At 66.4% G+C, this 55,797-nt stretch carries 50 protein-coding genes (1 of these 50 cut by a window edge); 27 read left to right on the top strand and 23 right to left on the bottom strand.

All coding sequences use genetic code 11. From position 1 onward, the window contains the following. Positions 1-181 precede the first annotated feature (181 nt). The 5 genes from mtnA to ligA all read right to left on the bottom strand — a co-directional run bounded on the left by mtnA (position 182) and on the right by ligA (position 6,118). Positions 182-1,246: an S-methyl-5-thioribose-1-phosphate isomerase gene (gene mtnA / locus AC5O77_RS07975; RefSeq protein ID WP_478056898.1), complete on the bottom strand. Its 1,065-nt coding sequence runs from the start codon at positions 1,244-1,246 to the stop codon at positions 182-184. Between the two features lie 47 nt (positions 1,247-1,293). Beyond that, positions 1,294-2,022, bottom strand: coding sequence for a DUF3011 domain-containing protein (locus AC5O77_RS07970; RefSeq protein ID WP_032127686.1), 729 nt, complete (start codon positions 2,020-2,022; stop codon positions 1,294-1,296). A gap of 142 nt (positions 2,023-2,164) precedes the next feature. Further along, complete coding sequence (gene epmA / locus AC5O77_RS07965) at positions 2,165-3,121, bottom strand: EF-P lysine aminoacylase EpmA (protein WP_478056899.1); 957 nt, start codon at positions 3,119-3,121, stop codon at positions 2,165-2,167. After that, positions 3,118-3,603, bottom strand: coding sequence for a GNAT family N-acetyltransferase (locus AC5O77_RS07960; RefSeq protein WP_032127684.1), 486 nt, complete (start codon positions 3,601-3,603; stop codon positions 3,118-3,120). The genes epmA and AC5O77_RS07960 overlap by 4 nt, the downstream gene beginning before the upstream one ends. A 49-nt stretch (positions 3,604-3,652) precedes the next feature. Further along, a complete protein-coding gene (ligA, locus tag AC5O77_RS07955) occupies positions 3,653-6,118 on the bottom strand; it encodes an NAD-dependent DNA ligase LigA (protein WP_478056900.1) in 2,466 nt (821 codons plus the stop codon). A 343-nt stretch (positions 6,119-6,461) separates the two neighbouring features. Here ligA and AC5O77_RS07950 point away from each other — a divergent pair, with 343 nt between their 5' ends. After that, positions 6,462-7,586 carry a pyridoxal phosphate-dependent aminotransferase gene (locus AC5O77_RS07950; protein ID WP_478056901.1) on the top strand — a complete coding sequence of 375 codons (1,125 nt, stop codon included), beginning with the start codon at positions 6,462-6,464 and terminating at the stop codon, positions 7,584-7,586. 118 nt (positions 7,587-7,704) lie between these two features. Here the strand turns inward: AC5O77_RS07950 and zipA are convergent, their stop codons facing one another. The 7 genes from zipA to AC5O77_RS07915 all read right to left on the bottom strand — a co-directional run bounded on the left by zipA (position 7,705) and on the right by AC5O77_RS07915 (position 14,675). Further along, positions 7,705-8,442: a cell division protein ZipA gene (gene zipA, locus AC5O77_RS07945; RefSeq protein ID WP_006376490.1), complete on the bottom strand. Its 738-nt coding sequence runs from the start codon at positions 8,440-8,442 to the stop codon at positions 7,705-7,707. Between the two features lie 46 nt (positions 8,443-8,488). Then, positions 8,489-11,992, bottom strand: a complete 3,504-nt coding sequence (gene smc, locus AC5O77_RS07940) for a chromosome segregation protein SMC (RefSeq protein ID WP_478056902.1) — start codon at positions 11,990-11,992, stop codon at positions 8,489-8,491. A 259-nt stretch (positions 11,993-12,251) separates the two neighbouring features. Then, on the bottom strand, positions 12,252-12,701 hold the full coding sequence (rplI, locus tag AC5O77_RS07935; RefSeq protein ID WP_014037734.1) for a 50S ribosomal protein L9: 450 nt from the start codon (positions 12,699-12,701) through the stop codon (positions 12,252-12,254). 105 nt (positions 12,702-12,806) lie between these two features. After that, positions 12,807-13,037: a 30S ribosomal protein S18 gene (gene rpsR / locus AC5O77_RS07930; RefSeq protein WP_002804494.1), complete on the bottom strand. Its 231-nt coding sequence runs from the start codon at positions 13,035-13,037 to the stop codon at positions 12,807-12,809. Between the two features lie 11 nt (positions 13,038-13,048). Beyond that, the gene (rpsF, locus tag AC5O77_RS07925) at positions 13,049-13,486 is read right to left on the bottom strand and encodes a 30S ribosomal protein S6 (protein ID WP_006452997.1); all 438 of its coding nucleotides are present in this window, start codon (positions 13,484-13,486) and stop codon (positions 13,049-13,051) included. A gap of 229 nt (positions 13,487-13,715) precedes the next feature. Then, positions 13,716-14,258: a CbrC family protein gene (locus AC5O77_RS07920; RefSeq protein ID WP_478056903.1), complete on the bottom strand. Its 543-nt coding sequence runs from the start codon at positions 14,256-14,258 to the stop codon at positions 13,716-13,718. A 78-nt stretch (positions 14,259-14,336) separates the two neighbouring features. Continuing rightward, positions 14,337-14,675 carry a HesB/IscA family protein gene (locus AC5O77_RS07915; protein ID WP_006376495.1) on the bottom strand — a complete coding sequence of 113 codons (339 nt, stop codon included), beginning with the start codon at positions 14,673-14,675 and terminating at the stop codon, positions 14,337-14,339. A 128-nt stretch (positions 14,676-14,803) separates the two neighbouring features. Here AC5O77_RS07915 and asnS point away from each other — a divergent pair, with 128 nt between their 5' ends. The 12 genes from asnS to AC5O77_RS07855 all read left to right on the top strand — a co-directional run bounded on the left by asnS (position 14,804) and on the right by AC5O77_RS07855 (position 25,345). Continuing rightward, on the top strand, positions 14,804-16,198 hold the full coding sequence (gene asnS / locus AC5O77_RS07910) for an asparagine--tRNA ligase (protein ID WP_478056904.1): 1,395 nt from the start codon (positions 14,804-14,806) through the stop codon (positions 16,196-16,198). A gap of 30 nt (positions 16,199-16,228) precedes the next feature. Continuing rightward, a complete protein-coding gene (locus AC5O77_RS07905) occupies positions 16,229-16,528 on the top strand; it encodes a hypothetical protein (protein ID WP_005417403.1) in 300 nt (99 codons plus the stop codon). A gap of 7 nt (positions 16,529-16,535) precedes the next feature. Then, entirely contained in the window at positions 16,536-16,850 is a 315-nt protein-coding gene (locus tag AC5O77_RS07900; protein WP_149909398.1) for a hypothetical protein, read from the top strand. A gap of 7 nt (positions 16,851-16,857) precedes the next feature. Next, positions 16,858-17,496, top strand: a complete 639-nt coding sequence (locus tag AC5O77_RS07895) for an FMN-binding negative transcriptional regulator (protein WP_478056905.1) — start codon at positions 16,858-16,860, stop codon at positions 17,494-17,496. Positions 17,497-17,568: 72 nt separating this feature from the next. Then, the gene (gene can, locus AC5O77_RS07890; protein ID WP_014037740.1) at positions 17,569-18,231 is read left to right on the top strand and encodes a carbonate dehydratase; all 663 of its coding nucleotides are present in this window, start codon (positions 17,569-17,571) and stop codon (positions 18,229-18,231) included. A gap of 19 nt (positions 18,232-18,250) precedes the next feature. Next, positions 18,251-18,772: a 3-hydroxyanthranilate 3,4-dioxygenase gene (locus AC5O77_RS07885; protein WP_478056906.1), complete on the top strand. Its 522-nt coding sequence runs from the start codon at positions 18,251-18,253 to the stop codon at positions 18,770-18,772. A gap of 203 nt (positions 18,773-18,975) precedes the next feature. Next, positions 18,976-20,250 (top strand): kynureninase, encoded by a 1,275-nt coding sequence (kynU, locus tag AC5O77_RS07880; protein WP_032127677.1) that lies wholly within the window; start codon positions 18,976-18,978, stop codon positions 20,248-20,250. A 31-nt stretch (positions 20,251-20,281) separates the two neighbouring features. Then, entirely contained in the window at positions 20,282-21,649 is a 1,368-nt protein-coding gene (locus tag AC5O77_RS07875) for an FAD-dependent oxidoreductase (protein ID WP_478056907.1), read from the top strand. Further along, entirely contained in the window at positions 21,649-23,088 is a 1,440-nt protein-coding gene (sbcB, locus tag AC5O77_RS07870; RefSeq protein ID WP_478056908.1) for an exodeoxyribonuclease I, read from the top strand. The genes AC5O77_RS07875 and sbcB overlap by 1 nt, the downstream gene beginning before the upstream one ends. After that, entirely contained in the window at positions 23,085-23,771 is a 687-nt protein-coding gene (locus tag AC5O77_RS07865; RefSeq protein WP_478056909.1) for a DUF2461 domain-containing protein, read from the top strand. The genes sbcB and AC5O77_RS07865 overlap by 4 nt, the downstream gene beginning before the upstream one ends. Continuing rightward, positions 23,771-24,751, top strand: a complete 981-nt coding sequence (locus AC5O77_RS07860) for an aldo/keto reductase (protein WP_049463159.1) — start codon at positions 23,771-23,773, stop codon at positions 24,749-24,751. The genes AC5O77_RS07865 and AC5O77_RS07860 overlap by 1 nt, the downstream gene beginning before the upstream one ends. Before the next feature lie 42 nt (positions 24,752-24,793). Then, the gene (locus AC5O77_RS07855; RefSeq protein WP_478056910.1) at positions 24,794-25,345 is read left to right on the top strand and encodes a DUF2939 domain-containing protein; all 552 of its coding nucleotides are present in this window, start codon (positions 24,794-24,796) and stop codon (positions 25,343-25,345) included. 135 nt (positions 25,346-25,480) lie between these two features. Here AC5O77_RS07855 and AC5O77_RS07850 read toward each other — a convergent pair whose 3' ends face one another. From AC5O77_RS07850 to AC5O77_RS07840, 3 genes are all read right to left on the bottom strand, one after another. Beyond that, complete coding sequence (locus AC5O77_RS07850; RefSeq protein ID WP_087923029.1) at positions 25,481-26,425, bottom strand: 5'-nucleotidase; 945 nt, start codon at positions 26,423-26,425, stop codon at positions 25,481-25,483. A gap of 47 nt (positions 26,426-26,472) precedes the next feature. Next, the gene (locus AC5O77_RS07845) at positions 26,473-27,246 is read right to left on the bottom strand and encodes an NAD kinase (protein ID WP_006376667.1); all 774 of its coding nucleotides are present in this window, start codon (positions 27,244-27,246) and stop codon (positions 26,473-26,475) included. Positions 27,247-27,628: 382 nt separating this feature from the next. Then, positions 27,629-32,605 carry an NAD-glutamate dehydrogenase gene (locus AC5O77_RS07840; protein WP_478056911.1) on the bottom strand — a complete coding sequence of 1,659 codons (4,977 nt, stop codon included), beginning with the start codon at positions 32,603-32,605 and terminating at the stop codon, positions 27,629-27,631. A gap of 250 nt (positions 32,606-32,855) precedes the next feature. Between AC5O77_RS07840 and AC5O77_RS07835 the strand changes: the two genes are divergently transcribed. From AC5O77_RS07835 to AC5O77_RS07825, 3 genes are read left to right on the top strand one after another with little or no spacing between them, the layout of a single operon-like run. Beyond that, the gene (locus AC5O77_RS07835) at positions 32,856-33,512 is read left to right on the top strand and encodes a TetR/AcrR family transcriptional regulator (protein WP_478057014.1); all 657 of its coding nucleotides are present in this window, start codon (positions 32,856-32,858) and stop codon (positions 33,510-33,512) included. Further along, on the top strand, positions 33,512-34,780 hold the full coding sequence (locus AC5O77_RS07830; protein ID WP_032127668.1) for an efflux RND transporter periplasmic adaptor subunit: 1,269 nt from the start codon (positions 33,512-33,514) through the stop codon (positions 34,778-34,780). Before AC5O77_RS07835 ends, AC5O77_RS07830 begins: the two co-directional genes overlap by 1 nt. A gap of 15 nt (positions 34,781-34,795) precedes the next feature. Continuing rightward, a complete protein-coding gene (locus tag AC5O77_RS07825) occupies positions 34,796-37,969 on the top strand; it encodes a multidrug efflux RND transporter permease subunit (protein WP_478056912.1) in 3,174 nt (1,057 codons plus the stop codon). 139 nt (positions 37,970-38,108) lie between these two features. Here AC5O77_RS07825 and AC5O77_RS07820 read toward each other — a convergent pair whose 3' ends face one another. Together AC5O77_RS07820 and AC5O77_RS07815 are read right to left on the bottom strand one after the other, a co-directional pair. After that, positions 38,109-38,372 (bottom strand): hypothetical protein, encoded by a 264-nt coding sequence (locus AC5O77_RS07820; RefSeq protein WP_080355173.1) that lies wholly within the window; start codon positions 38,370-38,372, stop codon positions 38,109-38,111. Positions 38,373-38,527: 155 nt separating this feature from the next. After that, positions 38,528-39,676, bottom strand: a complete 1,149-nt coding sequence (locus AC5O77_RS07815; RefSeq protein WP_049422068.1) for an acyl-CoA dehydrogenase family protein — start codon at positions 39,674-39,676, stop codon at positions 38,528-38,530. A gap of 153 nt (positions 39,677-39,829) precedes the next feature. On the opposite strand from AC5O77_RS07815, the gene AC5O77_RS07810 reads away from it, so the two are divergent. The 4 genes from AC5O77_RS07810 to AC5O77_RS07795 are packed head-to-tail and all read left to right on the top strand — an operon-like array spanning position 39,830 to position 45,831. Then, the gene (locus tag AC5O77_RS07810; protein ID WP_032127664.1) at positions 39,830-40,759 is read left to right on the top strand and encodes an ArsR/SmtB family transcription factor; all 930 of its coding nucleotides are present in this window, start codon (positions 39,830-39,832) and stop codon (positions 40,757-40,759) included. Between the two features lie 13 nt (positions 40,760-40,772). Next, a complete protein-coding gene (locus AC5O77_RS07805) occupies positions 40,773-41,864 on the top strand; it encodes a homocysteine S-methyltransferase family protein (protein WP_478056913.1) in 1,092 nt (363 codons plus the stop codon). Positions 41,865-41,921: 57 nt separating this feature from the next. Continuing rightward, a complete protein-coding gene (gene metH / locus AC5O77_RS07800) occupies positions 41,922-44,606 on the top strand; it encodes a methionine synthase (RefSeq protein WP_478056914.1) in 2,685 nt (894 codons plus the stop codon). Between the two features lie 37 nt (positions 44,607-44,643). Then, positions 44,644-45,831 carry an MFS transporter gene (locus AC5O77_RS07795; protein WP_478056915.1) on the top strand — a complete coding sequence of 396 codons (1,188 nt, stop codon included), beginning with the start codon at positions 44,644-44,646 and terminating at the stop codon, positions 45,829-45,831. A gap of 48 nt (positions 45,832-45,879) precedes the next feature. Here the strand turns inward: AC5O77_RS07795 and AC5O77_RS07790 are convergent, their stop codons facing one another. The 5 genes from AC5O77_RS07790 to AC5O77_RS07770 form a co-directional block, all read right to left on the bottom strand. Continuing rightward, entirely contained in the window at positions 45,880-46,575 is a 696-nt protein-coding gene (locus AC5O77_RS07790) for a DUF2058 domain-containing protein (RefSeq protein WP_478056916.1), read from the bottom strand. Between the two features lie 10 nt (positions 46,576-46,585). Next, entirely contained in the window at positions 46,586-46,825 is a 240-nt protein-coding gene (locus tag AC5O77_RS07785) for a SlyX family protein (RefSeq protein WP_019660397.1), read from the bottom strand. After that, positions 46,818-48,167: a UDP-glucose dehydrogenase family protein gene (locus AC5O77_RS07780; protein ID WP_032127659.1), complete on the bottom strand. Its 1,350-nt coding sequence runs from the start codon at positions 48,165-48,167 to the stop codon at positions 46,818-46,820. The genes AC5O77_RS07785 and AC5O77_RS07780 overlap by 8 nt, the downstream gene beginning before the upstream one ends. Before the next feature lie 23 nt (positions 48,168-48,190). Continuing rightward, positions 48,191-49,168, bottom strand: coding sequence for an FKBP-type peptidyl-prolyl cis-trans isomerase (locus tag AC5O77_RS07775; protein WP_019337358.1), 978 nt, complete (start codon positions 49,166-49,168; stop codon positions 48,191-48,193). Between the two features lie 96 nt (positions 49,169-49,264). Further along, entirely contained in the window at positions 49,265-49,852 is a 588-nt protein-coding gene (locus AC5O77_RS07770; protein WP_019337359.1) for a glutathione peroxidase, read from the bottom strand. A gap of 368 nt (positions 49,853-50,220) precedes the next feature. Between AC5O77_RS07770 and AC5O77_RS07765 the strand changes: the two genes are divergently transcribed. From AC5O77_RS07765 to AC5O77_RS07735, 7 genes are all read left to right on the top strand, one after another. After that, positions 50,221-50,466, top strand: a complete 246-nt coding sequence (locus AC5O77_RS07765; protein ID WP_080355172.1) for a hypothetical protein — start codon at positions 50,221-50,223, stop codon at positions 50,464-50,466. A gap of 2 nt (positions 50,467-50,468) precedes the next feature. Beyond that, positions 50,469-50,828, top strand: coding sequence for a GntR family transcriptional regulator (locus tag AC5O77_RS07760; protein ID WP_006453095.1), 360 nt, complete (start codon positions 50,469-50,471; stop codon positions 50,826-50,828). Beyond that, a complete protein-coding gene (locus AC5O77_RS07755; RefSeq protein WP_478056917.1) occupies positions 50,828-51,703 on the top strand; it encodes an ABC transporter ATP-binding protein in 876 nt (291 codons plus the stop codon). Before AC5O77_RS07760 ends, AC5O77_RS07755 begins: the two co-directional genes overlap by 1 nt. Beyond that, the gene (locus AC5O77_RS07750; protein WP_478056918.1) at positions 51,700-52,728 is read left to right on the top strand and encodes a hypothetical protein; all 1,029 of its coding nucleotides are present in this window, start codon (positions 51,700-51,702) and stop codon (positions 52,726-52,728) included. Before AC5O77_RS07755 ends, AC5O77_RS07750 begins: the two co-directional genes overlap by 4 nt. Positions 52,729-52,753: 25 nt before the next feature. Beyond that, positions 52,754-53,641, top strand: coding sequence for a DUF4097 family beta strand repeat-containing protein (locus AC5O77_RS07745; protein WP_478056919.1), 888 nt, complete (start codon positions 52,754-52,756; stop codon positions 53,639-53,641). Between the two features lie 31 nt (positions 53,642-53,672). Continuing rightward, positions 53,673-54,278, top strand: a complete 606-nt coding sequence (locus AC5O77_RS07740) for a YggN family protein (RefSeq protein WP_478056920.1) — start codon at positions 53,673-53,675, stop codon at positions 54,276-54,278. Between the two features lie 106 nt (positions 54,279-54,384). Further along, positions 54,385-54,810, top strand: coding sequence for a hypothetical protein (locus AC5O77_RS07735; RefSeq protein WP_125892130.1), 426 nt, complete (start codon positions 54,385-54,387; stop codon positions 54,808-54,810). Between the two features lie 79 nt (positions 54,811-54,889). Here AC5O77_RS07735 and AC5O77_RS07730 read toward each other — a convergent pair whose 3' ends face one another. Then, positions 54,890-55,797, bottom strand: the 3' portion of a protein-coding gene (locus tag AC5O77_RS07730) for a class II fumarate hydratase (RefSeq protein ID WP_049462122.1). It continues 520 nt past the right edge of the window; 908 of the gene's 1,428 nt are visible here — the last part of the coding sequence; its start codon lies off the right edge, out of view — the gene reads right to left on this strand; the stop codon is at positions 54,890-54,892.

Below are 55,797 nucleotides of genomic sequence, written 5' to 3'. Positions count from 1 at the left end.
CGGCTGGGGGGGTGGGGGCGGTGGCAGAGACGCTTATCACCAGTTGCTAAACACCCAATCTGCTCCCCCCCCGCCTGCTCCGCCCGTGTCACAACCCGAAATAAAGCGGGACTGGGGGGGGGGCCCCCCCCCCGCCCCCCACTACCGGGGGCGGAGGTCACGCTGCCCCCTCCCCTGTGCCTCAGCCACCAAAGGCGGCGCGCATGTTCTCGATGGTCGGGTTCAGGATCACCCCGCGCTCGGTCACGATGGCATCGATCAGTTCACCCGGGGTGACGTCGAACACCGGGTTCCAGGCGGCGATGCCCTCGGCCACGGTGCGGGTGCCGCCCACGCCGTACAGCTCGCCCGGGTCGCGCTGCTCGATCTCGATCTGGCTGCCGTCCACGGTCTCCATGTCCACGGTCGAGGACGGCGCCACCACCATGAACTTGACCCCGTGGTGGCGAGCGGCGATGGCCAGCTGATAGGTGCCGATCTTGTTGGCGGTATCGCCGTTGGCGCAGATGCGGTCTGCACCGACGATCACCCATTGCACCGCACCGGTCTTCATCAGGTGCGAGGCCGCCGAATCGGCGATCAGGGTGGCGTCGATGCCATCCTGCTGCAGTTCCCACACGGTCAGGCGTGCGCCCTGCAGCCACGGACGGGTCTCGCCGGCGAACACGCGGGCGATGCGGTGCTGGGCCATGCCGGCACGGATCACGCCCAGTGCCGTGCCGAAGCCGGCGGTGGCCAGCGAGCCGGTGTTGCAGTGGGTCAGCACGCCGCTGCCGGCCTCGATCAGGCCCGCGCCCAGCGCGCCCATGTGGCGGTTGGCGGCCAGGTCCTCCTCGGCAATGGCCTGCGCTTCGGCTTCCAGCAGGGCCTTCCAGTCGCCGCCGGCGACGTTCAGGCAGCGACGCATGCGCGCCAGCGCCCAGGCCAGATTGACGGCGGTCGGGCGCGATGCGTTCAGGCGCTGCAGCGCCGGCTCCAACTGCTGAAGCGCATGCGCGCCATCAGCGGCCTGCACGTCCCGCGCCGCCAGCACCACACCCCAGGCTGCGGCAATGCCGATCGCCGGCGCGCCACGCACGGTCAGCGCGTGGATGGCGCTGGCAACTGCGTCACTGTCATGGCAGACCACGTGCTCGACCACGAACGGTAGCTTGCGCTGGTCCAGCAGTTGCAGGGCATCTCCGGTCCAGAGGATCGGGCGGATGTGGTCATAACGGGCGTAGTCGATGTCGGAGGCAGTGTTCATGGGCCCATTGTAGGGCCACGCCCCGCGTGGTTGGAGCCTGCCCGGGCTCAATTCACCGAGAATTCGGCGCGGCAGCCGCCGTCCACCCAGATCCCGTTGCGGTTCCAGCCCCAGGTGTTGCCTTCCTCGCACGGGGTGCTGGACAACTGCTCGGTAACGACCGCGCCGACCGAAATGCTCGCCCCACAGAAGCGGCGCTTCTTCGACTTCGACTCGCAGGTCAGGCGGCGTGGCACGTCGACAAAACGGCCGTCCTCGTCAGCCACTTCGAAATCGCCCTGGCAACCACGGCTGGTCCAGACTTCATTGCGCTTGTAGCCCCAGCCCTGCCCTTCGCGGCACGGCAGCACCGACAGCTGGCGCAGCAGGCGCACCGGCGCCCCGTCCAGGCGCACCGGGCAACTCTGCGGGCGGCCATTGGATTCGCAGCGCACCACACGGCGGACCAGGCGCTTGCCTTCCGTTGCCGCAGGCGCTGCACCTTCCGCACGACGCGCACGGAACTCGGCGCGGCAGCCAAGGGTGACCCACACGCCACTGCGGTCGGTGCCCCACTCGCTGCCACGGATGCAACTGTTGCTGGACAACTGGCGCACAAGGTCGATGCCATTGCTGACGTCGATATCGCAATGCACCCAGCCCATGTCGCGCGATTCGCAGGTCACCACTTCGCCGTCATAGCCCGCCTGCTGGGCCGACGCCGATGACGGCAGCCAGGCACCCCAGAGCGCGATGGAGTACACCGGTGCAGCGACAACCGCAAACCACTTGACCAAAGCCTTCCCCAGCAGGAATGGATGAACTGCGTGCCAGTGTCCGGCATCTGCCGTGATAAGAGCATCATCCTGCTTACCGAAGCAAGCGTGGAAACGCGGAATTCCGTTCAGTCTTCGATGTTCAGGAACGTGCGCACCGCGCTCACGCGTGGGCGAAGTCGTAGGCCAGCACATCGGCGATACGCGGCGTGCGGTTCATCGCCATCAACAACCGATCGACACCCACCGCCACGCCAGCGCAGGCAGGCATCGATGGCAACGCCGACAGCAGCGCCTCATCCACGGACGGTTGCACCTGGCCCCGCTCATGGCGGCGCTGCAGGTCACGCTGGAATCGCGCACGCTGTTCGTGCGCGTCGTTCAGTTCGTGATAGCCGTTGGCCAGTTCCACGGCCCCCAGATAAAGCTCGAAACGCTCGGCCAGCGGCGGCGTGCCGGCTCGAATGCGCGCCAGTGCGGCCTGGCTGGCAGGCCAATCGTGGACCACGGTCATCACCGCGTCATCGAAATGCGGCTGGATATGATGGGTCATCAGCAGATCCAGCCAGTCATCGCGGGTCAGCCCGACCGGGTCGATATGTACCTCGCCCAGCGCGGCACGCAGCGCGGCCTCATCGGCATCGAACGGATCCACACCCACGTACTGCTGGAACAGCTCGCGGTAACTGAGCACACGCAGCGTCGCACTGCGCCCGACCAGGGCCAGCGCCTGGCCGACCAGCTCGGCGGTTTCCTGCACCAGACGATGGTGGTCCCAACCGACCCGGTACCACTCCAGCATGGTGAATTCCGGATTGTGGCGGCCGCCCGCCTCGCCGTTGCGGAACACCCGGCCCAGTTCGTAACAGTCACCCACGCCCGCCGCCAGCAGGCGCTTGAGCGGATACTCCGGCGAGGTGCGCAGCCAGCGGCGGCGGCCACCGGCATCGACATGGCCGGTGAAATCGGTATGGAAGCTGTCGATGTTCGGCTCGGTGTTGCCGGCCACCGACAGGATCGGCGTCTCCACCTCCAGCACATCGCGATCGGCGAAGAAGCGGCGCACCAGCGCGTTGAGCACGGCACGCTGCTGCAGCGCGCGCAGCAGGGCCTCGCTCACAGGATGCCCTCCGGGCGCGGATGATCCAGCGGCAGGGTCAGCAGATCGCGGGTGTCATCGATGTAGCCACTGGCCAGGTACAGGCGCCGGGCCAGTTCGTTGTGGTGGTTCACTTCCAGCCGCAGGCGGCTGACGCCACGCCCGCGAGCGCGCTGTTCGCAGATGGCCAGCGCCTGCTTGCCGCGGCCGCGGCCGCGCGCGCGGTGGCTCAGGTACAGCTCGTCCAGCAACATGAAGTGGCCGCCCTGCTCCAGGCTGAAACCCATCGCGATCACTGCGTAGCCCACCACCTCGGCGGCCTCGTCCAGCCACAGCAGCACCTCGCCATTGCGCGGATCGGCCAGCAGCGCGTCCACGCCGCGACGCACGCGCGCGTCGTCGAAGTCGATCTTGTCTTCGGCATAGAACTCGCGCATCAACGCGATCAACAGTTCTTCGTCGGCACGGGTGGCCAGGCGGAAATCCAGCGGAGCGGTCTGCATCGGTGTTCCTTTTTGTTTCATGCCGGGCGCCAGGCACCCGGCGGGGTCATCATTCGTGTTCGGCGAGGTAGGCCAGCAGGCGGTCTTCGTCCCATACCGGCACGCCCAGCGACTGCGCCTTGTCCAGCTTGGAGCCGGCCTCGGTACCGGCCACCACGAAGCTGGTCTTCTTCGACACGCTGCCGGAGACCTTGGCACCCAGCGCTTCCAGGCGTTCCTTGGCGGCATCGCGGGTGAGCTGGGCCAGGGTGCCGGTCAGCACCACGGTCTGCCCATCCAGCGGGCCGGCCACGATCTCGGCCAGCGCCGGCGCCTTGGCCAGGATCTGCTGCATCGCCTTCTCGGCCGCCAGCAGCATCGCGCCATGGCCATCTGCATCGAGCCACGCAGCCAGGCCGCGTGCAGTGTCATCGGGCAGGCCGGCGTTGACGAACTGGCCATGCTCGGCGTCGAGCACTGCTTGCGCGCCGGAAAGCGCAGCGACCAGTTTTTCGGCGCGCAGGCGGGTGATGCCAGGGATCTCCGATTCGACCAGCAGCTGCGCCAGATCCAGCCCTTCGCGCAGCTTGGCACTGGGCGCATGCACATCGCTGATGCGCACCTGACCGACCTGCAGCAGGTCATCGATGGCCTGCTGGTTGCCCTGCTGCTCGAAGAAATGACCCAGCGAACGCGCCACTTCGCCGCCGATGTCCGGCACACGCTTGAACAACGGCCACGGCAGGTGGCGGATCAGCTCCAGGTCACCAAACCACTGCGCCAGCGCCTTGGCCGTGCTCTCACCCACGTGCTCGATGCCAAGCGCGAACAGCAGGCGCTCCAGCGTGGCCGCGCGGCTGGCGTCGATTGCCGCGATCAGGTTGTCGGCCCACTTGGTGGCGATCTTCTTCGTGTTCCATTCGAAGCTGGCCGGCTGTACCAGCGCCTGTGCGCGCCAGCCCGGATCGTTGCCATCCAGCTTGAGCACCGCATTGAGCACCGCACCACTGCCTTCGGCGGGCAGGTGCAGCTTCAGCGCAGCCGCCAGTGCGGAAGGGTCCTCGGCATCCAGCACCAGCTTCAGATGCAGCAGCTGGTCACGGTTGAGCCGGTACAGATCGGCCACGCTTCTGACGATGCCGGCGTCGACCAGGGTTTCGATGTACTTGTCACCCAGGCCATCGATATCCATCGCGCGACGCGAGGCGAAATGGGCGATGGCTTCCTTGCGCTGCGCCGGGCAGGACAGTTCGCCCGAGCAGCGCCATGCGGCAGCACCTTCCTCGCGCACGATTTCCGAGCCGCACACCGGGCAGCGCGTCGGCATCTGCCACGGCGTGGTGCCCGGCGGGCGGCGATCAAGGATGACGCTGACCACTTCCGGAATTACATCACCGGCGCGGCGCACGATCACGCTGTCACCCACGCGCACATCCAGGCGTGCGATCTGGTCGGCGTTGTGCAACGTGGCGTTGGACACGATCACGCCGGCCACCGCCACCGGTGCCAGCCGCGCGACCGGTGTGGCAGCACCGGTGCGGCCGATCTGGATCTCGATCGCCTCCACCGTAGTGCTCTGTTCCTGCGCGGGGAACTTGTGCGCGATGGCCCAGCGCGGCGCACGCGAAACGAAGCCCATGGCCTGCTGGCCGGCGCGGTCATCCAGCTTGTAGACCACGCCATCGATATCGAACGGCAGGCCATCGCGGCGCTCACCGATATCGCGGTAGTAGCCGAGCAGGCCGTCGGTGCCTTCCACCACCTTGCACAACTCACTGACCGGGAAGCCCCAGGCACCGAGCTGGGCCAGTGTGCCCGAATGGGTGTCCGGCAGCTCGCCGCCCTGCACTTCGCCGGTGCCGTAGGCGAAGAAACTCAGCCGGCGCTGCGCACTGATCTTCGGGTCGAGCTGGCGCAGCGAACCGGCGGCGGCGTTGCGCGGGTTGGCCAGCACCTTGCCGCCCTGCAGGCGCGCACGTTCGTTGTAGGACTCGAAGTCGGCGCGGGCCATGTAGACCTCACCACGCACCTCCAGCACATCCGGCCAGTCCTTGCCGTGCAGGCGCTTGGGAATATCACCGATCTCGCGCAGGTTGGCGGTCACGTCCTCGCCGGTACTGCCATCGCCACGGGTCGCGCCGAGTACGAAATGACCGTCCTCGTAGCGCAGGCTGATCGCCAGGCCGTCCATCTTCGGCTCGGCCGAGAACCGCAGGCTGCGACGGCCCAGGCGCTCGTCGATGCGGCGTACGAAATCCGCCACTTCCTCGTCACTGAAGGCATTGGACAGCGACAGCATCGGCACCGCGTGGCGCACTTCCGGGAAGCGGCCGGACGGGCGCGCACCGACCTGCTGGGTCGGGCTGTCGGCACGGGCCAGCTCCGGATGCTCGCGCTCCAGCGCTTCCAGCTCGCGCACCATCCGGTCGTAGTCGACGTCGGGGATCTCCGGCGCGTCCAGCTCATGGTAGGCGCGGTTGGCCTGGGCGATCTGCCGGCGAAGGTCTTCGGCGCGTTCGGCGGGGCTGGGGCTCATCGGGATCCGGTGGTTCTGGGATGGCCGGGGATTCTACCGCGCCCGACCGTCAGGCCCTGTAACGCCCCCGCCTTTGTAGCGTCGAGCTTGCTCGACTGGTGCTCCCTCGCTCTGGCACGTGCCAACCACTCCCCCATCCTGGTACGTGCCAACCACTCCCCAGCTCTGGTACGTGCCAACCACCCTCCCGCTCTGGTAGGTGCCAACCACTCCCCAGCTCTGGTAGGTGCCAACCTTGGTTGGCACATCTACAGTCGAACATGGTTCGACTCCGCAGAAGAGCAGCTTGCCGCCCATCCCCACCGGCGCTAGCGTGCGACGGTCGCCCTTCGGAATCCCACCCGTGACCCTGCCTGCCTCCCGTCGACGCTTCCTGCAACTGGCCGGTGCTGGCCTCGCCGTCGCCGGCACCGGGCTGCCGCAGCTCGGCCATGCCCAACCCGCGACAGCCGCCGCCCCAGCCCCTGCCAAAGGCGCCGTACTACTGAACTTCAACGAATGCCCGTACGGCCCCTCGCCCGCCGCCCAGCAGGCGGCGCGCGACAGCATCGCCAGCTGCGGCCGCTACCGCTTCGCTCTGGCGGCACAGGTTCGCGATGCCTTCATCGAACAGGCCCGCATTCCGGCTGATCACGTGCGGCTGTATCCGGGTTCCAGCGAGCCGCTGAACCGCGCCGCCGTGCTATGGACCGGCCCGCAGGCGGGGCTGGTAGTGGCCGACCCGACCTTCGAGACGCTGGGCGAGGTCGCCGCCGCACACGGTGCACACGTGCAGAAAGTGCCGCTGCGCGAGGACGGTGCACACGACCTGCGTGCGATGGTCGCCGCCGCACACGCACGCCCGACCGGGCTGCTGTATGTGTGCAACCCCAACAACCCGACCGGCTCGATCAGCCCACCAGATGAGCTCGCCTGGCTGCTGGCCCACAAGCCCGCTTCCACCCGCGTGCTGTTGGACGAGGCGTATCTGCAGTACAGCGAACAGCCGAGCCTGATCGCGCAGGTGGCGCAGCGCGATGACCTGATCGTGTTGCGCACATTCTCCAAGCTATATGGTATGGCCGGCCTACGCCTGGGCGTGGCGACCGCACATCCCGACCGCCTGCGCGAACTGGCCAGCCTGGGCGACAACCCGCTGCCGGTGCCGGCGCTGGCGGCGGCACTGGCCAGCCTGCGCGATCCGCAGTTGATTCCGCAGCGCCGCCTGCAGAATGCCAAGGTGCGCCAGGCCACCATCGCATGGCTGGGCAAGCGTGGTTTCAGCTGCGTGCCGTCGGAAGCGAACTGCTTCGTGGTCGACGTGCAACGCGATGGCAGCGCGTTCGCCAAGGCGATGGCGGACAACGGCGTGGTGATCGGACGCAGCTGGCCGATCTGGCCACAGCGCGTGCGCGTGACCGTCGGCACCGAAGAGGAAATGGCCGCGTTCCGCCATGCGTTCGCGAAGGTGGCCGGCGTACCGGCCTGATCCTGTTGGATGGGGCGAACCTTGGTTCGCCCCATCCACGCATGGCGTGGATCTACTGTTGTGGGTGCCGACCGTTGGTCGGGGTGGGTGCCGACCGTTGGTCGGCACGCCATGGCGCTTACCAGCGCGGGGTCTTGGTCAGCGGCGGGGCCTGGTGCTGGCGGTCGTAGGCGCGCAGCTCGTCACGGATGTGTGCGATGCGCTGGCGGCCCAGGGCATTGCGGCTGTCATCCAGCACCACGCCATCCAGCAGTTCAGCCATGCGCTGCACCGTCGGCAGCATCTTCTCCCAGGCGTCCAGCGCGGTCAGCGGCGCCGGCAGGGTCAGGAAGAAGGCGATGGCTGGGGTTTCCATGGCGCGGATGTTGGCCATGTCGAAGCTGCCCGGCTTCATGATGCTGGCCATCGAGAAGATCGGGCCGCGCTCGGGGTGGCCTTCCACCAGGCGGTGGAACACGTTCATGTGGCCGAACACCAGGCCGGTCTTCTCGGCCGCCACCACGATGTCCTCACCACGCAGCTGCTCGCCGGCCCGGGCAGCCACGAACAAGGAGACGATCTTGTCGAAATCCTGGGTGGCGCGCTTGCCGAGATCACTGGCGCCCGGGTCGGTTTCGCCCAGACCAAGTTCGGCCTGCTCGCCTTCCGTGCCCATGCCCGGTTCGACGCGGCCATCGGCCACGGCGACGCCGTCTTCGCCCAGTACCGGCTCGCGGCGCTCGCCGCTGGTCGGTTCCGCGCCTTCCACGCGGCGCCCCTGGGGCTTCTTTTTCGGACGGCCAAACAGGAAGATCGCGGCGATCAACAGCAGGCCGGCGGCCAGGATGCCGATGCGCAACAGTGCCGTGTCGGACATTCGATAGGTTCTCCGGCTAGTTCATTCAGGTAACTAGGATGGCACGTCAGGCCGCGCCCGCCAATCGCGCGGCTTCTTCCAGGTCCACGCTGACCAGGCGGCTGACGCCCGGCTCGCGCATGGTCACGCCCGACAGCTGGTGCGCGGCCTCCATCGTCGCTTTGTTGTGGCTGACGAACAGGAACTGCACCTTTTCGCTCATTTCCTTGACCATGTTGGCCAAGCGGCCGACGTTGGCTTCGTCCAGCGGCGCGTCCACCTCGTCCAGCAGGCAGAACGGCGCGGGGTTCAGCTGGAAGATGGCGAACACCAGCGCCACCGCGGTCATCGCCTTCTCGCCGCCGGACAGCAGCGAGATGCTGGACACGCGCTTGCCCGGCGGACGCGCCATGATGGTCACACCGGTGTCGAGCAGGTCTTCACCGGTCAGTTCCAGGTAGGCGTGGCCGCCACCGAACAGGCGCGGGTACAGCGCCTGCACGCCAGCGTTGACACGATCGAAGGTGTCCTTGAAACGACCGCGGGTCTCGCGGTCGATCTTGCGGATCGCATCTTCCAGGGTTTCCAGCGCCGTGGTCAGGTCGGTGTGCTGCGAATCCAGATAATCCGAGCGTTGCGAAGCCTCGCCGTACTCGTGGATGGCGGCCAGGTTGACCGGCTCCAGCCGGCGCATGCGGCCATCGATCTGGTGCACGGCCTGCTCCCAGTCGCCCAGGCGGGCGTCCTCGGGCAGTGCGTTGAGCACGTCCTGCAGCACGAAGCCGGCCTTCTCCACCGCGCCCTGCAGGGTGTCCGCGCTGAGCACCAGCGCCTGCTGGTCCAGCTTGCGTTGCGAGATTCGCTCGCGCTGGGCCAGCGCCTGTTCGTCGCGCTGGTGGCGGGTCTGTTCGTAATTGCGCAGCTCGGCGTCGATGCCGTCCAGCAGCGTGCGCGCCTCGGTCAGCACGCGATCGGCCCGCACACGCTCTTCCAGTGCGTTCTGGTGCTCGGCCTGCAGCGACTCGACTGGCGAATCGCCCTCATCCAGCTGCGAATGCAGTTCGCCCAGGCGCGAATCCAGCTGCCCGCGCTGGGTGCCCATGCGTTCCAACGCCTGGCTCAACGAGGCCAGCTGCGCCCGCTGTGATTCCAGGGTCAGGGCCAGCGAGTGCGAGCGCTCGCGCACCGCTCGCGCGGCGTCTCTGGCCAGGTCGCGGGCCTCGGTCAGCTGGCGACGCTCACCCTCCAGCCGTTGCCGGGTCGATTCCAGGTCGCCCATGCTGCTGACCGCGTTCTCCAACCGCGAACGCGCTTCACGCGCCTGCTCGTTGTTGGCTTCCAACGTTTCCTGCAGCTGCTTCAGTTCACCTTCGATGCGGTCGATGCGCGTGCGCGCCGCCTCCACCTTGCCCTGCTGTCCCTGCAATTGGCCAGCCAGTTCAGAGACCGCACGATGGGCCTGGTACAGCCCACGCTGCGCGTCTTCGCGCTGCTGCTCAGCGGCCTGCAACTGCTCACGGAAACCGGAAAGCTGCTCTTCCAGCTCGGCCTCGCGGTCCTGCAGCTGCTCGATCTGCTCGCGCAGCTCGTTGATCTCGCGCTCGCGCAGCAGCGCGCCCTGCTGGGCCGCACCGGAGCGCGATACGCGCAGCCAGCCCTGGCCCAGGCGCTCACCACTCTGGGTGATGATCGAATCGCCTTCCGGAAGACTGCCCTGCAACACCTTCGCCTCGGACAGGTCCTTGGCTGCGTGCAGGTGTGCCAGCAGTCGACGGATCGCTGCCGGGCCACGCACGCGGGCCGCCAGCGAGGTCGGCGCGACCTTCAGGTCCGCGCCATCGTTGGCGACCAGTGCGATGTGGCCCTCGCCAAGTTCGCCGAGCGCATCGACCAGGCTGGCCGGATCATCAACCAGCACGCCTTCGATCAATTGGCCCAGCGCGCTTTCCACCGCGTTTTCCCAGCCGGCATCAACGTCCAGGCGTTCGCCGACACGCGCTGCCGAATCCAGCCCACGCGCCTTCAGCCACGCCACGGCAGCGCCCTGCTCCTGGCCCAGCGCGGCCTGCTGCAGGGTTTCCAGCGAGGCCAGGCGACCGCGCAGGCCGTTGGCCTGCTTGCGCAGTTCGGCCAGTTCGTTCTGGCCATTGCGCTGCTGTTCCTGCACGGCCGCCACGCCCTGCTTGCGCAGCTCGACGTCTTCGCTCAATTCATCCAGCGCAGTCTTCTGCGTGTCGTGCTGCAGGTGCAGCTGCTCGAAGGCTTCTTCCAGCGCGTCCACGTCCAGCCCGGCGCGCTCGGCGGCCAGGGCCTCGCGACGCCGGTCAGCGTCGAGGATCTGCTTGTCCAGGTAGTCCACGCGCGTGCGCTCGACATCGCCGGCGCGCGACGCCTCCGAACTCTGCGAGGTGTGCTGCTCCCAGCGCTGCTGCCAGCTGGCCAGCCGGTCCTCGGCCTCGCGCAGGCTTTCCTGCTTGATCTCGTTCTCTTCCTGCAGCTCTTCCAGCTGCGGGGTGGCGGCCTCCACCGCTTCGCGCAGCACCAGCAGTTTGGCCTCGTCGCCGCTGATGTGCTGGCCCAGTTCGGCCAACGCCTGGCGCGTCTCGTCGCGCGCCTTGTGCAGGCGCTGCGACAGTTCGCGCTGGTGCTGGATCTGCTGTTCCACGCGCGCCAGCGTGCTGCCGACCTGGTAGACCGCGGCCTGCGCGGTGTTCAGCGCGTCGGCGGCCTCTTCGCGGCGCACGCGCGAGGTCTCGATGCGGGCCTCGGCGTCACGCTGGTCGGCGATCAGCTGCTGCAGTTTGGTCTCTTCCTGCGACAGGCCCTCGCGCAGCTTGGACAGGCGACCGTCCAACCCGCGGAATTCCAGGGCCTTCCACTCGGCATCCTTGACCCGGCGCTCTTCCTGCAGCGCCTGGTACTGCTCGGCCTGCCTGGCCTGGCGCTTGAGGTGTTCGAGCTGCTTGCTGATCTCGTCGCGCAGGTCGCCCAGCCGGTCCAGGTTCTCGCGGGTGTGGCGGATGCGGGTCTCGGTCTCCTTGCGGCGCTCCTTGTACTTGGAGATGCCGGCCGCCTCTTCCAGGTACACGCGCAGGTCTTCCGGGCGCGCCTCGATGATCTGGCTGATCATGCCCTGCTCGATGATCGAGTAGCTGCGCGGGCCCAGGCCAGTGCCGAGGAACAGGTCGGTGATGTCGCGGCGACGGCACTTGGTGCCGTTGAGGTAATAGTTGCTGGTGCCGTCGCGGCTGACCGTGCGCTTGACCGAGATTTCGTTGAACGAGGCGTACTCGCCCGAGATTGTGTGGTCGGAGTTGTCGAAGATCAGCTCGACGGTGGCCTGCGAGACCGGCTTGCGGGCATTGGAACCGGAGAAGATCACGTCGGTCAGCGAGTCGCCGCGCAGGCGGCTGGCCGAGCTCTCGCCCATGACCCAGCGCACGGCGTCGATGATGTTCGACTTGCCGCAGCCATTGGGCCCCACCACGCCGGTCATGTTGGTCGGCAGGTGCAGGGTGGTCGGATCGACGAACGACTTGAAGCCGGACAGCTTGATCGTGGAAAGACGCATAGGGGTTCCGGACTGGGGCCGGCAAGCGGCCTGCGTTTACCCTCCAAGTCATTGATCCTGCTGGGATCGATGCCCGTGGAACGGGTGTGACGCCCTGAGTATACCGATGTGGCCGTGTTCTACGAATGGGCGTGGAACATTGTCCAGCCCCACCCCGTCGGCCGGACGTGGCCCGACGCCACGAAACGGAGCCATAAAACAAAACGGGCACCCTTGCGGGCGCCCGTTCTGCGGTGATGCCAGGCCTTGCGGCGTGGGATCAGGCTTCGGCGACGACGACGACCTTGACGGTGGTCTCGACGTCAGCGTGCAGGTGGACCAGCACGTCGTATTCGCCGATGTTGCGGAAGGCGCCTTCGCCCAGGATGACTTCGCTCTTGCTGACCGGCAGGCCGGCAGCGGTGAAGGCATCGGCGATTTCGCGGGCGCCGACCGAGCCGTACAGCTTGCCTTCGGTCGAAGCGTTGGCCGGGATGGTCACGCTCGCGCCTTCCAGCTTGGCCTTGCGGGCGTCAGCGTCGGCGTGGATGGCCTGGGCCTTGGCTTCGTATTCGGCGCGCTTGGCTTCGAACTCGGCCTTGTTGCTCTCGGTGGCCGGAACGGCCTTGCCCTGCGGCACGAGGAAGTTACGGCCGTAGCCCGGCTTCACGTCGACCAGGTCGCCCAGGTTGCCGAGGTTGGTGACTTTCTGCAGGAGGATCAGCTGCATGGTATTGCTCCAGATGAGTTATTCGTTAGCGAGGCGATGCCCCGCAACAAAGGCTGTCCGAATAGCTGGCACAGCGGGGGCGGCACCGGGCCGCCCCGCCGGGCATCAGACGTCGTGGTTGTCGGTGTACGGGATCAGGGCCAGGAAGCGAGCGCGCTTGACGGCGGTCGCCAGCTGACGCTGGTACTTCGACTTGGTACCGGTGACGCGGCTCGGCACGATCTTGCCGTTCTCGGTCAGGTACTGGCGCAGGGTGTTGAGATCCTTGTAGTCGATCTCCTTCACACCTTCAGCCGTGAACTTGCAGAACTTGCGGCGACGGAAGAACTTGGACATGGGAAGGCTCCTTAGGCGGCGGAAGCGGCGTCGTCGCCGGCTTCGTTGTCAGCGGTGGTGGTGGACTCGCCTTCTTCGTCGTCACGACGACGGCGCTCACCGCGCTCCGGCTTGTCACCCTTCTCGTCCTTGCTCTTCATGATCAGCGACTGCTCGGTGTCAGCCTCGTCACGCTTGATGACCAGGTTGCGCAGCACGGCGTCGTTGAAGCGGAAGCTTTCGGTCAGTTCGTTCAGAACGGCCTGGTCGGCTTCGATGTTCATCAGCACGTAGTGGGCCTTCACCAGGTTCTGGATCGGGTACGCCAGCTGGCGGCGGCCCCAGTCTTCCAGACGGTGGATGGTGCCGTTGCCGTTCTCGACCAGCGACTTGTAGCGCTCGATCATGGCCGGGACCTGCTCGCTCTGGTCCGGGTGGACCATGAACACGATTTCGTAATGACGACTCATGTTTTTTTCTACCTTTCGGATGTGGCCTCGCGGCCGGACAGCCCCCCGCCGTTGAGACCGCGGTGGGGCAAGGATTCCCGCCAGGAAGGCAGGAAGCCGCGCATTATGGCGCAGATGGGGTGGCTGGGCAACCGGCGGGTCACAGGGCAACCTGAACCGGGGGCAGCCTTCATGCCAGCCAAGGCTGGCCGCTACCGGAGCCCCGCACAGTCCACGAATCCGCCTGGATTCACCCCAGGTCGACGTGAAGGCGGTGCTGGCCGCATTCCAGGCACTGGAACAGGCAGCCAATCATCTCCCCGTCCCGGCTCAGGTGTTCAAGCACCCAGTCGGCGTCGCGCGGATTGACCTCGACCACGTCGGGCCGGACCTCGTCGAGGATGGGCAGCAGATCTTCGCTGCCGGCGTAACCGAGGAAGGCGCAGGGCCGCTCACAATGGCTGAGCCAGACCGACTGCTGCCAGGAAGAGTAGCCCGGGGTGCGCTCGCAGATCTCCAGCAGCAGCTCACGGGCGATGGTCGGCGGCGGATCGGCCGGATCCGGGGAGACCCCTTCGATATCGCTCCAGCCGGTGAATTCACCCTCGTAACTGGCCGCTGCCCTGCCATCGGCGATACACCAGGGGCACAGGTAATCGGGGCTCAGAACGGAGTAGAACGGCCCCCGGTACCGCAGTGTGCGCGGCTGACCGCAGCAGTCGCAGACCCCGTCGACCTCTTCGAAGGAGAGGGCGTAGGCGTTGGGGTGATAAATGAAAAGCGGTCGTTCCATCCGTGGATCCCTTCCCTGCCGACCAAGGTCGGCATCTACCAGCGCCCGGCCATGCCCGGCGGACGCCAGAACCAGCCCTCAGGCCTTGTCGGCGTCGGTGGTGAAGCTCTCGCCGCAGCCACACTCGGCGGTGGCGTTCGGGTTGCTGAACGTGAACGTTTCGCTCAGGCCGTGCTTGCCGAAGTCGATCACGGTGCCGTCCACCAGCGCCAGGCTCTTGGCGTCGACGTAGATCTTCACGCCGTCCTGGTCGAACACGGTGTCGCCCTCGCGCTCGTCGCGGGCCAGGTCGGTGATGTGACCCCAGCCCGAGCAACCGGTCTTGGTCACGCCGAAACGCAGGCCCAGCGCGCCGGGGGTCTGGGCGACAAAGCGCTGCACGCGCTCGAAGGCAATGGGGGTCAGGCTGACGGCCATGGGGCTACTCCAGAGGTACGGGGACATTATAAGGAGCCGTTGCCACGAAAAATGCCTCGCAAGCAGAACGCTGCAACCGGTAAACTCCCGTGTTCACAGATCGAGTCGATCAGCAGAGGATTCAAGTCATGACGGTGGTCAGCGTTGAACATGCGCTTGCCGGGAAGATCCCGGAAGGCGGCGAAGTCACGGTACGCGGATGGGTGCGCACGGTGCGCGGTTCAGCGAATCTGGCCTTCGTGAATGTGAGCGACGGCTCCTGCTTCGCGCCGATCCAGGTCGTGGCCGGCGACAGCCTGGTCAACTTCGACGAGATCAAGCGCCTGACCAGCGGCTGCTCGGTCATCGCCACCGGCACCCTGGTGAAGTCGCAGGGCAAGGGCCAGTCGTTCGAGATCCAGGCCAGCACGCTGGAAGTGGTCGGCTGGGTCGAAGACCCGCTCACCTACCCGATCCAGCCCAAGCCGATGTCGCCGGAGTTCCTGCGCGAAGTGGCGCACCTGCGCCCGCGCACCAACCTGTTCGGCGCGGTCACCCGCATCCGCAACTGCCTGGCCCAGGCCGTGCACCGTTTCTTCCACGAGAACGGCTTCAACTGGATCAGCACCCCGATCATCACCACCTCCGACGCCGAGGGCGCCGGCCAGATGTTCCGCGTGTCCACCCTGGACATGGTGAACCTGCCGCGTGACGAGAAGGGCGCGATCGATTTCAGCCGCGACTTCTTCGGCAAGGAAACCTTCCTGACCGTGTCCGGCCAGCTGAACGTCGAGGCCTACTGCCTGGCGCTGAGCAAGGTCTACACCTTCGGCCCGACCTTCCGCGCCGAAAACAGCCACACCACCCGCCATCTGGCGGAGTTCTGGATGATCGAACCGGAAATCGCCTTCGCCGACCTGGCCGAAGACGCTCGCCTGGCCGAAGAGTTCCTGAAGTACCTGTTCCGCGCGGTGCTGAACGAGCGTGGCGACGACCTGGCCTTCATCGCCGAGCGCGTGGACAAGAACGCGATCACCAAGCTGGAAGACTTCATCAATGCGCCGTTCGAGCGCATCGACTACACCGATGCGGTCAGCCTGCTGCAGAAGTCCGGCAAGAAGTTCGACTTCCCGGTCGAATGGGGCTTGGACCTGCAGACCGAGCACGAGCGCTGGCTGACCGAAGAACACGTCGGCCGCCCGGTGGTGGTGACCAACTATCCGGAGCACATCAAGGCCTTCTACATGCGCCTGAACGACGACGGCAAGACCGTTGCCGCGATGGACGTGCTGGCCCCGGGCATCGGCGAGATCATCGGCGGCAGCCAGCGCGAAGAGCGCCTGGACGTGCTGGACGCGCGCATGGCCCAGTTCGGCCTGGATCGTGAGCACTACAGCTGGTATCGCGACTTCCGCCGCTATGGTTCGGTGCCGCACGCCGGCTTCGGCCTGGGCTTCGAACGCCTGGTGGTGTACGTCTGCGGGCTGTCCAACATCCGCGATGCGATCCCCTACCCGCGCGCCCCGGGCAGCGCGGACTTCTAAGCCCCACACGACCACGGAGGTACCGCTCCCATGACCCTGTTCTTCGCCCTCTGTTTCGTCGGCGTTGCAGTGGCCGGGTTCAGTGCCTTCGTGATCTTCTGGCCGCTGACCCTGGTGCACGTACGCGATCGCCATCCGGCGCTCGCCGAGCGCTTCGGCAGCGGTGCCTTCCTCAAGCCCGATGCCCTGGCCTGGCTGCTGCGCCGTGACTATCGCCAGCAGCCGGACCGCTCGCTGTCCGGGCTGGCGACGCCGGCCTGGGTATCGCTGCTGACCCTGCTGGCCGGACTGGGCATGGCCGCCCTGCTCTGGCTGGCCTCGCTCTGGTAACACATCCATGAATGACATCACCGCCTCGCGCGACAGCTGGTGGCTGGCCAGCCTCGGCAACACCCTGATCTGGGCGCGCCTGCGCGTGCGCCCGGCCGGCACCGCCGAAGTGCTCGACAGCGATGGCAACACGCTGAGCTATGACAGCGAAGACACCGCGCGTTCGCAGCTGTTCGACGCCGAATTCGTCGAGTACGACGGCCTGGACGAGGAAGACGCGCTGGTGCGCGGCTTCAGCCTGCGCGAAGTGCAGCCGCCGCAGGCCGACAGCGATGAGGGCCTGCGCGGCCGCATGATCCAGTCGCTGGGCGGGCGCGCCTGACCCCTGCATGTTCACCCCGCGCGCCTTCGCCGAGACCGATCTGCTCTGGCTGGACCGCCTGCTGGCGCGCGACCCGTTCGTTACCGTGCTCACGCCCGGCAGCGATGGCCTGCCGGAGCTGACCCGGATGCCGGTGCTGTACCGGCGTGACGGCGACCAGATCGAACTGCGCGGCCACTGGGCGCGCGCCAACCCGCAGTCGCGCCACCGCGGCGCGGCCAAGGTACTGATCGATGGTCCGCATGGCTACGTCTCGGCCAGCTGGTATCCGGACAAGGAACCCGCTGCGCGGGTACCCACCTGGAACTACGCCGCCGCCGAGCTGCGTGGCCAGCTGCAGACCTTCGACGATACCGAGGCGCTGGCCAACCTGGTCGGCGCGATCAGCGACCGCTTCGAAGCCAGTGTCGGCCAGGCCTGGCAGTTCGATACCACGCGTGCCGAACATGGCCCGGAGCTGCGCGCCATCGTCGGCTTCCGCTTGCAGGTCGAACAGGTGCAGCTGAAGCTCAAGCTGAGCCAGAACCATCCCGATGCGAACCAGCGCGCGGTGATCGCCGAACTGGAACAGCTGGGCACCCCCGCTTCCACCGAGTTGGCGCAGTGGATGCGCTGGCACCGCGAACAGGCCGCCCGCAGCGACTGAACGCCCCAGATTCCCGCGACGACGCAGCCGGACGGCTGCGGCGAGCCCCCACCCGACGCCAGGGACCCATACATGAAAGACATCCACAAGCTGCTGCAGAACAACCGCGACTGGGCCGACCGGATCGAGAAGGAAGACCCCGAGTTCTTCCACCAGCTCGCCAAGCAGCAGCACCCCGAATACCTGTGGATCGGCTGTTCCGATTCGCGCGTGCCGGCCAACCAGATCATCGGCATGGCCCCGGGTGAAGTGTTCGTGCACCGCAACGTCGCCAACGTGGTCGCCCACACCGATCTGAACTGCCTGAGCGTGGTGCAGTACGCGGTGGACCAGCTGAAGGTGAAGCACATCCTGATCGTCGGCCACTACGGCTGCGGCGGCGTGCATGCCTGCCTGCACAACACCCGCGTCGGCCTGGCCGACAACTGGCTGCGCCACGTTGGCGACGTGATGCAGAAGCACACCGGCATCCTCGATGCGATCGAGACCGACGAGCTCAAGCACGCACGCCTGTGCGAACTGAACGTGATCGAGCAGGTGGCCAACCTGTGCCGCTCGACCATCGTGCAGGACGCCTGGGCCCGCGGCCAGAAGCTGATGGTGCACGGCTGGGTCTACAGCCTGAAGGACGGACGCGTGCGCGAGATGGGCATCGACGTCGGTTCGCAGGAAGAGCTGCAGCCCGCCTATGAAAAGGCCCTGTCCTACGTCCCGCGCAAGGGCAAGCGCGACTGATCCCTTACGGATGACCACCATGCTCGCTTCGCCGATCAACCTGCACGCCTGGATCGAAGACAACCGCCACCTGCTGAAGCCGCCGGTGGGCAACAAGATGATCGACAACGGCGACTTCATCGTGATGGTGGTGGGCGGGCCGAACTCGCGTACCGACTTCCACTACGACGAAGGCCCGGAGTGGTTCTACCAGCTCGAAGGCGAGATGGTGCTGAAGGTGCAGGAAGACGGCGCGGTGCGCGACATTCCGATCCGCGCCGGCGAGATCTTCCTGCTGCCGGCAAAGGTTCCGCACTCGCCGCGGCGCCCGCCCGGTGGCATCGGTCTGGTGGTCGAGCGCAAGCGCCTGCCGCACGAGATGGACGGCGTGATCTGGCACTGCGAGCGCTGCAACCACAAGCTGCACGAAGAGTACTTCCCGCTGCAGAACATCGAAACCGACCTGCCCAAGGTGTTTGCGCGCTATCACGCCAGCCTGGAACTGCGTACCTGCAGCGAGTGCGGGCACGTGGACCCGCTGCCGGCGCCAGCGGTCGGCTGAGCCTCGAACGGTAGTCGCCCACCCTGGTGGGCGCATGCTCGCCCCCGCTCTGGTAGTTGCCCACCTTGGTGGGCGCTTGCTTGTACGTGCGCCAACCAAGGTTGGCGACAACCGGGCCATGCGGCGCTGGTGCCGGGTCGGCTGCTACCGGGCCCTGGCCCAGGCGCTACACTGGCGGTCCCGTTGCAGCCTGTTGCCCGACCATGTCCGACCTGCTCAGCCGCACCCACGCCATTGCCCTGGACGCCGCCGATCCGCTGCGCCCGCTGCGCAATGAATTCCTGATTCCGCGCCATGGCGGCGGCGAGCAGACCTACTTCGTCGGCAACTCGCTGGGCCTGCAGCCGCGTGGCGCGCAGGCGGCCGTGCAGGAAGTGATGAAGCAGTGGGGCGAGCTGGCGGTGGAAGGCCACTTCACCGGCCCGACGCAGTGGCTGTCCTACCACCGCCTGGTGAGCGCGCAGCTGGCCCGCGTGGTCGGTGCGCTGCCCAGCGAGGTAGTTGCAATGAACACGCTGAGCGTGAACCTGCACCTGATGATGGTCAGCTTCTACCGGCCCACGGCCGAGCGCCCGGTGATCCTGATGGAAGCCGGCGCATTCCCGACTGATCGCCACGCGGTGGAAGCACAGATCCGCTTCCATGGCTTCGACCCGGCCGAGTGCCTGGTGGAAGTGCAGCCGGACGAGGCCAACGGAACGATTTCACTGACCGCGATCGAGCATGCCATCGCCGAGCACGGTTCACGCCTGGCGCTGGTGCTGTGGCCCGGCGTGCAGTACCGCACCGGCCAAGCCTTCGACCTCGATGCGATCACCCGCGCCGCACGTCTGCAGGGCGCGCGTATCGGCTTCGACCTGGCACACTCGGTCGGCAACCTGCCGCTGCGCCTGCATGACGTGGCCCCTGATTTCGCCGTGTGGTGCCACTACAAGTACCTCAACAGCGGCCCGGGCGCGGTTGCCGGCGCCTTCGTCCACGAGCGCCATCACCGCGACACCAGCCTGCCGCGCTTTGCCGGCTGGTGGGGCCATGAGGAATCCACCCGCTTCCAGATGGCGCCGCAGTTCACCCCGGCCATCGGTGCCGAAGGCTGGCAGCTGAGCAATCCGCCAATCCTCGGCCTGGCGCCGCTGCGCGCCTCGCTGGACCTGTTCGAGCGCGCCGGCATGGAGGCGCTGCGCAGCAAGTCGCTGGCACTGACCGGCATGCTCGAAGCACTGGTGCGCGCACGCCTGTCCGGCGTGCTCGACATCATCACCCCGGCCGAGCCGCAGCGCCGTGGCTGCCAGCTGTCATTGCGCGTGATCGGTGGCCGCGAGCGCGGCCGTGCGCTGTTCGAGCATCTGCGCGGCATCGGTGTGCTCGGCGACTGGCGCGAGCCCGACGTGATCCGCATCTCGCCCACCCCGCTCTACAACCGCTACCTGGACGTGCACCACTTCGTCGAGGAAGTGGAAGCCTGGGCCGGCCTCTAAGCCGGCCCCTCCCCTACTGCTGGACAGTTCGTTGATCGCACACGCTTCCCGCTCGTTGAGCATTATCGGTGCCGGCCTTGCCGGGTCCCTGCTGGCCATCCTGCTGTCACGCCAGGGCTGGCGCATCACCTTGTACGAACGCCGCGGCGATCCACGCGTGGCCGACTACGAGAGCGGCCGCTCGATCAACCTGGCATTGGCCGAGCGTGGGCGCAACGCACTGCGTCAGGCGGGCGTGGAAGACGAGGTGATGGCGCGCGCGGTGATGATGCGCGGGCGCATGGTGCACCCGCGCGAGGGCGAACCGCAGCTGCAGCGCTATGGCCGCGACGACAGCGAAGTGATCTGGTCGATCCACCGCAGCGACCTGAACACCACGCTGCTGGAGCTGGCCGAACAGGCCGGCGCCACCGTGCACTTCCATCGCCGCCTGCACACCGTCGATTTCGATGCGGGTTACGCACGCTTCATCGATGACCGTGACGACAGCCCGCACGACATCCGTTTCGACACCCTGATCGGTGCCGACGGTGCCGGTTCGGCACTGCGTGCGGCGATGAACCGGCGCGCGCCGCTGGGTGAGGACATCGCCTTCCTCGACCACTCCTACAAGGAGCTGGAGATCCCGCCGGCTGCCGATGGCAGCTTCCGCATCGAGCGCAATGCACTGCACATCTGGCCGCGCGGCCACTACATGTGCATCGCCCTGCCCAACCATGAAGGCACCTTCACCGTCACTCTGTTCCTGCCCAACCAGGGCGACCCCAGCTTCGCCACGGTCAACACCGGCGCACAGGCCGAGGCGCTGTTCGCGCGCGAGTTCGCCGACACCCTGCCGTTGATCCTGAACCTGCGCGCGGACTGGGAGCAGCATCCGCCGGGCCTGCTTGGCACGCTCACTCTGGAACGCTGGCACCAGCAGGGCCGCGCCGTGCTGATCGGCGACGCCGCGCATGCGATGGTGCCGTTCCATGGCCAGGGTATGAACTGCGCGTTCGAGGACTGCGTTGCGCTGGCCCGTCACCTGATGGAGGCCGATGATCTGGAAGGCGCGTTTGCCGCGTTCGAAGCCGAGCGCAAGCCAAATGCGCGCGCAATCCAGCAGATGGCGCTGGAGAACTACCTGGAGATGCGCGACCGCGTGGCCGATCCCGCCTTCCTGCTGCAGCGCGAGCTGGAACAGGAACTGCAGCGGCGCTGGCCGACCCGCTTCGTACCGCACTACACGATGGTCACTTTCCTGCACACGCCGTACGCCGAGGCGCTGCGCCGCACCGAACTGCAGCGCGACATGCTGGTGGCCGCCACCGCCGGTCACGATTCACTGGACAACATCGACTGGACCGCACTGGAAGCACAGATCCACGCCCAGCTACCGGTCCTGGAGGGCGCGCACTGATGGCTGACAGCTTCCTGTTCTACGACCTGGAAACCTTCGGCCAGGACCCGCGGCGCACGCGCATCTCGCAGTACGCCGCGATCCGTACCGACGCCGATCTCAACGAAATCGACACGCCGGTCAGTTTCTTCGTGCGCCCGGCCGATGACCTGCTGCCCTCGCCGATGGCCACCCTGGTCACCGGCATCACCCCGCAGCAGGCACTGGCCGAGGGCATCAGCGAAGCCGAGGCCTTCGATCGCATCAACGAGCAGCTGTCGCGCCCCGGCACCTGTGCGCTGGGCTACAACACGCTGCGCTTCGACGATGAGTTCGTCCGCTACGGCCTGTTCCGCAACTTCCACGACCCGTACGAACGCGAGTGGCGCAACGGCAATTCGCGCTGGGACCTGCTGGACATGCTGCGGCTGATGCGCGCGATGCGCCCGGACGGCATCCAGTGGCCGCTGCGCGAGGATGGCGCCACCTCGTTCAAGCTCGAGCACCTGGCCGAGGCCAACAACGTGCGCGAAGGCGATGCGCACGAAGCGCTGTCCGACGTACGCGCCACCATCGGCATGGCACGCCTGTTCAAGCAGTCGCAGCCACGGCTGTGGGAGTACGCGCTGAAGCTGCGCGACAAACGCTTCGTCGGCAGCCTGCTGGACGTGGCCGCGATGAAGCCGGTACTGCACATTTCCATGCGCTACCCGGCCAGTCGCCTGTGCGCGGCCCCGGTGCTGCCGCTGGCCGCGCACCCGACCATCAACAACCGGGTGATCGTGTTCGACCTGGAAGGCGAGATCGACGATCTGCTGGAACTGCCGGCCGAGGTGATCGCGCAGCGCCTGTACATGCGCGCCAGCGAACTGCCCGAAGGCGTGGCGCGGGTGCCGCTGAAGGAAGTGCACCTGAACAAGGTGCCCGCGCTGATCGCCTGGAACCACCTGCGCGCCGATGACCACGCGCGCCTCGGCCTGGACGTGGCCGCGATCGAGGCCAAGGTGGAACGCCTGCGCGCGTTCGCCCCGCAGCTGGCCGAGAAGGCCCGGCAGGTCTACAACCAGCCCCGCGCCGCCACCGTGGCCGATGTCGATGCCTCGCTCTACGACGGCTTCCTCGGCAATGGCGACAAGCCGCTGCTTGCGCTGGCACGCACCACCGCGCCGGAGCAGCTGGCCGCGCTGGAAGGCCGCTTCCGCGACCCGCGCCTGCCGGAGCTGCTGTTCCGCTACCGCGCGCGCAATCATCCCGACAGCCTCGCACCGGCTGAACGCCAGCGCTGGCAGGATTACCGCCGCCAGCGCCTGCTCGGAGACGGCGGGCTGGGCGAACTCAACCTGCCCCAGTACCAGCAGCAGCTCGATGCACTGGCCGCCGAAGCGCCCGAAGATGCGCGGCGCCAGGCCCTGCTGCAATCGCTGCGCGACTGGGGCCAGCACCTGCAGGAGACCTTGTGAGTACCTATTTCTCGGACGCCAGCTTCAAGTTCCTGCGCAGCCTGGCGCGGCATAACGACAAGGCATGGTTCAACGACCACCGCCAGCAGTACGAAGACCACGTGCGGCAGCCGTTCCTGCGCCTGCTGGGCGACCTGCAGCCGGCGCTGGCCGAGGTCAGCGACCACTTCCGCGCCGATACCCGCGGCGTCGGCGGCTCGCTGTTCCGCATCCATCGCGACGCGCGCTTCTCCAACGACAAATCCCCGTACAAGACCTGGCAGGGTGCACGCCTGTTCCATGAGCGCCGCCGCGAGGTGGCCGCGCCCTCGTTCTACATGCACCTGCAGCCAGGCGAGAGCTTCGTCGGTGCCGGCCTGTGGCATCCGGAACCGGAGACCCAGCGCCGCGTGCGCCATTTCATTCTCGACAACCCCGGCAGCTGGAAGGCCGCAGCGCATGCACCGGCCCTGCGCAAGCGCTTCGACTTCGAAGAGAGCGAGAAGCTGGTGCGTCCGCCGCGCGGCTTCCCGGCCGACTTCGAATTCATCGACGACCTCAAGCACCGCAACTGGGTGATGTGGCGCTCGCTGGACGACGCCACCATGACCGGCCCGCGCCTGCTGTCCACGCTGGGCAAGGACCTGGCCGCGCTCGGCCCGTTCGTCGACTACCTGTGCGCGGCGCTGGACCTGGAATTCTGATGCCGTTGGCACAGCAACGCCGCACGCTGGGCCGCACCGGCCTGGCGGTTTCGCCGGTGGGCCTTGGCTGCTCCGGCTTCTGGGGGCATCGCCGCTTCCCGGAACAGTCGGCCGCGCACGTGGTCGAGCATGCACTGGCACAGGGCGTGAACCTGTTGGACACCGGCCACAACTATTCCGGTTTCCACGCCGAGCCGCGGCTGGGCCGCATCCTGCGCCCGTTGCTGAAGCGATACCCGCGCGAGTCGCTGGTGATTTCCAGCAAAGGCGGCACGCTGACCGGCCAGGCCGGCGTCAGCGGCGCCGAGCAACGCAATTTCTCGCCGGCAGCCATCACTGCCAGCTGCGAGGCCTCGCTGCGCAACCTCGGCCTGGATTACCTGGATATCTACCAGCTGCACGGTGCCAGCCAGCACGACATCAACGATGACCTGCTGGCCGCGCTGCAACGCCTGCGCGAACGCGGGCTGATCCGGCACACCGGCATCAATACGCACACGGCATCGACCCTGCGCTGGATGATCGACCATCCCACGCTGTTCGACGTGGTGCTTCTGGACTACAACGCCCTGCAGCAGGACCGTGAACCCCTCATCGACCAGTTGCACGCGGTGGGCATCGGCGTACTGGCCGGCACCGTGCTGGCGCAGGGCCATCTGCTGCCACCACGCCCGCGCCTGCCACGACCGGCGGATGCCTGGTACCTGGCCAGGGCCTGGCTCAAACCGAGCAGCCGTCAACTGATGCGCAGCGCACGCAACATGCGGAAGGCACTCGCCGCCATCCGCAGCCAGCGCCCGGCCCAGACCGCGTTTGCCTACGCCCTGGGCCATCCCGGCGTGGCCAGTGGCATCCTGGGCACCACCCGCACCGGCAGCCTGGACGAGGTACTGGCGACGCGGCTTGAGGCACTGACCGCAGCCGAACGCCAGCAGCTGGTGGACGCCTTCGGTGATGGCCGCGGATCTCCCAGTCATTGAGTCTTCACCCCATGCTGCTGCGGTTGCGGCAGTCTGGGCGGCATGAAGAAACTCACCGCACTCGTTGGGCTGCTGGTCCTGGCCTTGGCCGCCTGGTGGTTCGGCGGCCCGTACATGACCGTCAATGGCCTGTCCAAGGCCATTGAGCAACGCGACACCGCGCGCCTGGAGCGTTACGTCGATTTCCCGCGCGTGCGCAGCAGCCTGCGCGCGCAGCTCAATGACTATCTGGTGCGCCAAGCCGGCCCGGATGTGGCGGCCAGCCCGTTCGGTGCCCTGCTGTACGGGCTGGGCGACCAGCTTGGTGGTGCCGCGGTGGACACCATGGTGACCCCGACCGGGATCGGCGCGATGCTGCAGGGCCACGTGCTGTGGAAGCGTGGCCGCAATGAACTGCAGGGCGGCGATGCCTTCGGCGCGACCGAACCCGCACGGCCGCTGAAGCATGCCGAACATCATTTCGAAGCGCTGGACCGCTTCGTGATCGATGTCGATCGCGGCCCCGGCCAGCCGCCGATGAAGGTGGTGCTGGAACCGCAGGGCCTGCGCTGGAGGGTGGTGGACCTGCAGCTGGGGATGTCGGGCAGCCCGTGACCGGACCCGTGGCCTGACGGCAATGCCAACCAAGGTTGGCGACTACCGGGGTACAGCGCTCTGGTAGATGCCCACCTTGGTGGGCACGGATGCATGGCAGTGCCAACCAACGGTTGGCACCCACCCGTCGTGGCCTCAGCTCTCGTTGGCAACGCCATGCGGCACATGGCCGGCGGCCACATGCTCTCGGGCACTGTCGATGTTGTGCTGCGAATCATCGAAGAAGATGTCGGCGCCGAACGCCTGCAGGAACGGGCCCTTGTGGCGGCCACCGAGGAACAGCGCTTCGTCCAGGCGCACACCCCACTCACGCAGGGTGCGGATCACCCGTTCGTGCGCAGGTGCCGAACGCGCGGTCACCAGTGCGGTGCGGATCGGTGCACTGTCTCCGGCCGGGAACACTTCCTGCAGCGTGTGCAGCGCCGACAGGAAGCCACGGAACGGCCCGCCGCTGAGCGGCTCTCGGGCGCGCTCGCGTTCGTGGCGGCCAAAGGCTTCCACGCCCTGCTCGCGCGAAATGCGCTCACTCTCGTCGCCGAAGATCACCGCGTCACCGTCAAAGGCGATGCGCAGCTGGCCGGCCGGGCGACCGGTATCGATCTGGTCGGCCGCCGCAGCGGCGGTCTCGCCCGGCGGCTTGGGCAGGATGGTCGCCGCCGCGATGCCATGGCGCAGCGCGCTGCGCACCGATTCCGGGTTGGCCGACAGGAACAGGTCGGTGCCGAATGGCTTCACGTACGGCCAGGTCGGCTCGCCGGCGGTGAACGTTGCGCGGATGATGCCCAGGCCGTAGTGCTGGATCGAATTGAAGATGCGCAGGCCGGTATCGGCCGAATTGCGCGACAGCAGGATCACCTCGACCCGCGGGTTCTCCGGGCTGGCGCCCTGATTCAGCGCCAGCAACTTGCGCACCACCGGGAAGGCCACGCCGGGCCCGAGGATATCGTCCTCGTGCTGGCGCTGGAATTCGGCATAGGCCGCCACGCCATCGCTCTCGAACAGCGCATGGCTTTCCTCGAGGTCGAACAGGGCGCGCGAGGTCACCGCGACGGTCAGCAAACGGGGGGAGTTGTCGCCCATCGGTGGGGGTCCTTCAAGCGGTCGGCGGGGCCGGCCGCCTATTGTCGTCAAAAAACGAACTGTTCGCTCAGGATCCGGTCTTCCAGGTTGTGCTCCGGGTCGAACAGCAGGGTCACGCGGCGGTCCTTCGACTCGCGGATGGTCACCTCGACCACGTCGCGGGTCTCGTGCGAATCCGCTGTAACGCTGACCGGGCGCTTGTACGGATCAAGCACGCGGAAACGCACCTCGGTGTCGGCCTTGAGGATCGCCCCGCGCCAGCGTCGCGGCCGGTAAGGGGCCAGCGGCGTCAGCGCGATGGTATGCGAGCCCAGCGGCAGCACCGGTCCGTGCGCGGAATAGTTGTAGGCGGTACTGCCTGCCGGCGTGGCCACCAGCACGCCGTCTCCGATCAGTTCGGCCACACGTTCCTGGCCGTTGAGGTCGATGCCGATATGCGCCGCCTGCCGGGTCTGGCGCAGCAGCGACACATCGTTGTAGGCCAGCGAACCGGTACTGGTGCCCGACTCGGTCAGCGCCACCATTTCCAGCGGGCGCAGGTTGGCCGGTTCGGCACGGGCAATGCGGGCCTGCACGTCGTCGTCGCCGCGGTACTGGTTCATCAGGAAGCCGACGGTGCCCAGTTTCATGCCGAACACCGGCTTTCCCAGGTGCCCGTGCCGATGCAGGGTCTGCAGCATGAAACCGTCGCCGCCCAGCGGGCACAGCACGTCCGCCTGCTCCGGCGCGTGATCGCCATAGCGCGAGACCATCGCGGCGCGGGCCATCTGCGCGGGCTCGGTGGTGCTGGCCAGGAAAGCGATGCGGGGGGTGTCGCTCATCGGTGGATCCGGGGGGGACTGGTGAAGAGCATAACCGAGCGCCGGGGGGTGGACCGCGCGGGGCGGATGACCGGCATATCCGCCGGGACACGCCGTAAACCCGTCCCTGGGGGCTCGATCGCGCCATCCATGGCGCTCACGGTCCCGGCGGATATGCCGGTCATCCACCTGACAGGTCGACGGCCGGCGTCGGGTCAGTGATCGCAGAAAAACAGGCAGAAACAGAACGGCCCCGCTTTCGCGGGGCCGTTCCTCCAACTGCTGCAGATCAGGAGCCCCCCTGAGTCAGGGGGGCGCGCCAACGGCGCGGGGGTCTGGGAGCATGGTTGGCATGGGGCCCACGGTTTGCAGAGCAAACCGTGGGGCGTCAGCGCGAATGCGCTTACGCACCATGCGCGGCCAGCTGGCCCAGGCGCTGGACGGCGACCGAGACGGTCGGGTAGTCCAGGGTCTTCTGCTCGGCCAGTTCGGCCAGCATCGCCAGGGTGAAGCGCAGGCTGTTGTCGTCGCGACCCATCCAGGCCGCCACCTTGGCTTCAGCACTGCTGCCCTTGGTGCCCAGCACCTGGCCCGCCAGGTTGCGGTGGTTGGCGGCCAGCTCGTCACGCAGCACGCCACGTGCCACGGCGTGCCAACGGCCATTGACCTCCAGCGCGTCGACCTGCTCGAACAGCCATGGCAGCTGCAGGGCATCGCCCAGGCGGAAGTGGACCTTGGACACGTCCACCGGCTTCAGCTTGCGGGTACGGGCCAGTTCGATGATGTCGAACGCTGGCTCCAGGAAGTGCAGTTCGGCCAGCTGCTGTGCCAGCGCGGACGGCAGGCCCTTTTCCTTCCACTCGGCCACCAGGGCTTCGTAGGTCGGACGCTGCGAATCCGGCAGCACACCCGAAGCAACGCGGATGTCGTTGAACGGACCCTGGTAGCGGTTGACCGCTTCGGTGATGCCCGGCATCGCGCCCGGGCGCGACAGCAGCCAGCGCACGAACGAGCGCTGCAGCTTCCAGATCACTTCCAGTGCATCGATCTGCACCGACTCCGGCACCTTGCCGTCGAGGGCATCGATCTGCGCCCACAGCGCGCGTGCATCCAGCGTTTCACGGCTGATGGTGTAGGCCTTGGCGACCTCGGCGATGGAACGACCGGTGTCTTCCTGCATGCGCATCAGGAAGGTGGCGCCCATGCGGTTGATGGTCTGGTTGGTCACGGCCGTGGCGATGATTTCGCGCTTCAGGCGGTGACGCTCCATTGCGTCGGCGTACTTCTTCTGCAGCGGGGTCGGGAAGTAGCGCTGCAGCTCCTTGGACAGGTACGGATCTTCCGGAATGTCCGAATCCAGCAGCTGGGCGAACGCCACCAGCTTGGAGTAGGACAGCAGCACCGACAGCTCCGGACGGGTCAGGCCCTGGCCGCGTGCCTTGCGCTGCGACAGCTCGGCATCGGACGGCAGGAACTCGATCTGGCGATCAAGCAGGCCCTGCTGCTCCAGGGTACGGATGAAGTGCTGCTTGGAACCCAGGCGCTTGACCGCCATCCGCTCCATCAGGCTCAGCGCCTGGTTCTGGCGGTAGTTGTCGTTGAGCACCAGCTCGGCGACTTCATCGGTCATCGAAGCCAGCAGCTTGTTGCGCTGCTCGACGGTCAGCTTCTTGGCCCGCACCACATCGTTGAGCAGGATCTTGATGTTGACTTCGTGGTCGGAGGTGTCGACACCGGCCGAGTTGTCGATGAAGTCGGTGTTGAGCAGCACGCCGGCCTGGGCGGCTTCGATGCGGCCCAGCTGGGTCATGCCCAGGTTGCCGCCCTCGCCCACCACCTTGCAGCGCAGCTCGCCACCGTTCACGCGCAGCGCGTTGTTGGCGCGGTCGCCGACATCGCTGTGCTGCTCGCTGGCGGCCTTGACGTAGGTACCAATGCCGCCGTTCCACAGCAGGTCGACCGGCGCCTTCAGGATCGCGCTCATCAGGTCGTTCGGCGACAGCGCCTTGACGTTCTCGTCCAGGCCCAGCACTTCACGCACCTGAGGGGTGATCTCGATCGACTTCAGGCTGCGCGGGTACACGCCGCCGCCGTTGCTGATCAGCTTGGCATCGTAGTCCGCCCAGCTCGAACGCGGCACGGTGAACAGGCGCTCACGTTCGACGAACGTGGTGGCTGCATCCGGGTTCGGGTCCAGGAAGATGTGGCGGTGATCGAACGCGGCGACCAGGCGGATGTGGCGCGACAGCAGCATGCCGTTGCCGAACACGTCGCCGGACATGTCGCCGACGCCGACTGCGGTGAAGTCCTGGCTCTGGCTGTCACGGCCCAGCGCACGGAAGTGGCGCTTGACCGACTCCCACGCACCGCGTGCGGTGATGCCCATGCCCTTGTGGTCGTAACCCACCGAACCACCAGAGGCGAACGCATCGCCCATCCAGAAGCCGTGCGCGATGGCCAGGCCGTTGGCAATGTCGGAGAAGGTCGCGGTGCCCTTGTCGGCAGCCACCACCAGGTACGGATCGTCCATGTCGTGGCGCACGACATCCACCGGCGGCACGATCTTGTTGTTGACGATGTTGTCGGTGATGTCCAGCAGGCCCTGGATGAACAGCTTGTAGCAGGCCACGCCGTTGGCGAAGATCGCGTCGCGGTCGCCGTTCACCGGCGGGGTCTTGGCGAAGAAGCCGCCCTTCGCGCCGACCGGCACGATGACGGTGTTCTTGACCATCTGCGCCTTGACCAGGCCCAGTACTTCGGTACGGAAGTCTTCGCGACGGTCCGACCAGCGCAGGCCACCACGGGCGACCGCGCCGAAGCGCAGGTGGGTACCTTCCACGCGCGGGCCGTAGACGAAGATTTCGCGGTACGGGCGCGGCTTCGGCAGGTCCGGCACCAGCGCCGAATCGAACTTGAAGCTGATGACATGGCCGTGCTGGCCGTTGGCATCGGTCTGGTAGTAGCTGGTACGCAGGGTCGCGTCGATCACGCCCATGAACGAGCGCAGGATGCGGTCCTCGTCCAGGCTGGACACGCGGTCCATCAGCTTCAGCAGCGCATCGCGCGCGGCCTGCATCTGCGCGTCGCGGTCACCCTTGCGGGCGTCGACCACGGTCTTGAGCACCTTCAGGGTGGCGTCGTCGCCAGCAGCCAGCACATCGAAGTGGGCCTTCAGCTGGGCCTGGCCGGCGGCGATATCGTCCTTGCTCTCATGGCCGGTAGCCGGATCGAAGCGGGCTTCGAACAGCTCGACCAGCAGGCGGGCCAGCAGCGGGTAGCGCGCGAAGGTGCCTTCCACGTAGGCCTGCGAGAACGGCACGCCGGTCTGCAGCAGGTACTTGCAGTAGCCACGCAGCATGGCGACCTGGCGCCAGTGCAGGCCGGCAGCCAGCACCAGGCGGTTGAAGCCGTCGTTCTCGGCATCGCCGTGCCAGACGCGGGCGAAGGTCTCGCCGAAGGCTTCATCGACGCTGGCGGCATCGATCGCGCCGGCGGTCGACTCGACCTCGAAGTCCTGCACGTACACCGGCGCGTTGTCGACCGACAGGCGGTACGGGCGCTCGGCGATCACGCGCAGGCCCATGTTTTCCATCATCGGCAGCGCGTCCGACAGCGGAATGTCGTCCAGCTGGCGATACAGCTTCAGGCGCAGGCCATCGCCGCTTTCGCGCGGCACTGCCTGCAGGCTCAGGCGCAGGTCGTCCGGGCCGGTCAGGGCATCGAGCTGGCTGACATCGTTGGCGGCAACGGCGGTGCTGTTGTCTTCGATGTAGCCGGCCGGCAGTGCCTTGCCAATGCGGGCAGCGATGCGCAGGCCTTCGGTTTCGCCGTGGCGGGTCACCAGCGCTTCGCGCAGGTCGTCCTGCCAGTTGCGCAGCACCTGGGCCAGCTTCTGCTCCAGTTCGGCGGTATCGACGTCCAGCATTTCGCCCGGCTTCGGGCGCACGATCAGGTGCACCTGGGCCAGCGGCGATTCGCCCAGCACCACCGAGCTGTCCACGTACTCGCCGTGCAGCGCGTCCTTCAGCATCGCTTCGATGCGCAGGCGCACGTCGGTGTTGAAGCGCTCACGCGGCAGGTAGACAAGCGCGGAGATGAAACGGCTGTACTTGTCACGGCGCAGGAACAGGCGGCTGCGCACGCGCTCCTGCAGGCCCAGCACGCCCATGGCAGTGCGGAACAGTTCGTCCTCGCTGGACTGGAACAGTTCTTCGCGCGGCAGGGTTTCCAGGATGTGGCGCAGGGCCTTGCCGCTGTGGCTGGCCGAGGCCAGGCCCGACTGCTTCATCACGTGCTCGTGGCGCTGGCGAACCAGCGGGATTTCCCACGGGCGACGGTTGTAGGCGCTGGAGGTGAACAGGCCAAGGAAGCGCTGCTCGCCGATGATCTTGCCCTTGGCGTCGAATTCCAGCACGCCGATGTAGTCCATGTAGCCGGCGCGGTGCACGCGCGAACGGGCATTGGTCTTGGTCAGGATCAGCGCGTCCTTCAGCCCGGACGTGGTGTTCAGGCCCTGCGCGGCCAGGGTCTTGACCGGACGGGCGGCGGACTTGTCCTTGCCGCGCATCAGGCCCAGGCCGGTGTCGTTCAGCGGCGCCAGCACCTCTTCCTTGCCCTGCTTCTCGACGCGGTACTCGCGGTAGCCGAAGAAGGTGAAGTGGTTGTCGGCGGCCCAGCGCAGGAATTCCTGTGCTTCCTTGCGCGACGCGTCGTCGACCGGCAGCTGGCGGCTGCCCAGGTCGTCGGCCAGCGCCAGTGCCTTGTCCTTCATCGGCTGCCAGTCGCGCACGATCGCACGCACTTCGTCCAGCGCCTTGCTGATGGCCTGCTCGATGGCCGCCATGGCTTCGGCCGGCTGGCGGTCGATCTCCAGCAGCATCACCGACTCGGCATCACCCTCGCCGACCTTGACCAGCTTGCCGGCCTTGTCGCGGGTGAAGCGCAGCACCGGGTGGCCCAACACGTGAACACCCACGCCCTGTTCGGCCAGCGACATGGTGACGGTGTCGACCAGGAACGGCATGTCGTCGTTGACGATCTGCAGCACGGTGTGCGGCGATTCCCAACCGTTGGCCTTCGCGGTCGGATTGAACACGCGGACGTTGGCCTTGCCGGCCTTGCGGGCACGGGCGAATTCCAGCGTCTCAGCCGCGAGAGCGGCCCACTCTTCAGCGCTGTGGTGCGGGAACTCGTCCGACTCCATGCGCTTGTAGAAGTCAGTGGCGAAGGCCACCGCTTCGGCCTGTGCGGCCGCGGGGTAACGCTTGCGCAATGCCGTGTACACCGGCTCCAGGGAGAAACCAGCGGTCACTGCGACCTCCGACTCTGCTGGTTTGGTCTTGTTTTTCACGGTCTTGGCTGCGGTTTTTTGCGGTTTCATGGCAGAGCGATGCGCTTGCTCAGTTGGGAAAATGAAATTGTAGCCCTACCGCACGAAAAGGCCTTGCTGCAGGACGGAATAAGTAGATTCGGGTTTGCTGCGGTTTAGACGCCTATTCAGTTCGCACCGGTATGGTGCTGGTGCGCGCTTCAGCACTGCCGACAGGATCGGCAAAGCGTGTTACCGGAAGACACACGCGGCGACGCCGATTCGATTCCACAATCCTGAACTGGACGGTATAGTCCACCGCGTGAACCCGGCCTACCTCCCCGTTGCCCTCGACGCACGCGATGAGCGCGTGTTCGATGCCGTGCGCGAGCTGCTGGCCCAGCAGGGCATGCAGATGAGCATGGACGCGGTGGCCCAGCATGCCGGCTGCTCCAAGCAGACCCTGTACTCGCGCTACGGCAACAAGCAGGAACTGCTGCGCCGGGTGATGCAGCGCCATGTCGGCCACGCTACCGGAGCCATGGTTCGTGCACTCCGCACTGACGACCTGCGTGCCAGCCTGCTCCAGTTCGCCACCGACTTCCTGGAGCATTTCAACCAACCGCACGTAGGGCAGGCCTGTCGGCTGATCGCCGCCGACGCGGCCCAGTTTCCCGAAGAGGCGCGTACGCTGTACCGGCATGGCGCCGGCGCGCTGACGCTTCATCTTGCTGAATGGATTGAAACCGTTTGCATGCGTGGCCAGCTCCGGCATGACGACCCGCACTTCATGGCCGAACTGCTGCTGAGCATGATCGCCGGTCAGGATTTCGACAAACAGCGTTTCCATACCCCCCATCGTGATGACGCGCAGCTGCGTCGGCGCTGGGCAGAGTTCTCCGTCGACAGCTTCCTGCGCGCCTTCGCGCCTCAGCCGTCGCCGGCCCCGTCTTCAAACCAACCCCGGAGTTCCTCCTGATGACCGCCCCACTCCGCACCCTTGCCCTGACGTGCGCCGTTGCTGTCGCGCTGGCTGCCTGCAAGAAGCCGGAACAGCAGACGCCCCCGCCGCCGGAGGTGGGCGTGATCGACGCCAAGCCGCAGACCCTGCCGCTGCAGCGTGAGCTGGTCGGCCGCCTGTCGCCGTTCCGCAGCGCCGACGTGCGTGCGCGCGTGCCGGGCGTACTGCTCAAGCGCGTCTACCAGGAAGGCTCGCAGGTCAAGCAGGGCCAGCCCCTGTTCCTGATCGACCCGGCGCCGCTGCGTGCTTCGCTCAATGCCTCCGAGGCCCAGCTGGCCTCGGCCCGCGCCACCTACGCCAATGCCAAGGTCGCCGCCGACCGCGCGCGTTCGCTGGCGCCGCAGCAGTTCGTCTCCAAGTCCGACCTGGACAACGCCGAATCGGCCGAGCGCACCGCGCTGGCCGCGGTCAAGCAGGCCGAAGCGGCGGTGACCTCTTCGCGCATCAGCCTGGGTTATACCGAAGTAACCGCGCCGATCAGCGGTGTGGCCAACAAGCAGCAGGTCACCGAAGGCGCGCTGGTCGGCCAGGGCGATGTGACCCTGCTGACCACCGTCGACCAGCTCGACCCGCTGTACGTGAACTTCTCGCTGAGCGTGGACGAGTTGACCCAGCTGCGCGCGCAGCAGGCCAAGGGTGCGCTGGCGCTGTCCGGTGACGGCAAGGCCACGGTCAACGTCAAGCTGGCCGACGGCAGCACCTACAGCGAGCCGGGCACGCTGGACTTCTCTTCGACCACGGTCGACCCGGCCACCGGCGCGGTGTCGCTGCGTGCGCTGCTGCCGAACCCGCAGCAGATCCTGCTGCCCGGCGCCTTCGTCAGCTTCCAGGCCAACCTCGGCGAGCGCAACAACGCCTACCTGGTGCCGCAGCAGGCGCTGCTGCGCGACACCACCGGCGGCTACGTGATGGTGGTCGGTGCCGACGGCAAGGTCGTGCGCAAGAACGTGAAGACCGATGGCGCGCAGAACGGCAACTGGCTGGTCAGCGACGGCCTGGCCGCCGGTGACAAGGTGATCGTGGCCGGCGTGCAGAAGGTCAAGGAAGGTGCACCGGCGGTTGCCAAGCCGTGGACCCCGGGGCAGGACGCCAACGGCAAGCCTGCCGCAGGCGGCGCCGCTCCGGCGGGCGCAGCACCGGCCGCAGGCAAGGCACCGGCCGACGCGGCCAAGCCCGAGCAGGCCGATGCGGCCAAGCCGGCCGCCAACGATTCGAACAAGCAGTAACGGGAACCTTCCGTCATGCCTAAATTTTTCATCGAACATCCAGTCTTCGCCTGGGTGGTTGCGATCCTGATCTCGCTCAGCGGCGTGATCGCGATCCTCAACCTGGGCGTGGAGTCCTATCCCAACATTGCCCCGCCGCAGGTCACCGTCTCGGCGACCTACCCGGGCGCCAGTGCGGACACCACCGAGAAATCGGTCACCCAGGTGATCGAGCAGCAGCTGACCGGTATCGATCACCTGCTGTACTTCAGCTCCTCGTCCGCCTCCAACGGCCGTGCGCAGATCACCCTGACCTTCGAGACCGGTACCGATCCGGACATCGCCCAGGTGCAGGTGCAGAACAAGGTCTCGCTGGCCACGCCACGCCTGCCTTCGGAAGTGACCCAGCAGGGCGTGGTGGTGGCCAAGGCCAACGCCGGCTTCCTGATGGTGATCGCGCTGCAGTCCGATACGCCGGCCATCAACCGTGACGCCCTGAACGACATCGTCGGTTCGCGCGTGCTCGATCAGGTCTCGCGTATTCCCGGCGTCGGCAGCACCCAGCAGTTCGGTTCCGAGTACGCCATGAACATCTGGCTCAACCCGGAGAAGATGCAGGGTTATGGCCTGTCGGCCAGCCAGGTGCTCGCCGCGGTGCGTGCGCAGAACGTGCAGTTCGCTGCCGGTGCGCTGGGTTCGGACCCGTCTCCGGAAGGCCAGCACTTCACCGCCACGGTCTCGGCCGAGGGCCGCTTCAGCTCGCCGCAGGAGTTCGAGAACATCATCCTGCGCGCCAACGCTGACGGCTCGCGCGTGCTGTTGAAGGACATCGCCCGCGTTGCCTTCGGTGCCAACAACTACGGTTTCGACACCCAGTACAACGGCAAGCCGACCGGTGCCTTCGCCATCCAGCTGCTGCCGGGCGCCAACGCCCTGAACGTGGCCGATGCGGTGCGTGCCAAGATGGACGAGCTGCAGCCCAGCTTCCCGTCCGGGGTGACCTGGTTCTCGCCGTACGACAGCACCACCTTCGTCAAGATCTCCATCCAGGAAGTGGTCAAGACGCTGTTTGAAGCAGTGTTCCTGGTGTTCCTGGTGATGCTGATCTTCCTGCAGAACTTCCGCGCCACCCTGATCCCGACCCTGGTCATCCCGGTGGCCCTGCTCGGCACCTTCCTGGGCATGTGGATGATCGGCTTCACGATCAACCAGCTGACCCTGTTCGCGATGGTGCTGGCGATCGGCATCGTGGTCGATGACGCGATCGTGGTGATCGAGAACGTCGAACGCATCATGACCGAGGAAGGCCTGGCGCCGAAGCCGGCCACGCAGAAGGCGATGACCCAGATCACCGGCGCGGTGGTGGCGATCACCGTCGTACTGGCCGCGGTGTTCATCCCGTCCGCCCTGCAGGGCGGCGCCGCCGGTGAGATCTACAAGCAGTTCGCGCTGACCATCGCCATCTCGATGGCGTTCTCGGCGTTCCTGGCTCTGGGCTTCACCCCGGCGCTGTGCGCGACCTTCCTCAAGCCGACGCACAACGACAACCCGAACATCATCTACCGCACCTTCAACAAGTACTACGACAAGATCAGCCATACCTATGTGGGGCACATCACTTCGGCGGTGCGCCATGCACCGCGCTGGATGATCCTGTTCGTGGTGCTGACCGCACTGTGCGGCTTCCTGTTCACCCGCATGCCGGGCAGCTTCCTGCCGGAAGAAGACCAGGGCTATGCGCTGGCGATCGTGCAGTTGCCGCCGGGCTCGACCAAGGGCCAGACCAACGAAGTGTTCGCGCAGATGCGTGGCATCCTGGAAAAGCAGGATGGCTATGAAGGCATGCTGCAGGTGGCCGGTTTCAGCTTCGTCGGTTCCGGCGAGAACGTGGGCATGGGCTTCATCCGCCTGAAGCCATGGGAGGAACGCAAGTTCACCGCGCCCGAGTTCATCCAGAACATGAACGGCGCGTTCTACGGCATCAAGGAAGCGCAGATCTTCGTGGTCAACCTGCCCACCGTGCAGGGCCTCGGCCAGTTCGGCGGCTTCGACATGTGGCTGCAGGACCGCAGCGGTGCCGGCTACGAGCAGCTGACCCAGGCGCGCAACATCCTGCTTGGCCAGGCTGCGCAGAAGCCCGATCATCTGGTGGGCGTACGCCCGAACGGCCTGGAAAACGCCCCGCAGCTGCAGCTGCATGTCGACCGCGTGCAGGCGCAGTCGATGGGCATGTCGGTGTCGGACGTGTACAGCACCATCCAGCTGATGCTGGCCCCGGTGTACGTGAACGACTTCTTCTACGAAGGCCGCATCAAGCGCGTGACCATGCAGGCCGATGGTCCGTACCGCACCGGCCAGGAATCGCTGAAGAGCTTCTACAGCCCCTCCAGCCTGACCAAGAACGCCGATGGCACCAGTTCGATGATCCCGCTCAATACGGTGGTCAAGTCCGAATGGGTGTCGGCACCGCCGTCGCTGAGCCGCTACAACGGCTACTCGGCGATCAACATCGTCGGCTCGCAGGCACCGGGCACCAGCTCGGGTGAGGCGATGCAGACCATGGAAGGCATCGTCAACGACGATCTGCCGGCTGGCTTCGGCTACGACTGGTCGGGCATGTCCTACCAGGAAATCCTGGCCGGCAACGCGGCGACGCTGCTGCTGGTGCTGTCGATCGTGGTGGTGTTCCTGTGCCTGGCCGCGTTGTATGAAAGCTGGTCGATCCCGGTAGCAGTGCTGCTGGTGGTGCCGCTGGGCGTGCTTGGCGCCCTCGGCCTGTCGATGCTGCGTGGCCTGCCGAACGATCTGTTCTTCAAGATCGGCCTGATCACCGTGATCGGCCTGGCCGCCAAGAACGCGATCCTGATCGTCGAGTTCGCGGTGGAACAGCGCGCAGCAGGCAAGACCCTGCGCGATGCCACCATCGAGGCGGCACGCCTGCGTTTCCGGCCGATCCTGATGACCTCGTTCGCGTTCATCATGGGCGTGATCCCGATGGCGATCTCCACCGGCGCCGGCGCCAATTCCCGCCACGCCATCGGCACCGGCGTGATCGGCGGCATGCTGTTCGCCACCCTGCTCGGCCTGCTGATGATCCCGGTGTTCTTCGTGGTCGTGCGCCGCATGCTGGGTGACAAGCTGGATGAGTCCTCCAAGGAATTCATGGAGCGCCAGCGCGACGCCGAAGCCGCGCACCGCCCGGATCGTTGATCCGGCGGTGGGTTGAAACGAAAAGGCCCCGGAGCGATCCGGGGCTTTTTCATTCGTGCCATGAAGCCGGTAGTCGCCAACCTTGGTTGGCGCCGCTGGATCCATGCCAACCAAGGTTGGCGCATGCCAAGCCGGCGTCTCAGCGCAGCAGTGCAACCACCACGCACACCACCACGAGGGCCAATGCAGCCCATTGCATCGGCACAAAGAAGAAATGATGGGGTGCAGCCATACCCTTCTGCCGGGGCGCACGGTTGAGCCACAGACCCAGCAATACGTTCACCGCTGCGCCGATGCCTGCACCCAACAGAACCTGGGGCAGCGGCGTGTTGCCCCTGGAGCCTTCATGCGGAAAGAAGTACGCCAGCAGCAGGATGGCTGCAATCGGCGTCACCAGCGTCATGAATCCCCAACCTCGATAGATCATCTTTGCAGACCGCGTAAAAGCCGGCTTGCATTGGACCAGATCGGGTATCGCTCGGCCAAGAAGACCGTGTATCCACGCATGGCGTGGATCTACTGGCCGCGCCGCCGTTGCAGCGGCGCGACCGGTCGAACTCAGCGCAGCCCGGTCTCGTTGCGGGCGATCACCAGGCGCTGGATTTCCGAGGTGCCCTCGTAGATCTCGGTGATCTTGGCATCACGGAAGTAGCGCTCCAGCGGCATTTCCTTCGAATATCCCATGCCGCCATGAATCTGCACGGCCTGATGGGTGATCCACATCGCCGCTTCCGAGGCCGTCAGCTTGGCCACCGCCGCTTCGGTGCTGAAGCGCTTGCCCTGGCCCTTCACCCACGCCGCGCGCAGGGTCAGCAGCAGCGCCGCGTCCAGCTTGCACTTCATGTCGGCGATCTTGGCCTGGGTCATCTGGAAGGTACCGATGGCCGCGCCGAACGCCTTGCGCTCCTTCACGTACTCCAGGGTCGCTTCATAGGCGGCACGAGCGATGCCGATGGCCTGCGAGGCGATACCGATGCGGCCAGCATCGAGCACGCTCATGGCGATCTTGAAGCCCTCGCCTTCCTGGCCCAGCACGTCTTCAGCCTGCGCCACGTAGTCGTTGAACTCGATCTCGCAGGTGGCCGAAGCGCGGATGCCGAGCTTCGGCTCCGTCTTGCCGCGACCGAAGCCCGCCTTGTCGGTATCGATGATGAAGGCGGTGATGCCGCGCGCGCCCTTGTCCGGCTCGCTCATTGCGAACAGCACGATGTACTTGGCCACCGGGCCGGAGGTGATCCAGCTCTTCTTGCCGTTGATGACGAAGGTGCCATCGGCCTGCTTCACCGCGCGGCAGCGCATGGCCGTGGCGTCCGAACCGGACTGCGGTTCGGTCAGCGCGAACGCGCCGATGGCCTCGCCTTCGGCGATGGCACGCACGTAGGTCTGCTTCTGTTCCTCGGTACCGTGGGTGAGGATGCCGTTGCAGAACAGCGAGTTGTTGACCGACATGATGGTCGAATGGGCTGCGTCGGCGGCGGCGACCTCCACCATCGCCAACACGTACGCCACCGGGTCCATGCCCGCGCCACCGTATTCGGTCGGCACTTCGATGCCCATCAGGCCGTTTTCGCCCAGCAGGCGGATGTTGTCCAGCGGGAACTCGCCGGTGCGGTCATGGTGCTCCGCGCTGGGGGCGATCTTTTCCTGCGCGATGCGCCGCGCCACGTCCTGCAGCATCAACTGCTCTTCAGTAAAGCTGAAATCCACAACACCCTCCCGGGTACATGAAGTTATGGGCCGCGCAGCGCGCGCCCAGGTGCCTCGATTGTACCGGGGCCCGCCAGTTTCCGTACGCCAGCGACTTGACCGCGGCAGGCCTTCTCAGTGAATATATCTCTATATCGCGATAGGTAGATATTTATGGATCTGGAAGATTGGTCGACCCGCCTCAAGGTGTTCGCCGATGCGACCCGCGTACGCCTGCTGGCGCTGCTGGAGCAGGAAGAGCTGACCGTGGCCGAACTGTCGGCGATCACCCGGCTGGCACAGCCGCGGGTGTCCACCCACCTGGCGCGCCTGAAGGAAGCCGGCCTGGTCCGCGACCGCCGTGCGGGCGTGTCGGCCTATTACCGCTTCGACGAGGCCCAGCTGGACCCGGCGCAGCGTGCATTGTGGCATGCCTTGAGCAATGGAAGCGACGACCCCTTGCTGCGGCAGGACGCTGAACGTGTCGCCGCCGTGCTGGCCCACCGTGCCTCCGACCAGAACTGGGCCGACAGCGTGGCCGGCGACATGGAGCGCCACTACTCTCCGGGCCGCACCTGGGAGGCGCTGGCGCGCACGGCGCTGCCGCTGCTGGAGACCGGCGACGTGCTGGACATCGCCTCCGGTGACGGCGTGCTGGCCGAACTCGTCGCCCCGCATGCCAAGCGCTACATCTGCATCGATACCAGCGCGCGCGTGGTTGCCGCCGCCAGCGAGCGCCTGCGCCGCCTGCCCAATGTGGAAGTGCGCGAGGGCGACATGCATGCGCTGCCGTTCAAGGACGGCAGCTTCGACCTGGTGGTGCTGATGCATGCGCTGACCTACGCCAGCAAACCGGCGCAGGCGGTGACCGAAGCCGCGCGCGTGCTGCGCTCCGGCGGCCGCCTGCTGCTGTGCAGCCTGGCCCGCCACGAGCACAAGGCGGCGGTGGAGGCCTACGGCCACGTCAACCTCGGCTTCAGCGACAAGGAGCTGCGCAGGTTCGTCGACAAGGCCGGCCTGCAGGTATCCAGCCTGGAGACGGTCACCCGCGAAAAGCGTCCGCCGCACTTCGAAGTGATTTCACTGATCGCCAACAAGCCCTGAGCCCGAGATCGCCATGCCTGCCCTGCCCTGGTTGCATCCTGATCGTGCCAACGCCCTGCTCGACGCCCTGCGCGAGCGGATCCTGATCATCGACGGCGCGATGGGTACGATGATCCAGCGCCATGGCCTGCAGGAAGACGACTACCGCGGCGAGCGCTTCGCCGGTGGCTACGATCATGTGCATGGCCCCGCTTGCGACCACGCCGTGCAGGAAGGGCATGACCTGAAGGGCAACAACGATCTGCTGCTGCTGACCCGGCCGCAGATCGTCGCCGACATCCATACCGCCTACCTGGAAGCGGGCGCGGATCTGGTCGAGACCAACACGTTCAACGCCACGTCGGTCAGCCAGGCCGACTACCACCTCGAACACCTGGTGTACGAGTTGAACAAGGCTGGCGCAGCGGTGGCACGCACCTGCTGCGATACAGTAGCCGCAACCACACCAGGCAAGCCACGCTTCGTGATCGGGGTGATCGGCCCGACCAGCCGCACCGCCTCGATCAGCCCCGATGTCAACGATCCGGGCTTCCGCAACACCAGCTTCGACGAGCTTCGCGACACGTACCGCGAAGCCATTGACGGCCTGATCGACGGCGGCGCCGACACCATCATGGTCGAGACCATCTTCGACACGCTCAATGCCAAGGCCGCGCTGTATGCACTGGAGGAGGCCTTCGATGCACGCGGTGCAAGGTTGCCGGTGATGATCTCCGGCACCATCACCGATGCCTCTGGGCGCACGCTGTCCGGGCAGACCGCCGAGGCCTTCCACGCGTCGCTCGCGCATGCGCGCCCATTGTCGATCGGCCTGAACTGCGCACTGGGTGCCGATGCGATGCGCCCGCACGTGGAAACCCTTGCGCAGATCGCCGACTGCTACGTCAGCGCACACCCCAATGCCGGTCTGCCCAATGCCTTCGGCGAGTACGACGAGACGCCCGAGGACATGGCCGGCACCCTGCGCGGTTTCGCCGAGGATGGCCTGTTGAACCTGGTCGGTGGCTGCTGTGGCTCCACCCCTGACCACATCCGCGCAATCGCCGAGGCCGTGGCCGGGCTGCCGCCGCGCGCCCTGCCCGGTGTCCAGGAGCAGGCCGCATGAATGTCGCCGCCACCGTTCCGCACTTCCCACCCTATTGCTGTTGAGCTGACGCCTGCCATGACGCCTGTCCGCCCTACCCGCCTGTCCGGCCTGGAACCTCTGGTCATCACTCCGGACCTGCTGTTCATCAACGTCGGCGAGCGCACCAACGTCACCGGCAGCGCGCAGTTCCGCAAGCTCATCAAGGAAGGCCGCTACGAAGAAGCGGTGGACGTGGCCCGCCAGCAGGTGGCCAGCGGCGCGCAGATCCTCGACGTCAACATGGACGAGGGCCTGATCGATTCGGAAGCGGCGATGACCCGCTACCTCAACCTGATCATGTCCGAGCCGGACATCGCCCGTATTCCGGTGATGGTCGACTCCTCCAAGTGGAGCGTGATCGAGGCCGGCCTGAAGTGCCTGCAGGGCAAGAGCGTGGTCAATTCGATCTCGCTGAAGGAAGGCGAGGCGCTGTTCCGCGAACACGCGCGCAAGGTGCTGCGCTACGGTGCTGCCGCGGTGGTGATGGCATTCGACGAAAGCGGCCAGGCTGACACCTGCGCACGCAAGGTCGAGATCTGCACCCGCGCCTACCGCATCCTGGTCGACGAGATCGGCTTCCCACCGCAGGACATCATCTTCGACCCGAACATCTTCGCCGTCGCCACCGGCATCGAAGAGCACGACAACTATGCGGTGGACTTCATCGAAGCCACCCGCATCATCAAGCAGACGCTGCCGCACTGCCATGTGTCCGGCGGTGTTTCCAACGTCTCGTTCTCGTTCCGCGGCAACGAAACGGTGCGCCAGGCCATCCACTCGGTGTTCCTGTACCACGCCATTGCCGCCGGCATGGACATGGGCATCGTCAACGCCGGCACCATGCCGATCTACGACGAACTGGAACCGGAACTGCGCGAGCGCGTGGAGGATGTGATCCTCAACCGCCGCAGCGATGCCACCGAGCGCCTGCTGGAAATCGCCGAGCGCTACAAGGGCAAGAAGGGCGCGGCGAAGACCGAAGACCTCGCCTGGCGCGAGAAGCCGGTGGCGCAGCGCCTGGCGCACGCGCTGGTGCACGGCCTGGATGCCTTCGTGGAAGAAGACACCGAACTGGCCCGGCAGGCGTCCAGCCGCCCGCTGGACGTGATCGAAGGTCCGTTGATGGATGGCATGAACGTGGTCGGCGACCTGTTCGGCGCCGGCAAGATGTTCCTGCCGCAGGTGGTGAAATCCGCGCGCGTGATGAAGAAGGCCGTGGCCTACCTGCTGCCCTACATCGAGGCCGAGAAGGCGCGCAGTGGAGACACCGCCAAGAGCAACGGCAAGATCATCATGGCCACGGTGAAGGGGGATGTGCATGACATCGGCAAGAACATCGTCGGCGTAGTCCTGGCCTGCAACAACTTCGAGGTGGTCGACCTTGGCGTGATGGTGCCGGCGCAGAAGATCCTCGATGCCGCGCGCGAGCACAACGCCGACCTGATCGGCCTGTCCGGCCTGATCACTCCATCACTGGAAGAGATGAGCCACGTGGCCCGGGAGATGCAGCGCCAGGGCTTCGACCTGCCGCTGCTGATCGGTGGAGCGACCACCTCGCGCGCGCACACCGCGCTGAAGATCGACCCACATTACAAGGCGCCCACGGTGTGGGTGAAGGACGCCTCGCGCGCGGTCGGCGTCGCCCAGTCGCTGATCTCGCGTGACCTGCGCGAGGCCTTCGTAGCCGCCAACGAGGCCGACTATGCCGAGATCCGCGCGCGCCATCGCAACCGTGGCGATGCCAAGCGCCTGGTTTCGCTGGAACACGCGCGTGGGCAGAAATTCCAGGGCGGCTGGGACACCTACACGCCGCCGGCACCGAACCAGCCCGGCCTGCACGTATTTGACGACTACCCGCTGGCCGAACTGGTCGACTACATCGACTGGACGCCGTTCTTCCAGGCCTGGGAGCTGGCCGGCAAGTTCCCGGCCATCCTCACCGACGAGATCGTCGGCACCCAGGCCAGCGATCTGTACAGGGACGCCCGCGCGATGCTTGAGCGCATCGTCAATGAGAAATGGCTGACCGCCAAGGCCGTGTTCGGCCTGTGGCCGGCCAACAGCATCGGCGACGACGTGCGCGTGCAGCACCCGCAGGGCGAGACCACCCTGCACTTCCTGCGCCAGCAGGTGGACAAGCCGGCCGAGCGCCCGGATTTCTGCCTGGCCGATTTCATCGCCCCGGCCGACAGCGGCAAGCAGGATTGGATCGGCGCCTTCGCCGTCACTGCCGGCATCGGCATCGACGCGCACGTCGCGCGCTTCGAAGCCGACCACGATGACTACAACGCGATCCTGCTGAAGGCCCTCGCCGACCGTTTCGCCGAAGCGCTGGCCGAGCGCCTGCACCAGCGCGTGCGCATCGATTTCTGGGGCTACGACCATGCCGAGACACTGGACAACGAGGCACTGATCGACGAGCAGTACAGCGGCATCCGCCCGGCACCGGGCTATCCCGCCTGCCCGGAGCACAGCGAGAAGCGCCGCCTGTTCGACCTGCTGCAGGCCGAAGCGAACGCCGGCATGGAACTGACCGAGAGCTTCGCGATGCTGCCTACGGCGGCCGTTTCGGGCTATTACTTCAGCCATCCGCAGAGCCAGTACTTCGTGGTCGGCCGCCTCAGCCGCGAGCAGGTCAGCGACTACGCCCGCCGCAAGGGCGTGGACCGCGCCCAGGCCGAGCGCTGGTTGGCCTCCAACCTCGACTACGACCCCGAATGATCCGGTAGCGCCGGGCGCTACCGTGCATTATTCTGAGATGACCGTTCCCGTAGCCCGCCTCTCCAGCTTCTACCTGTTCTATTACGCGGCGCTGGGCGCGTTCACCCCGTACTGGAGCCTGTTTTTGACTGCGCGCGGCATGAGCGTGACCGCCATCAGCGTGATGATGGGCCTGTGGTATGCCACCCGCGTGATCGCGCCCAGCACCTGGACCTCACTGGCGGCGGCCTCGCCACGGCCGATCCGCCTGCTGCGCATCGGCTGTGTGCTGACCCTGGTCAGCTTCGCAGCGTTCCTGCTGCCCTTGCCGCAGCCGTGGATGTACCCGGCAATGGTGGTGTTCTGCTTCTTCTACAACGCGGTGATGCCGCAGTTCGAGTCGATCACCCTCACCCACCTGGGCAGCGACAGCCATCGCTACGGATTGATCCGGGTCTGGGGCTCGCTCGGGTTCATCGCCGTCGTGACCCTGTTCGGGTGGCTGATCGAGGGCGACGGCATCACCAGCCACGCCGGGCTGCTGCCGTGGATGATGCTTCCTTTGTTCACCCTGATGGTGGTGTCCGCCTTCAGCAATCACTACGCACGCGGCATCGGCAAGGCCGAAGGCGATGCCAGCGGTTTCTGGCAGATCGTGCGGCGGCCACCGGTGCTGGCGTTCTTCCTGGCCGCCTTCATGGAACAGCTCTCGTTCGGACCGTACTACACGTTCTTCTCGGTCTACATGGACCACCACGGCTACCGCACGTCCACGCTCGGCCTGCTGTGGACCATCGGCGTAGTGTTCGAGGTCGGCGTGTTCTTCACCATCGGCCGCTTCTTCCGCCGCTACGACGCCAGCTGGATGCTGCTGATCGCACTGGTGAGCTCCTGCCTGCGCTGGGCCGTCACCGCCCTGTTCCCGCAGAACCTGCCAGTGATGCTGATCGCGCAGAGCGCGCATGCGCTGGGATTCGCCGCCTTCTTCGCAGCGGCAATGCAGATGCTGGCGACCTACTTCCCAGGCCGCCTCAATGGCCATGGCCAAGGCCTGCTGTACGGCTTCTCGTCCGGTGTCGGCGGCGTGCTGGGCGCGCTCATTGCCGGCCAGCTGTGGAAGATCGACGATGGTCGCACCGCCTTCCTGGCCGGCAGCGGCTTCGCCCTGGTCGGCGCCCTGCTGTGCTTCTTCGCGCTGAGCCTGCCGCTGATCCGCGCACGCCGCAGCAGCATGCATGCCCCATAACGAAAACGCCGGGCAGTGCCCGGCGTTTCGATCATCCTGCTGGCCTGGTTACCAGACCAGGTCGTCCGGCACCTGGTACTGCGGGTCCGCGTACGGATCTTCCTCGGCCGGCGCATTCGGATCGACCTTCAGCGCCACCGAGGCGGCGAACACGGCCTCGGACTGTGCCAGCACGTCGGCCGTTACCAGCAGGTAGCGGCCATTGAGCTGGACCACACCCAGCTCACCGGCATTGAGCGCGGTCAGCTGTTCGGCGGTCACATAGATGCGCTTGATCTTGCCGCCATACGGGAAGTGGCGGGCGATGTCCGCTGCCTCGGCGTTGAGGCTCTTGTCCTTCAGCAGTTCTTCCAGCTTGGCCTTCGCCTCGCGGCGCACGCGTGCTTCTTCCTGCCTCAGGCGCTCGGTCTCGATGCGCTCTTCCTTCTCCCGCTGCGCCCGGATGGCATAGGCCTTGGCCAGGTCCATCTCTTCGGTGCTGCGCGGCTTGCGCGGGCCCTGCTGGCCCTGGCCACCGCGCGCATGCCCGCCGGGCTTGCCCGCGCCATGGCCCTGCCCACGACGCTCACCGGGCTTGTGCTCGCCCTTGCCTGCGCCCTGCGGCTTTCCATTGCCGTTGCCGTTGCCGTTGCCACCCTTGCCCTGCGGGCGGCCATCACGGCGGGGGCCATCATTCTTGCGCTCGGGCTTGGGCGCGGGCTTGAAGCCCAGGCCCATCAGCTGGTCGCGGAGGGTATCGCTCATAGGATTCGGATCAGTAGTGCGGCGGCGGCGGTTCGCTCGCCGGATCGGAAGAATTCAGTGCGTTGCGGACCTTGCCCAGGTCTTCCAGCAACACGCGCAGCACATCGGCGTTGCGCATGCCCTGCATGCGGGCATCAGCCAGCGCGTCGCTCAGCTCGGCCAGCGCCTGTTCCTGGAAAGACACGCGCATTTCCAGCTCGACCAGGCGCGCTTCCAGCGCCTGCTCGCGTTCAGTGGGCAGATCAGACATGCAACGAGCGCCCCCGGCCAATGCCGTAGTACGCAAGACCTGCGGCTTCCACTTCGCCCGGCTCATACAGGTTGCGGCCGTCGAACACCGCCGCATCCTTCAGCTGCTCGCGCAGCTTCTGGAAGTCGGGGCTGCGGAACTGCTTCCACTCGGTGACCACCACCAGCGCGTCAGCACCCTGCAGCGCTTCATCGGCACTGTTGCAGAACACCAGGTCATCGCGTTCGCCGAAGATGCGCTGCGACTCGTGCATCGCCTCCGGATCGTAGGCACGCACCGTCGCACCGCCTTCCCACAGCTGCGCCAGCAGTCGACGGCTGGAGGCCTCACGCATATCGTCGGTGTTCGGCTTGAAGGCCAGACCCCATACGGCGAAGGTCTTTCCACGCACGCCCTCGTCCTCGCCCTTGTCGTAATGACGCTGGATGAGGGCAAACAGATGGCCCTTCTGCGCATCGTTGACCGCTTCAACCGCATTGAGCAGCTTCGGCTCAAGGCCATACTGCTGGGCGGTACGGGCCAATGCCTGCACGTCCTTGGGGAAGCACGAGCCGCCGTAACCGGCACCCGGATAGATGAAGTGCCAGCCGATGCGTGGATCCGAACCAATGCCCTGGCGGACCTGCTCGACATCGGCACCGACGCGTTCAGCAATGTTGGCGATTTCATTCATGAACGAAATCTTGGTCGCCAGCATCGCATTGGCGGCGTACTTGGTCAGTTCGGCCGAACGCACGTCCATTTCCACCACGCGGTCGTGGTTGCGGTTGAACGGCGCGTACAGGCGACGCATCACCGCCACCGACTCTTCGTTCGCCGCACCGATGATGATGCGGTCCGGGCGCATGCAGTCCGCAACCGCATCGCCTTCCTTCAGGAATTCCGGGTTGGACACCACGTCGAAGGCGATGTCCGCGCCACGCGCGGCCAGCTCTTCGGCAATGGCGGCACGCACCTTGTCGGCGGTGCCGACCGGCACCGTCGACTTGTTCACCACCACGGTCGGCACACTCATGTGCCGACCAATGGTTCGGGCTACGGCAAGCACGTATTGAAGATCGGCACTGCCATCCTCGTCCGGCGGCGTACCAACGGCGATGAACACCACCTGGCCGTGATCGATGGCGGCCGCGGCATCCGTGGTGAACGCCAGCCGCGCTGCGGCATGATTGGCCTTCACCATCGGCTCCAGGCCGGGTTCATAGATCGGGATGATGCCCTGGTTGAGGCCATCCACCTTGGCCTGGTCGATATCGACACAGACCACCTGATGACCAACATCGGCCAGGCAGGTACCGGTCACCAGTCCAACGTAGCCGGTACCAAAAATCGCAACGCGCATATCCGTATTCGCTCCTGAATGACTTACGGCAGAACGCCCAGCAGCTCGACGTCGAACGTCAGAGTCGCGTTCGGGCCGATCGGGCCGCCCGGGGTGCCGTTCTCACCGTAGGCGAGTTCGCCCGGGATCCAGAAGCGGTACTTCGAACCGACCGGCATCAGCGCGACGCCTTCGGTCCAGCCCTTGATCACCTGGTCCAGACCGAACTCGGCCGGCTGGCGGCCGTAGGAACTGTCGAACACGGTGCCGTTGAGCAGCTTGCCTTCGTAGTTCACGCGCACCTTGCTGCTCGGCAGCGGGCGCTCGCCGCTACCCGGGCGGATCACCTGGTACTGCAGGCCCGACGAGGTGGTCACCACGCCCGGCTGGGTCTTGTTCTTGGCCAGGAATGCGTTGCCTTCCGTGCGGTTGGTCTGCGCAGCCTGGGCGGCCTTGGCCTGCATTTCAGCCTGCTTGGCACCCATGAAGGCCTGGATGGTGGCGGTCGCGTCAGCTTCCGTCATCTTCGGCTGGCCCTTGGTCAGGCCGGTGCTGATTGCGTCAAACAACGAGGCGACATCGATATCGTCCTTCAGCTGCGCCAGCGACGGACCTACCGAGTAGGAGCCGATCATCTGCGACACCTTGACACGGTCGACCTTCGGCGGCTGCGAGCCCGGTGCCACGCCCGGCACCTGCTGGCCGCTGCGGGCCATCACGACCTGGCGCAGGGCGGCATCGGTGGCCTTGGCCTGTTCCTGGGTGATCTGCGGCTGCAGGCCCTCGAACGAACGCTCAACGGCGGTGCGCAGGGCGGCCACATCGATCTCATCGGCGATCGGGGTGAACGACTTGGCGACATCAAGGCCGATGGCGTAGCCGAGCTTCTGCTTGGGGGAATTCAAGGTTGCGGTCTCCTTGGCGGCTGCGGGGGCAGCCGGTTGTTGCGACAGAGCGACACCCGAAGTGCCCATCGCCAGAATCAGAACCGACGCCGCGGCGCCGCGCATTCCCATCTTCATTCGCTGCATTCCTGGAAGTGTCTGGGCGCCGACGTCGGCGCGAAAAGAAGCATTGTCGCACGCATGCCGTCGATGTCGAGGCATGCGTGCCGGATATCAATGCGTGGCGGCTGCCGCCAGCGCCTTGTCGATGGCCGCGGTCAGCTGCGGATCGTCCGGCGTCACCTTGCTGGCGAACTGGGCAATGACCTTGCCATCGCGGCCCACGAGGTACTTGTGGAAGTTCCAGGCCGGCGCAACGCCGGTCGCTGCGGTCAACCGCTGGTACAGCGGCGTGGCCTGCGTGCCGACCACATGCACCTTCTCGAACATCGGGAACTTGACGCCGTAGGTCAGGGTGCAGAAGTCCTGGATCTGCTTCTCGTCACCCGGTTCCTGGCCCTTGAAGTCATTGGAAGGAAAGCCCAGCACCGCAAAACCGCGGCCTGCATAGCGCTTCTGCAGCGCCTCCAGCCCTTCGTACTGCGGCGTGTAGCCACACTTGCTGGCGGTGTTGACCACCAGCAGCACCTGCCCGTGATAGCGCTGCTGCAGATTCACCTGCTGCTTGCTGGCCAACGGCCGGTATTCCAGATCGAGCAGGTCGGCCGCCAGCGCACTGGCGGAACCGGCGGCACCGGCCACCATCAGGGCCAGCAGGGACAGGCCGCGCAGGCGGCACGGGGAAACGGTCGGCAGGGGCATCAGAGGCGGTCCGCGGTAGCCATTCACAAGGCCCGGCCAGTGCTGGCCGGGAATCGGCCGAACTATAGCACCGGGCTCTGGAGCCCCTGATGGCACAGGTCCATTCCGGGCTTTGCGCGGCGTGGCGAATGTGCTGCCCGGGCGCCATCGAAGGCGCAGTGATGACATAGCATGGACATCACTGAATGGAAGGCCGCCCCGAAAAGCCCCATGCAGAAGATCAATTTCCCTTTTAAATCAATCGACTAAAGGGATGTTTCAGCAATCTGACCACCCCTGCCATCAGTTGGGGACGGCAAGGGGTTGCACGTAGGCGTGCCGGTGTTATAGTTGCATACAACACCAGTCACCTGAGACAGGGGGAAGCCATGAACGTCCGGATCCGTCGCAACCTCACCGCACCCGCGGCCGTCGCTGTTTCGACCCTGCTCGTGCTGGCTTGGTGGGCCACGCCCACCGCCCCTGTTTCCGCCGCTGCTGAAAGTGCGCAGGACGCGACTCTCTCCCCCGCAGGGAACGCCCCCTCCTCCTCCCCCCCTCCCCCGCGTCGGCTGCACAGCGCGCTGTCCATGCCGTATTTCTCGTTCGCCCAGCCGCTGACCCCACGGAGCTGAATATGAGCGACATCCAGTGGAGCGACGGCGCTCCCATCTACCGTCAGTTGAAGGAGCGCGTGATCGCCATGATGCTCGACGGAATCCTCAAGCCGGGCGATGCCCTGCCTTCGGTGCGCCAGGTGGCCGCCGACTATCAACTCAACCCCATCACCGTTTCGCGCGCTTACCAGGAGCTGGCCGACGAAGGCCTGGTCGAGAAGCGCCGCGGCCTGGGCATGTTCATGACCGAGCAGGCGGCCACGCAGCTGCGCAGCAGCGAGCGCGACCGTTTCCTCAACGAAGAATGGCCGGCGGTTCTGGAGCGCATCCAGCGCCTGGGCCTAAGCCTCGACGAATTGCTGCCCCAGGGGAAAGTCTGATGAATAGCACTGCAAGTGAGTCGGTCATCACCGCCCGAGGCCTGCGCAAGGCCTACAAGACCACGGTCGCCCTCGACAACGCCAGTTTCAGCATTCCAAGCGGACGCATCGTCGGCCTGATCGGGCCCAATGGCGCCGGCAAGACCACCGCGCTGAAGGCCATTCTTGGGCTGACCTCGGTGGAGGGTGAACTGAGCGTGCTCGGCCGCGACCCGCGACTGCACCGCGACGAACTGATGAACGACATCTGCTTCATCGCCGACGTCGCCGTGCTGCCGCGCTGGCTGAAGGTGCGCGAGGCGATCGATTTCGTGGCCGGCGTCCACCCGCGCTTCGACCGCGCCCGCTGCGAACGCTTCCTGGCCAACACCAAGCTGCAGCCGAAGCAGCGCGTGCGCGAGCTGTCCAAGGGCATGATCGTGCAGCTGCACCTGGCGCTGGTGATGGCCATCGATGCCCGCATCCTGGTGCTGGACGAGCCGACCCTGGGCCTGGACATCCTGTACCGCAAGGAGTTCTACCAGCGCCTGCTGGAAGACTACTTCGACGAACAGAAAACCATCATCGTCACCACCCACCAGGTGGAGGAGATCGAGCACATCCTCAGCGACGTGATGTTCATCCGCGATGGCCGCATCGTGCTCGACGCGGAAATGGACGGCGTCGGCCAGCGCTATACCGAGCTGCTGGTCAATACCGACCAGCTGGACACCGCGCGCGCCCTGAAGCCGATCGACGAGCGCAGCCTGGCGTTCGGCAAGACGGTGATGCTGTTCGATGGCGTGCCGCGCACCCAGCTTTCCTCTCTCGGCGAGACCCGCATCCCGGGCCTGGCCGACCTGTTCGTCGCCATCATGAAGGGGACCTACGCATGAATGCCGTCAACCACCCCGTCAGCCCGATCGGCACCCTGCGCTGGCTGCTCAAGCGCGAGTACTGGGAGAACCGCGGCGGCTTCCTGTATGCCCCGTTGATCGCGGGCCTGATCTCACTGGTGATGAGCATCGCCGGCATTGCCTTCGGCCTGTTCGCGCTGAACCGTGCAGCACGCGACGGCGGCCTGCACATCGATGGCGAGAACGTGAACATCAACGGCCTGAACCTGGCCCTGCTCACCCGTGACATCAGTGCCAAGGACCTTGCTGATCTTGGCAACGGCCTGGACCTGACTCTGGTACTCAGTTCAAGCTGGCCGTTCGTGGTGCTGGCCTTCGTCGTGTTCTTCTACTGCCTGGGCGCCCTCTACGACGATCGCCGTGACCGCAGCATCCTGTTCTGGAAGTCGTTGCCGCTGTCGGACACGCAGACCGTGCTGTCCAAGGTGATCAGCGCACTGATCGTGGCACCATTGATCGCGGTCATCGCCGGCATCCTCACCATGTTCGGCTTCATGCTGATCATCAGTGCCGTCGCGCTGCTGCACGGTGGCAGCCCGATGACCCTGATCTGGGGCCCGGCCAGCCCGCTGACCCTGGCCGCTGGACACCTGGCCTGGATTCCGGTCTATGCCCTGTGGGCCCTGCCCACCGCCGGCTGGCTGCTGCTGTGCTCGGCATGGGCCAGGAGCAAGCCGTTCCTGTGGGCGGTAATGTTGCCGCTGTTTGCCGGCATCATTGTCAGCTCCACCAAGATGATGCCGCTGTTCGGCCTGACCACCGGCTGGTTCTGGCAGAACATCGTCGGCCGCCTGCTGCTGGGCGGCGTGCCCGGCATGGACCTGCTGTATCGCCTCGGCGCCGACGAAGCATCGCGCCGCGATCTGGACTCGGTCGTCAGCCTGATGTCCCCCGCCTCGCAGCTGAAGTCACTGGCGATGCCGGAGCTGTGGATCGGCGCCGTCGTCGGTGCAGTGTTCATCGTCCTTGCCATCCGCCTGCGCAAACGCGCCGGTGAGATCTGATCCCATCCATCCGGAGGCACCACCCATGCGTTCTTTGCTCGCCTGTTCTGCGTTGTTGCTGTTGCCGTTGTCGGCGCTGGCCGCCGAAGCTCCGAACTGCAAGTTCACTGCCGCCCGCGCACTGAAGCTGGACGTGGCTGGTGCCAGGACGGTGGTGTTCGAGGTCAATCAGCATGACCTGAAGGTGGTCGCCAGCGCTGGCGGCGGCCAGCTGGACGGCCGCGCCTGCGCGTCCAGCCAGGAATGGCTGGACCAGCTGGTGCTGGAGCAGCGCAAGGTCGGCGACAAGCTGGTGGTGAGCCTGCGCCGCGACGGCCGCCAAAGCGGCATCAGCCTGGGCAACAGCTACGCCTGGCTGGATATCCGTGGCAGCGTGCCGGACAACATCCCGCTGCAGTTCAAGATCGGCTCGGGCGATGCCAGCGTGGAGAACGCACAGTCGCTGAGCGTGGACGTGGGTTCCGGTGATGCCGTGGTCCGCGGTACCCGCGGCAGCATCCACGCTGCAGTGGGTTCGGGCGACCTCAACATCGATGGCGGCAGCTCCCTGAATCTGCTGTCGCTGGGTTCCGGCGACGTCACCGTACGCAACATCAGCGGCGATGCCAGCACCGGTACCGTCGGCTCCGGTGACCTGAAGATCAGCGATGTGCGTGGCAACGCGCGGCTGGATACCGTGGGCTCGGGTGATATCGAGTTCAAGCGCGTGCAGGGCAGCGTTGAAGTGGGCGTGGTCGGCTCCGGCGGGGTCGATCTGGCCGACATCGGCGGCAATGTGCATGTCCGCAGCCACGGCTCGGGCGACATCAACGTCGACGGCGTGCGCGGCACGCTGACCGTCGACCACAGCGGCAGCGGTGACGTCGATCATCGCAACGTCAGCGGCCGGGTCACTCTGCCGCACAGCAAGTAAACCCTCTTCCAGACACTACCAGGGGAACACCATGAACCTGTTGCGCCTGTTGCCCGCTGTGCTGCTGTCCCTGCCGCTGATCGCCTGCGGCGGCACGTCGTCAGCACCCGACAAGACCGTTGGCAAGAGTGTGGCCGAAGCCACAGGCGGCGTCGGCGAGACCGTCAAGAACGCGATGGACGATGCCCGCAAGGATATCGCCCAGGGCAACATCAAGATCTCGGCGGACAAGCAGCCGCGTGCGGAGATCACGCCGGATGGCCGCCTGCTGATCGCGGGCAAGGAGATCGCCGCCAACGATATCCAGCGCCGTCATCTGCAGGACTACCGCGGCCACGTGGTCGCCATCGCGATGGACGGCATGGATGTCGGCCTGGCCGGCGCCAAACTGGGTGCCAGTGCTGCCGGCGAAGCGCTGAAGGGCATTTTCAGTGGCGACAGCGAAGGTGTCGAAAAGCGCATCAATGCCGAGGCCGAGAAGATCGAAGCCCAGGCCAAGCGCATCTGCGACCGCCTTCCGGCGATGCTGGCCAGCCAGCAGGCGCTCGCACGTGAACTGCCGGCATTCACGCCCTACGCGACCATGGACCAGGGCGACGTGGACGACTGCGGCAAGGACACCGTGGTCCAGCGCTAGGCCTGTGACAGATCAGCGCACCCGGCCGGCAGCGGCGTCTGGCTGCCGGCCGTAGTGCGCCGCCCGGCTTACAATGGCGGCCCCGGACGCCCCCGAACCGAATGTCATGAAGAAGCTGTTTCTGCTGTTGACCGCCCTGCTCTGCCTCGGCCTGGCCGGCTGTGACCAGGAGTACCGCAACCACCGCGCCGAGCGTGGCAAGCCCAAGATTTCCGTCAGCGAAGGCATGGTCACCGTGCGTCGCCCGCCCGCGCCGAACATCATCATCCTCGCCGACGGCACAATGAAGATGGACGAGATCCAGATTCCGCTGGACGACGGGCAGAAACAGATGCTGCAGACCATGTTCGGCAAACTGCAGGTGCTGCGCCAGAACACCCTGGTTGCCGCACCGGCCGATCCCAACATGCAGCCGGTGAAGATCCAGCCGCCGGAGGGCATGGACGTGATTCCGGCGGACCTGATCCAGCGCATCCCGGAGTTCAAGGATTACACCGACACCTTCGGCAACATCGTCGCCGACCGTCGTTGAAGAAAAACGCCGCCCGAGGGCGGCGTTCTTCGTTGACCCGGTAGCGCCGGGCACGGCCCGGCGCTACCCAACCGGCCGATCAACCGCCGGCGCCGCCGCCACCGGCCTGAATGCCACCGGCGGTCAGCGCGGTCGGGTCCAGCAGGCGACGCAGCTCGGCCTCCTCCAGTCCACTGTCCTCCAGCGCCACATCCAGCACCGGGCGCTGTTCCTTGTACGCACGCTTGGCAATCGCCGCAGCCTTCTCGTAGCCGATGATCGGGTTGAGGGCGGTAACCAGGATCGGGTTGCGCGCCAGCGCCTCGGCAACGCGGTCCTCGCGCACCTTCAGCCCGGCAATCGCACTGTCGGCCAGCAGGGTGGACACGTTGGCCAGCAGGCCGATGCCATCGAGCAGGTTCACTGCGATCAGCGGCAGGGTGACGTTGAGCTGGAAGTTGCCGGTCTGCCCGGCCACGGTGATCGCAGTGTGGTGACCGATCACCTGTGCACAGGCCATCACCGTCGCTTCCGGAATCACAGGGTTGACCTTGCCCGGCATGATCGAGCTGCCCGGCTGCAGCGCCGGCAGTTCGATCTCGCCCAGCCCGGCCAGCGGACCGGCGTTCATCCAACGCAGGTCGTTGGCGATCTTGATCAGCGCCACCGCCAGCGCATTGAGCTGACCGGAAAGCTCCACCGCGTCGTCCTGTGCGGCCAGGCCTTCGAACTTGTTCTCGGCACTGTCGAACTTGAAACCGGTCTGCTGCTTCAGTGCCTTGGCCACCTGTGCACCAAAGCGCGGATCGGCATTGATGCCGGTGCCGATGGCGGTGCCACCCAGCGGCAGCCGGCGCACGCGCTTGAGGCTGTCTTCGATACGCTCCTGCGCCGACGCCAGCTGCGCCGACCACGCGCCGAATTCCTGCTCGAAGGTCAGCGGCATCGCATCCATCAGGTGGGTGCGGCCGGTCTTGACCACCTTGCGCAGGCTGCGGCCCTTCTTGT

The sequence above is a fragment of the Stenotrophomonas sp. INTA L402-1 genome (genome assembly GCF_059295135.1).
Note: the sequence above shows the minus strand (reverse complement) of the source record. Positions and strands in the feature narration are given on the sequence as shown.

Coding starts and splice junctions, on each gene's coding strand:
- AC5O77_RS07895 (WP_478056905.1), top strand. CDS start 16,858: ATGTTCACCCCGCGCGCCTTCGCCGAGACCGATCTGCTCTGGCTGGAC.
- AC5O77_RS07960 (WP_032127684.1), bottom strand. CDS start 3,603: ATGCAGACCGCTCCGCTGGATTTCCGCCTGGCCACCCGTGCCGACGAA.
- AC5O77_RS07780 (WP_032127659.1), bottom strand. CDS start 48,167: ATGCGCGTTGCGATTTTTGGTACCGGCTACGTTGGACTGGTGACCGGT.
- AC5O77_RS07840 (WP_478056911.1), bottom strand. CDS start 32,605: ATGAAACCGCAAAAAACCGCAGCCAAGACCGTGAAAAACAAGACCAAA.
- AC5O77_RS07760 (WP_006453095.1), top strand. CDS start 50,469: ATGAGCGACATCCAGTGGAGCGACGGCGCTCCCATCTACCGTCAGTTG.
- AC5O77_RS07790 (WP_478056916.1), bottom strand. CDS start 46,575: ATGAGCGATACCCTCCGCGACCAGCTGATGGGCCTGGGCTTCAAGCCC.
- rplI (WP_014037734.1), bottom strand. CDS start 12,701: ATGCAGCTGATCCTCCTGCAGAAAGTCACCAACCTCGGCAACCTGGGC.
- kynU (WP_032127677.1), top strand. CDS start 18,976: ATGTCCGACCTGCTCAGCCGCACCCACGCCATTGCCCTGGACGCCGCC.
- AC5O77_RS07820 (WP_080355173.1), bottom strand. CDS start 38,372: ATGACGCTGGTGACGCCGATTGCAGCCATCCTGCTGCTGGCGTACTTC.
- AC5O77_RS07755 (WP_478056917.1), top strand. CDS start 50,828: ATGAATAGCACTGCAAGTGAGTCGGTCATCACCGCCCGAGGCCTGCGC.
- AC5O77_RS07740 (WP_478056920.1), top strand. CDS start 53,673: ATGAACCTGTTGCGCCTGTTGCCCGCTGTGCTGCTGTCCCTGCCGCTG.
- AC5O77_RS07805 (WP_478056913.1), top strand. CDS start 40,773: ATGCCTGCCCTGCCCTGGTTGCATCCTGATCGTGCCAACGCCCTGCTC.
- can (WP_014037740.1), top strand. CDS start 17,569: ATGAAAGACATCCACAAGCTGCTGCAGAACAACCGCGACTGGGCCGAC.
- smc (WP_478056902.1), bottom strand. CDS start 11,992: ATGCGTCTTTCCACGATCAAGCTGTCCGGCTTCAAGTCGTTCGTCGAT.
- AC5O77_RS07850 (WP_087923029.1), bottom strand. CDS start 26,425: ATGGGCGACAACTCCCCCCGTTTGCTGACCGTCGCGGTGACCTCGCGC.
- AC5O77_RS07900 (WP_149909398.1), top strand. CDS start 16,536: ATGAATGACATCACCGCCTCGCGCGACAGCTGGTGGCTGGCCAGCCTC.
- AC5O77_RS07770 (WP_019337359.1), bottom strand. CDS start 49,852: ATGCCCCTGCCGACCGTTTCCCCGTGCCGCCTGCGCGGCCTGTCCCTG.
- AC5O77_RS07765 (WP_080355172.1), top strand. CDS start 50,221: ATGAACGTCCGGATCCGTCGCAACCTCACCGCACCCGCGGCCGTCGCT.
- AC5O77_RS07915 (WP_006376495.1), bottom strand. CDS start 14,675: ATGGCCGTCAGCCTGACCCCCATTGCCTTCGAGCGCGTGCAGCGCTTT.
- AC5O77_RS07750 (WP_478056918.1), top strand. CDS start 51,700: ATGAATGCCGTCAACCACCCCGTCAGCCCGATCGGCACCCTGCGCTGG.
- AC5O77_RS07745 (WP_478056919.1), top strand. CDS start 52,754: ATGCGTTCTTTGCTCGCCTGTTCTGCGTTGTTGCTGTTGCCGTTGTCG.
- AC5O77_RS07775 (WP_019337358.1), bottom strand. CDS start 49,168: ATGAAGATGGGAATGCGCGGCGCCGCGGCGTCGGTTCTGATTCTGGCG.
- mtnA (WP_478056898.1), bottom strand. CDS start 1,246: ATGAACACTGCCTCCGACATCGACTACGCCCGTTATGACCACATCCGC.
- AC5O77_RS07845 (WP_006376667.1), bottom strand. CDS start 27,246: ATGAGCGACACCCCCCGCATCGCTTTCCTGGCCAGCACCACCGAGCCC.
- AC5O77_RS07795 (WP_478056915.1), top strand. CDS start 44,644: ATGACCGTTCCCGTAGCCCGCCTCTCCAGCTTCTACCTGTTCTATTAC.
- AC5O77_RS07855 (WP_478056910.1), top strand. CDS start 24,794: ATGAAGAAACTCACCGCACTCGTTGGGCTGCTGGTCCTGGCCTTGGCC.
- ligA (WP_478056900.1), bottom strand. CDS start 6,118: ATGAGCCCCAGCCCCGCCGAACGCGCCGAAGACCTTCGCCGGCAGATC.
- AC5O77_RS07825 (WP_478056912.1), top strand. CDS start 34,796: ATGCCTAAATTTTTCATCGAACATCCAGTCTTCGCCTGGGTGGTTGCG.
- AC5O77_RS07785 (WP_019660397.1), bottom strand. CDS start 46,825: ATGTCTGATCTGCCCACTGAACGCGAGCAGGCGCTGGAAGCGCGCCTG.
- rpsF (WP_006452997.1), bottom strand. CDS start 13,486: ATGAGTCGTCATTACGAAATCGTGTTCATGGTCCACCCGGACCAGAGC.
- metH (WP_478056914.1), top strand. CDS start 41,922: ATGACGCCTGTCCGCCCTACCCGCCTGTCCGGCCTGGAACCTCTGGTC.
- AC5O77_RS07905 (WP_005417403.1), top strand. CDS start 16,229: ATGACCCTGTTCTTCGCCCTCTGTTTCGTCGGCGTTGCAGTGGCCGGG.
- AC5O77_RS07810 (WP_032127664.1), top strand. CDS start 39,830: ATGGATCTGGAAGATTGGTCGACCCGCCTCAAGGTGTTCGCCGATGCG.
- AC5O77_RS07830 (WP_032127668.1), top strand. CDS start 33,512: ATGACCGCCCCACTCCGCACCCTTGCCCTGACGTGCGCCGTTGCTGTC.
- asnS (WP_478056904.1), top strand. CDS start 14,804: ATGACGGTGGTCAGCGTTGAACATGCGCTTGCCGGGAAGATCCCGGAA.
- rpsR (WP_002804494.1), bottom strand. CDS start 13,037: ATGTCCAAGTTCTTCCGTCGCCGCAAGTTCTGCAAGTTCACGGCTGAA.
- AC5O77_RS07920 (WP_478056903.1), bottom strand. CDS start 14,258: ATGGAACGACCGCTTTTCATTTATCACCCCAACGCCTACGCCCTCTCC.
- zipA (WP_006376490.1), bottom strand. CDS start 8,442: ATGTCCGACACGGCACTGTTGCGCATCGGCATCCTGGCCGCCGGCCTG.
- AC5O77_RS07860 (WP_049463159.1), top strand. CDS start 23,771: ATGCCGTTGGCACAGCAACGCCGCACGCTGGGCCGCACCGGCCTGGCG.
- sbcB (WP_478056908.1), top strand. CDS start 21,649: ATGGCTGACAGCTTCCTGTTCTACGACCTGGAAACCTTCGGCCAGGAC.
- AC5O77_RS07885 (WP_478056906.1), top strand. CDS start 18,251: ATGCTCGCTTCGCCGATCAACCTGCACGCCTGGATCGAAGACAACCGC.
- AC5O77_RS07735 (WP_125892130.1), top strand. CDS start 54,385: ATGAAGAAGCTGTTTCTGCTGTTGACCGCCCTGCTCTGCCTCGGCCTG.